54 protein-coding genes and 1 riboswitch (1 of these 55 running past the window's edge) are annotated in these 57,671 nt (G+C 35.8%); of the genes, 7 read left to right on the top strand and 47 right to left on the bottom strand.

The window, feature by feature from the left end; all coding sequences use genetic code 11:
* Positions 1 to 143 precede the first annotated feature (143 nt).
* From ltrA to ABE34_RS06080, 4 genes are all read right to left on the bottom strand, one after another.
* Entirely contained in the window at positions 144 to 1,916 is a 1,773-nt protein-coding gene (gene ltrA, locus ABE34_RS06065) for a group II intron reverse transcriptase/maturase (protein ID WP_197139928.1), read from the bottom strand.
* Between the two features lie 1,334 nt (positions 1,917 to 3,250).
* The gene (locus ABE34_RS06070) at positions 3,251 to 3,424 is read right to left on the bottom strand and encodes a hypothetical protein (protein ID WP_197141129.1); all 174 of its coding nucleotides are present in this window, start codon (positions 3,422 to 3,424) and stop codon (positions 3,251 to 3,253) included.
* A 1,126-nt stretch (positions 3,425 to 4,550) separates the two neighbouring features.
* Positions 4,551 to 5,258, bottom strand: a complete 708-nt coding sequence (locus tag ABE34_RS06075) for a DNA alkylation repair protein (protein WP_197141130.1) — start codon at positions 5,256 to 5,258, stop codon at positions 4,551 to 4,553.
* 71 nt (positions 5,259 to 5,329) lie between these two features.
* A complete protein-coding gene (locus tag ABE34_RS06080) occupies positions 5,330 to 5,920 on the bottom strand; it encodes an MBL fold metallo-hydrolase (RefSeq protein ID WP_197141131.1) in 591 nt (196 codons plus the stop codon).
* A 134-nt stretch (positions 5,921 to 6,054) separates the two neighbouring features.
* Here ABE34_RS06080 and ABE34_RS06085 point away from each other — a divergent pair, with 134 nt between their 5' ends.
* Complete coding sequence (locus ABE34_RS06085) at positions 6,055 to 6,177, top strand: YjcZ family sporulation protein (protein WP_079562266.1); 123 nt, start codon at positions 6,055 to 6,057, stop codon at positions 6,175 to 6,177.
* 417 nt (positions 6,178 to 6,594) lie between these two features.
* On the opposite strand, the gene ABE34_RS06090 is transcribed toward ABE34_RS06085, so the two are convergent.
* Positions 6,595 to 6,828, bottom strand: coding sequence for a hypothetical protein (locus ABE34_RS06090; RefSeq protein ID WP_241746998.1), 234 nt, complete (start codon positions 6,826 to 6,828; stop codon positions 6,595 to 6,597).
* Between the two features lie 264 nt (positions 6,829 to 7,092).
* Between ABE34_RS06090 and ABE34_RS06095 the strand changes: the two genes are divergently transcribed.
* The gene (locus ABE34_RS06095; RefSeq protein WP_197141134.1) at positions 7,093 to 7,425 is read left to right on the top strand and encodes a DUF3139 domain-containing protein; all 333 of its coding nucleotides are present in this window, start codon (positions 7,093 to 7,095) and stop codon (positions 7,423 to 7,425) included.
* A 103-nt stretch (positions 7,426 to 7,528) separates the two neighbouring features.
* Here ABE34_RS06095 and ABE34_RS06100 read toward each other — a convergent pair whose 3' ends face one another.
* The 4 genes from ABE34_RS06100 to ABE34_RS06115 form a co-directional block, all read right to left on the bottom strand.
* Complete coding sequence (locus ABE34_RS06100) at positions 7,529 to 8,311, bottom strand: ABC transporter ATP-binding protein (RefSeq protein WP_197141135.1); 783 nt, start codon at positions 8,309 to 8,311, stop codon at positions 7,529 to 7,531.
* A gap of 17 nt (positions 8,312 to 8,328) precedes the next feature.
* Positions 8,329 to 9,312: a FecCD family ABC transporter permease gene (locus tag ABE34_RS06105; RefSeq protein WP_197141137.1), complete on the bottom strand. Its 984-nt coding sequence runs from the start codon at positions 9,310 to 9,312 to the stop codon at positions 8,329 to 8,331.
* Positions 9,309 to 10,316, bottom strand: coding sequence for a FecCD family ABC transporter permease (locus ABE34_RS06110; RefSeq protein ID WP_430982155.1), 1,008 nt, complete (start codon positions 10,314 to 10,316; stop codon positions 9,309 to 9,311). Before ABE34_RS06110 ends, ABE34_RS06105 begins: the two co-directional genes overlap by 4 nt.
* Before the next feature lie 82 nt (positions 10,317 to 10,398).
* Positions 10,399 to 11,301: an ABC transporter substrate-binding protein gene (locus tag ABE34_RS06115; protein ID WP_197141268.1), complete on the bottom strand. Its 903-nt coding sequence runs from the start codon at positions 11,299 to 11,301 to the stop codon at positions 10,399 to 10,401.
* 618 nt (positions 11,302 to 11,919) lie between these two features.
* Here ABE34_RS06115 and ABE34_RS06120 point away from each other — a divergent pair.
* Both ABE34_RS06120 and ABE34_RS06125 read left to right on the top strand, forming a co-directional pair.
* Positions 11,920 to 12,570, top strand: coding sequence for a 5-bromo-4-chloroindolyl phosphate hydrolysis family protein (locus ABE34_RS06120; RefSeq protein ID WP_197141139.1), 651 nt, complete (start codon positions 11,920 to 11,922; stop codon positions 12,568 to 12,570).
* Positions 12,567 to 13,631 (top strand): toxic anion resistance protein, encoded by a 1,065-nt coding sequence (locus tag ABE34_RS06125; protein ID WP_197141140.1) that lies wholly within the window; start codon positions 12,567 to 12,569, stop codon positions 13,629 to 13,631. Before ABE34_RS06120 ends, ABE34_RS06125 begins: the two co-directional genes overlap by 4 nt.
* 117 nt (positions 13,632 to 13,748) lie before the next feature.
* Here ABE34_RS06125 and ABE34_RS06130 read toward each other — a convergent pair whose 3' ends face one another.
* The 11 genes from ABE34_RS06130 to ABE34_RS06180 all read right to left on the bottom strand — a co-directional run bounded on the left by ABE34_RS06130 (position 13,749) and on the right by ABE34_RS06180 (position 27,386).
* Positions 13,749 to 13,946 carry a DUF6501 family protein gene (locus ABE34_RS06130; protein WP_079562258.1) on the bottom strand — a complete coding sequence of 66 codons (198 nt, stop codon included), beginning with the start codon at positions 13,944 to 13,946 and terminating at the stop codon, positions 13,749 to 13,751.
* A 546-nt stretch (positions 13,947 to 14,492) separates the two neighbouring features.
* The gene (locus ABE34_RS06135; protein WP_197141141.1) at positions 14,493 to 14,840 is read right to left on the bottom strand and encodes a DUF3221 domain-containing protein; all 348 of its coding nucleotides are present in this window, start codon (positions 14,838 to 14,840) and stop codon (positions 14,493 to 14,495) included.
* Positions 14,841 to 14,952: 112 nt separating this feature from the next.
* Positions 14,953 to 15,180, bottom strand: coding sequence for a hypothetical protein (locus tag ABE34_RS06140; RefSeq protein ID WP_197141142.1), 228 nt, complete (start codon positions 15,178 to 15,180; stop codon positions 14,953 to 14,955).
* Positions 15,181 to 15,390: 210 nt separating this feature from the next.
* Positions 15,391 to 16,122 (bottom strand): amino acid ABC transporter ATP-binding protein, encoded by a 732-nt coding sequence (locus ABE34_RS06145; RefSeq protein ID WP_197141143.1) that lies wholly within the window; start codon positions 16,120 to 16,122, stop codon positions 15,391 to 15,393.
* A gap of 12 nt (positions 16,123 to 16,134) precedes the next feature.
* Positions 16,135 to 16,860: an amino acid ABC transporter permease gene (locus tag ABE34_RS06150; RefSeq protein WP_197141144.1), complete on the bottom strand. Its 726-nt coding sequence runs from the start codon at positions 16,858 to 16,860 to the stop codon at positions 16,135 to 16,137.
* Between the two features lie 180 nt (positions 16,861 to 17,040).
* Positions 17,041 to 17,907, bottom strand: coding sequence for a transporter substrate-binding domain-containing protein (locus ABE34_RS06155; RefSeq protein WP_197141145.1), 867 nt, complete (start codon positions 17,905 to 17,907; stop codon positions 17,041 to 17,043).
* A 116-nt stretch (positions 17,908 to 18,023) separates the two neighbouring features.
* A riboswitch (Lysine riboswitch) is annotated at positions 18,024 to 18,209 on the bottom strand.
* A 444-nt stretch (positions 18,210 to 18,653) separates the two neighbouring features.
* On the bottom strand, positions 18,654 to 19,895 hold the full coding sequence (gene odhB, locus ABE34_RS06160) for a 2-oxoglutarate dehydrogenase complex dihydrolipoyllysine-residue succinyltransferase (RefSeq protein ID WP_197141147.1): 1,242 nt from the start codon (positions 19,893 to 19,895) through the stop codon (positions 18,654 to 18,656).
* Positions 19,896 to 19,989: 94 nt separating this feature from the next.
* A complete protein-coding gene (locus tag ABE34_RS06165) occupies positions 19,990 to 22,812 on the bottom strand; it encodes a 2-oxoglutarate dehydrogenase E1 component (RefSeq protein ID WP_197141148.1) in 2,823 nt (940 codons plus the stop codon).
* A 232-nt stretch (positions 22,813 to 23,044) separates the two neighbouring features.
* On the bottom strand, positions 23,045 to 24,430 hold the full coding sequence (locus tag ABE34_RS06170) for a HAMP domain-containing histidine kinase (RefSeq protein ID WP_197141149.1): 1,386 nt from the start codon (positions 24,428 to 24,430) through the stop codon (positions 23,045 to 23,047).
* Entirely contained in the window at positions 24,427 to 25,101 is a 675-nt protein-coding gene (locus tag ABE34_RS06175; protein ID WP_197141150.1) for a response regulator transcription factor, read from the bottom strand. Before ABE34_RS06175 ends, ABE34_RS06170 begins: the two co-directional genes overlap by 4 nt.
* 257 nt (positions 25,102 to 25,358) lie before the next feature.
* Positions 25,359 to 27,386, bottom strand: a complete 2,028-nt coding sequence (locus ABE34_RS06180) for a diguanylate cyclase domain-containing protein (protein WP_197141151.1) — start codon at positions 27,384 to 27,386, stop codon at positions 25,359 to 25,361.
* A gap of 542 nt (positions 27,387 to 27,928) precedes the next feature.
* Between ABE34_RS06180 and ABE34_RS06185 the strand changes: the two genes are divergently transcribed.
* On the top strand, positions 27,929 to 28,477 hold the full coding sequence (locus tag ABE34_RS06185; protein ID WP_197141152.1) for a GNAT family N-acetyltransferase: 549 nt from the start codon (positions 27,929 to 27,931) through the stop codon (positions 28,475 to 28,477).
* A 554-nt stretch (positions 28,478 to 29,031) separates the two neighbouring features.
* On the opposite strand, the gene ABE34_RS06190 is transcribed toward ABE34_RS06185, so the two are convergent.
* Together ABE34_RS06190 and ABE34_RS06195 are read right to left on the bottom strand one after the other, a co-directional pair.
* Positions 29,032 to 30,282 (bottom strand): MFS transporter, encoded by a 1,251-nt coding sequence (locus tag ABE34_RS06190; protein WP_197141153.1) that lies wholly within the window; start codon positions 30,280 to 30,282, stop codon positions 29,032 to 29,034.
* A 694-nt stretch (positions 30,283 to 30,976) separates the two neighbouring features.
* Positions 30,977 to 32,053 (bottom strand): undecaprenyldiphospho-muramoylpentapeptide beta-N-acetylglucosaminyltransferase, encoded by a 1,077-nt coding sequence (locus ABE34_RS06195; RefSeq protein ID WP_197141154.1) that lies wholly within the window; start codon positions 32,051 to 32,053, stop codon positions 30,977 to 30,979.
* Positions 32,054 to 32,492: 439 nt separating this feature from the next.
* Between ABE34_RS06195 and ABE34_RS06200 the strand changes: the two genes are divergently transcribed.
* Positions 32,493 to 33,863, top strand: coding sequence for an MATE family efflux transporter (locus ABE34_RS06200; protein WP_197141156.1), 1,371 nt, complete (start codon positions 32,493 to 32,495; stop codon positions 33,861 to 33,863).
* 200 nt (positions 33,864 to 34,063) lie between these two features.
* Here ABE34_RS06200 and ABE34_RS06205 read toward each other — a convergent pair whose 3' ends face one another.
* The 4 genes from ABE34_RS06205 to ABE34_RS06220 form a co-directional block, all read right to left on the bottom strand.
* The gene (locus ABE34_RS06205; RefSeq protein ID WP_197141158.1) at positions 34,064 to 34,753 is read right to left on the bottom strand and encodes a CAP domain-containing protein; all 690 of its coding nucleotides are present in this window, start codon (positions 34,751 to 34,753) and stop codon (positions 34,064 to 34,066) included.
* 348 nt (positions 34,754 to 35,101) lie between these two features.
* On the bottom strand, positions 35,102 to 36,004 hold the full coding sequence (locus tag ABE34_RS06210; RefSeq protein ID WP_197141269.1) for a GTP-binding protein: 903 nt from the start codon (positions 36,002 to 36,004) through the stop codon (positions 35,102 to 35,104).
* A gap of 82 nt (positions 36,005 to 36,086) precedes the next feature.
* On the bottom strand, positions 36,087 to 37,589 hold the full coding sequence (locus ABE34_RS06215) for a S41 family peptidase (RefSeq protein ID WP_197141160.1): 1,503 nt from the start codon (positions 37,587 to 37,589) through the stop codon (positions 36,087 to 36,089).
* 347 nt (positions 37,590 to 37,936) lie between these two features.
* Positions 37,937 to 38,698 (bottom strand): GNAT family N-acetyltransferase, encoded by a 762-nt coding sequence (locus tag ABE34_RS06220; protein ID WP_197141162.1) that lies wholly within the window; start codon positions 38,696 to 38,698, stop codon positions 37,937 to 37,939.
* Positions 38,699 to 38,907: 209 nt separating this feature from the next.
* On the opposite strand from ABE34_RS06220, the gene ABE34_RS06225 reads away from it, so the two are divergent.
* Complete coding sequence (locus ABE34_RS06225) at positions 38,908 to 39,228, top strand: translation initiation factor 2 (RefSeq protein ID WP_241746999.1); 321 nt, start codon at positions 38,908 to 38,910, stop codon at positions 39,226 to 39,228.
* On the opposite strand, the gene ABE34_RS06230 is transcribed toward ABE34_RS06225, so the two are convergent.
* The 21 genes from ABE34_RS06230 to ABE34_RS06330 all read right to left on the bottom strand — a co-directional run.
* The gene (locus ABE34_RS06230; protein WP_197141164.1) at positions 39,190 to 39,930 is read right to left on the bottom strand and encodes a polysaccharide deacetylase family protein; all 741 of its coding nucleotides are present in this window, start codon (positions 39,928 to 39,930) and stop codon (positions 39,190 to 39,192) included. The two genes, ABE34_RS06225 and ABE34_RS06230, sit on opposite strands and share 39 nt — an antisense overlap.
* 385 nt (positions 39,931 to 40,315) lie before the next feature.
* Positions 40,316 to 40,783, bottom strand: a complete 468-nt coding sequence (locus ABE34_RS06235; RefSeq protein WP_197141166.1) for a DinB family protein — start codon at positions 40,781 to 40,783, stop codon at positions 40,316 to 40,318.
* Positions 40,784 to 40,794: 11 nt separating this feature from the next.
* Positions 40,795 to 41,268 carry a hydroxymyristoyl-ACP dehydratase gene (locus tag ABE34_RS06240; protein WP_240518308.1) on the bottom strand — a complete coding sequence of 158 codons (474 nt, stop codon included), beginning with the start codon at positions 41,266 to 41,268 and terminating at the stop codon, positions 40,795 to 40,797.
* A 374-nt stretch (positions 41,269 to 41,642) separates the two neighbouring features.
* Positions 41,643 to 42,563, bottom strand: coding sequence for a D-alanyl-D-alanine carboxypeptidase family protein (locus ABE34_RS06245; protein ID WP_197141168.1), 921 nt, complete (start codon positions 42,561 to 42,563; stop codon positions 41,643 to 41,645).
* Between the two features lie 87 nt (positions 42,564 to 42,650).
* Entirely contained in the window at positions 42,651 to 43,742 is a 1,092-nt protein-coding gene (gene vanS / locus ABE34_RS06250; protein ID WP_197141270.1) for a vancomycin resistance histidine kinase VanS, read from the bottom strand.
* Between the two features lie 25 nt (positions 43,743 to 43,767).
* Entirely contained in the window at positions 43,768 to 44,463 is a 696-nt protein-coding gene (gene vanR / locus ABE34_RS06255; protein WP_197141170.1) for a VanR-ABDEGLN family response regulator transcription factor, read from the bottom strand.
* A gap of 208 nt (positions 44,464 to 44,671) precedes the next feature.
* On the bottom strand, positions 44,672 to 45,433 hold the full coding sequence (locus ABE34_RS06260; RefSeq protein WP_197141172.1) for a glycosyltransferase: 762 nt from the start codon (positions 45,431 to 45,433) through the stop codon (positions 44,672 to 44,674).
* Between the two features lie 512 nt (positions 45,434 to 45,945).
* Positions 45,946 to 46,371, bottom strand: a complete 426-nt coding sequence (fabZ, locus tag ABE34_RS06265; protein ID WP_197141174.1) for a 3-hydroxyacyl-ACP dehydratase FabZ — start codon at positions 46,369 to 46,371, stop codon at positions 45,946 to 45,948.
* Between the two features lie 127 nt (positions 46,372 to 46,498).
* Positions 46,499 to 47,974 (bottom strand): M81 family metallopeptidase, encoded by a 1,476-nt coding sequence (locus ABE34_RS06270; protein WP_197141176.1) that lies wholly within the window; start codon positions 47,972 to 47,974, stop codon positions 46,499 to 46,501.
* An 82-nt stretch (positions 47,975 to 48,056) separates the two neighbouring features.
* Positions 48,057 to 49,247, bottom strand: a complete 1,191-nt coding sequence (locus tag ABE34_RS06275; RefSeq protein WP_197141178.1) for a thiolase family protein — start codon at positions 49,245 to 49,247, stop codon at positions 48,057 to 48,059.
* A gap of 194 nt (positions 49,248 to 49,441) precedes the next feature.
* Positions 49,442 to 49,762: a DUF3870 domain-containing protein gene (locus ABE34_RS06280; protein WP_197141180.1), complete on the bottom strand. Its 321-nt coding sequence runs from the start codon at positions 49,760 to 49,762 to the stop codon at positions 49,442 to 49,444.
* A gap of 84 nt (positions 49,763 to 49,846) precedes the next feature.
* The gene (locus ABE34_RS06285; protein WP_197141182.1) at positions 49,847 to 50,488 is read right to left on the bottom strand and encodes a 3-oxoacid CoA-transferase subunit B; all 642 of its coding nucleotides are present in this window, start codon (positions 50,486 to 50,488) and stop codon (positions 49,847 to 49,849) included.
* Positions 50,485 to 51,171, bottom strand: a complete 687-nt coding sequence (locus ABE34_RS06290; protein WP_197141184.1) for a CoA transferase subunit A — start codon at positions 51,169 to 51,171, stop codon at positions 50,485 to 50,487. The genes ABE34_RS06285 and ABE34_RS06290 overlap by 4 nt, the downstream gene beginning before the upstream one ends.
* 334 nt (positions 51,172 to 51,505) lie before the next feature.
* Positions 51,506 to 51,976 carry a GNAT family N-acetyltransferase gene (locus tag ABE34_RS06295; RefSeq protein WP_197141186.1) on the bottom strand — a complete coding sequence of 157 codons (471 nt, stop codon included), beginning with the start codon at positions 51,974 to 51,976 and terminating at the stop codon, positions 51,506 to 51,508.
* A 2-nt stretch (positions 51,977 to 51,978) separates the two neighbouring features.
* Positions 51,979 to 53,211 (bottom strand): NAD(P)/FAD-dependent oxidoreductase, encoded by a 1,233-nt coding sequence (locus ABE34_RS06300; protein WP_197141188.1) that lies wholly within the window; start codon positions 53,209 to 53,211, stop codon positions 51,979 to 51,981.
* Position 53,212: 1 nt separating this feature from the next.
* Positions 53,213 to 53,512: a (2Fe-2S)-binding protein gene (locus tag ABE34_RS06305; protein ID WP_197141189.1), complete on the bottom strand. Its 300-nt coding sequence runs from the start codon at positions 53,510 to 53,512 to the stop codon at positions 53,213 to 53,215.
* Entirely contained in the window at positions 53,512 to 53,784 is a 273-nt protein-coding gene (locus tag ABE34_RS06310) for a (2Fe-2S)-binding protein (protein ID WP_197141190.1), read from the bottom strand. Before ABE34_RS06310 ends, ABE34_RS06305 begins: the two co-directional genes overlap by 1 nt.
* Positions 53,781 to 55,049 (bottom strand): NAD(P)/FAD-dependent oxidoreductase, encoded by a 1,269-nt coding sequence (locus ABE34_RS06315; protein ID WP_197141191.1) that lies wholly within the window; start codon positions 55,047 to 55,049, stop codon positions 53,781 to 53,783. The genes ABE34_RS06310 and ABE34_RS06315 overlap by 4 nt, the downstream gene beginning before the upstream one ends.
* Positions 55,050 to 55,054: 5 nt before the next feature.
* Complete coding sequence (locus tag ABE34_RS06320) at positions 55,055 to 56,509, bottom strand: aldehyde dehydrogenase family protein (protein ID WP_197141192.1); 1,455 nt, start codon at positions 56,507 to 56,509, stop codon at positions 55,055 to 55,057.
* A 2-nt stretch (positions 56,510 to 56,511) separates the two neighbouring features.
* Positions 56,512 to 57,255, bottom strand: a complete 744-nt coding sequence (locus tag ABE34_RS06325) for an amino acid ABC transporter ATP-binding protein (protein WP_197141272.1) — start codon at positions 57,253 to 57,255, stop codon at positions 56,512 to 56,514.
* Between the two features lie 58 nt (positions 57,256 to 57,313).
* Positions 57,314 to 57,671, bottom strand: the 3' portion of a protein-coding gene (locus ABE34_RS06330; protein ID WP_197141193.1) for an amino acid ABC transporter permease. Its footprint extends 299 nt past the window's final position; the window shows 358 of its 657 coding nt (coding positions 300-657); its start codon lies off the right edge, out of view — the gene reads right to left on this strand; the stop codon is at positions 57,314 to 57,316.

The raw sequence follows: 57,671 nt of genomic DNA on the forward strand, positions 1-57,671 counted from the left end.
ATACAGATAGGTAAGCCTTTGAAGTTATCGCTGGCTTTTCCCCCTGTTCACACCGTACGTGCGACTTTCACCGCATACGGCGTTCCAACTAATCCAATTTATTCTTTCTATGTTTTAAGCAGCCGAGTGAAGATTTTCCAAAGTTAGATTATTTCATTGTTACATTTCAGTCGTAAGTTATTTACTTTTTCTAATTGCTTATTTGTAAGCTTTACAGCTTTTAGGAACTTTTCAATTTTTACTTTGTCTTTCAAATGTATAAGTTGATGTATAGCCTTATTCAAAACTATTAAATTTGAGTAGCTATCATCTTTTGAAATGTGAAAAGGATTAATATGATGACAATGCCAGTCGATAATACCTAATTCTTCACCTAAAATTGCACATTTGCCATACTGGGCAATAAACTTACTTATTCTGTTGTCGTTATATTCAATAGATCTGTTTGGAATGTAGTTTCTCATGACGTAAGAAAGCGTATTTTTATTGATAGCCTTTAGGCTATTGTGAATTTTTGCTCTGCCTTCGGCAGTATAGTTACATATCACTTGGGAGAAACCAAGTGTTTTTCTCCATCGTTGCGCATGGATGGGGACAAAGACCATATTTTGTATTTTAAATAGTTTGGACTTATATCCTTTGTATCGCTTCTGTAATGTCTTTGACATCTCATGAAAACTTGCCTCTGTTCGAATATTCTTTAGTTGATTGTATAACGTCTTGCGTAGATATAGATTTAACTCATTCAAGTTAATTGTAATTTGAGTTGCAGCTGAGTAATAGTTTTGGATACCCATTACAACGGTATTAAAATTCCAAACGGTCTGAATGCAGGGTTTTCTCTTGATTACTTTTATCGCTTCTTTAATCTTTTGAAAGGCATTTGCTTTAGCCTTTTTTGACATATCAGACTTTGCTACGAAACCAAATCTGGTCTTACCTTTTCTTATGGCTTTTATTGTAAATCCTAGAAACTCTGAAGAGTTTTTCTTTAAGTTCACGACCTTTGATTTTTCTTCACTCGTCTCCAAGTGTAATCTCTTTTTCAAGAATTCTTTTAATGCATAATTTATTTTAATTGCCTGTGACCTTGTTCGGCACATCACCTTAAAATCATCCGCATAACGGACAATAAAACACTCTTTCAAACTCGATTTCTTTAATTGCTGATACTTACTACCATTAGTCGAATACGTATAATTGCTTTCAAATGTTTCCCATTGGTCACTAACCCACCAATCCAATTCATTTAACACAATGTTAGATAATAAAGGTGAAAGAATACCACCTTGCGGTGTTCCTTTTGTAGGAATACCTTCTCCTACAATCTCTGCTTTTAATAACCTAGATATAATAGAAAGAAGGGATTTATCCCTAATGCCTATTGACCACATTTGTTTTAAAAGTTTGCTATGATTTACATTATCGAAGAAACCTTTAATATCTACGTCAACACAATAATGTAGTCCAGATTGGTTAATGAGAAATTCAAGTCTAGCTTTGGCATGATGAGTGTTGCGATTTGGTCTAAAACCATAACTATGTTTATGGAATTTAGCTTCACAGATTGGCTCTAAAATTTGCAGTACACATTGTTGAAAAATTCTATCCCATATCGTCGGTATCCCTAAAGGTCTAGTTTTATCTACTCCTTTTGGAATGAAAACCCGTCTAACTGGTTGTGGTTCATACCATTTGAACATACCTTGAACTTTAGCTATTACATCTACAACTGGTAAATGCAGAATATCATTAATTGTTAATTTATCGATTCCCGCAGTTTTGCTACCTGTATTTCTTTTGATGTTTCGGTAGGCAAGACGTATATTATCCTTAGAACTCATTAATTCTGTTAAGTTATAGAAATGATGACCACAAACACTTTGAGCGTAGAGTGTATCAAAACAATCTTGCATACTATAATACTCATTGTGTCTCAGTTTCTTCCGTTTCAATAAGTCGGTGACTCCTTTTGGAGTTAAACCTCTATTAGTCTCACAAGAACCTTATTAATCGATAAAGAACTGCCTTACTTGGTTGAATAAATCTTTATTAGTCTAGTGGCTATCCCTCCATGTGGATTAGACACTTCATTGGTACTGTGCCACCACTTTCACTGATATAAAGGCAAGTTATACAGTAACTAGTATCATTATTGCTTTCCTTGTCAACGTTTCTTAGGGGAGTAAGCCCTCCACGTTATCAGCTTAAAACGTTGAATTATATCTATTATAGAATGAACTTAGGTGCTTCCTCTAAGCCTGTTAGATACATACGCCTGTAACGTATCATGGATTTTCATATTAGTTAGTCTTACTCACCCACATCTAACCTCACAATTTGGTGATATACACATTTCTATGTATCGCAGTTCTAGACCCGTACATTCAGAAGTTCGTCAGCTTAACCATTTCTTTTCGGTTTATTTGCATTCTCACCATATTCATTCAACTCAAGCATCATGAATTACACCACTCCCTCGAGTAGGCTTTCGTCAGCGGACCTGGTACGGTAATTTCTCACGCCTTTTCACCGAGCTTATAACACAATCATTCTTACTAAATCCAGTGCTATTCGACTAAGAGAGAACCCTTCCGAGCGTTACCTCATCATTTGATTCTTCGATATAACCCTTCAGTTCCGAAAGGAACTGTCTAGCCTTTACCTGAGTAATGTGACCATTCTCAATTTAAACTAGAAACATTTCGCACCACTAAACTGCACCGTTAGTGGAGGACGGATTTTTAAACAACTTTATTATCTCTGCACAAAAATTAAGAAATTAGGCTTTTTTCGTTTCTCCATTAAAGCACCCCGTTATTTGAAGAAGAAAAGTGAAGCTTATTAAACAATCGCGCCCGATTGCTGAATATCAGTTTTCAATTAAAGGCCCTGTACTTGAAGTGTAGGAATGATGAATGATAAAAAATGCAGTTTGTTTTAATGCGCCAAATATACAGATTTTTATTCAGATAATACACTCTACATAATCTTGAAAAGTACTATCGTAGCCCTGTTTATATATTTGCATAAAAAGCTGTATAAACAATATTTAAAGGAAAATCCAAGAAATGTTGGTTTAACAGTATTTCTTGGATTTCGGTCTCTCTCCAAACTTTCATTTGGGAACGTTTATTATGATTGTTTTGTATAGCTTATAAGTCCTTGTTGCACTAAAACGCCCGATTGCTTAAGAGAGTATTGGTACAAATAGAACGTCAAGAAAAATGTCTACCGATATTAATGTGTATTAATGACCTATATTATCGTTGTTACCACTAAGTGGTTCTACTACTTCTCCATCTTTATCTATTACAATACTGTCGGTTTCCTTATTAGCCTCGGTCAAAGACCCATAATAAATAAAAACACCAAAAGTAATGATAGCTATCATTGTTAATACTATAGAAATTCTCTTTTTCATAAAGTAGTCATCTCCCTACATATAAATTTATTTTGTTCTAATTTTAATATACACTTTTTCCGATATAATCCAATTAAAGCACAGCCCTTATTCAATAACTACACCCGTTAGTGGAAGTATAACCTTCCCAAAGCGTCGTTCGGGGACATTTCATAAAAGAATGTTATTCAATAATATGGCCCGATTGTTGAACACAAGTTAAACAACCCTCAACTAAACTACTCCGTTAGTTGAAGAGCAACAATCTTTACGAAAACAGCCTTAAGTAAAGTGAAGACCAAAATTAAAAATACATCCATTATCTCAATAAAGATTTAATGGATGTATTTTTATATGCAAATAAAAGTTTGATTATAAAGTTTGATTATATATAATCAAACTTAAATTCTCTAAATATAAGATACTGTTTTATTTTATTATACTTTTTACCCTATATTCTTTTAGCTTTGTTTTTTTATTTGACCTTATTGTATTCATTTTGAATCACTCTCGCACTCACATTAAAACCATTGAGTCTCAAATTTTCGCAGCTATATGAAGGGAGATCACCTTTAAGAGTGATTTCATTAAATTTATCCATTAAATGAGATGTTTCCTATTGGACAACTCTAAATTAATTATTTGTGCAGATAAACTATAAACAATGTTATTACTTTCTAGCCCCAATTGCTATTTCTATTACTTGTTGTATTTGTTGCTGCGTGTTCTCATTCTTCTTTTTATCTATGTTTTATTTAGTCGCTACCGCATTTAAAAGTAATTGTTTGTTGTGATCAGACATAACACGCCATTCTTTAACCGTTACTTTCATTTGCCTCCACATCCTTTCAAATGTTTGCTTCCAAACACTGTATGCAATCGTAGGCGCATATAGGACACTTCGGCATTGATTTATAACCTGTGGTTCCATTATAAAAAAATTAGGTATACCACTTCTTGATTATGGAAGACTATTACGTTCTTTCTGCAAGTTATAGAAAGCACTGAACGCTCTCTATATGTTCAATAAATAAAAGTTACTTCGATCCATCTATATGACTTTGCAGGCCAAATTAAAAGCCACACCTTGTTAGATGTGACTTACGATGTTATTCGTTTAGATCAACGCATCGATGCAAAGCTAATTTTAACACCTTACATACTTGCGTTTGAAACCGATTCTTCCTCTATCCATTTCTTTTTGAATATTTTCGGAAGCATTTAGAAAACTTGTTTTTTTGTTGTCTCTTTTGAGTTCAACAACCCCTATTTCCTTAGCGGTTTCGTTCGCCTTTTCATGTAGTGGCAAATACGAAATCCCCACTGTGGATAAGAAATTATTCATAGCAGATTTTGTTCTTCCTGGTGAATCATGAATAGAATTTTTCACCGTTCCGAGCATATTGGAAATCTTGCTTTCGGAAAATTCATTGTCTTTGCGATTCCCTAAAAGCCAGCAATAGCAACTCCAACCCGCTGACATTTTTAGCTCGTCACCGCTTGCAATCCATTTATCAGAAACCTCTTGGGCAATATCTGACTCTGATAATGTTACTGCCACTACGTAATCAGATAGCATATAAAAATACGCTCCATCTATCCAACGATCAAAATCCGATTCAGTCATTGCTTTTGGGTCTGCAATAATGCCCGCAAAATACATCGCATCATAGTTACCTGTAGCATAAAGCTCTTCAGCTAATTGTTGATTTTTTTTTATTTTCTTTGCAATGGGTTTCATAGCACCTGTAGCAACACCAAAAAGAGGCTCATGCGCACCATTGGATATATACATTTTTTTAGTTCGTTCCTTACCGAGGGCTTCAAGCTCCTGCATAACAGTTTCGAAATCCATAGTTTTGTTCTTCCCTTCTTATCACTCTATACTTCTCAAGTAAACATAGTGGCCTTTTAAGATTTAATTAACTAAGGTTCTGAAATTACTTTTTGAATCTGCTCATTAATTTTATCCTTACTCAGTCCTCCATGGTAACAAATCACAGAATCAATGTCGAATTCTAGGTATTTCTTCAAAGAGTTTCGAGCTTCATTTATATCAAGTGCAGTCGGTGCATGAATTCCACCAATTATACCGTTTACACTGTACATCGACTCTCCAGCAATTAGTGTTTTACTTTGTTCCAAATACAAGCTTATATGGCCAGAAGTATGCCCTGGAGTATGAATAATGCGAATCCCAGCGCAATACGGTAATTCTTGACCATCTTTCAAAATAACATCCACTTTGCCCTTTGGTAGATTCTTTAGGTGCCCATCCTTCAACAAAGTTAAATCCCCTTGAAAATAAGGCTTATCCAATTCATGAGCAAATACTTTAATAGTATTTCCATACTTCGCTTCCGCGAGTATTGCTTTGCTCCGCGGGTATCCGCTTCGCTCCGCGAGTATTCGCCTTCCTTCCGCGGGTATTTGCCCTGCTTCCGCGAGTATTCGCTTCGCTTCCGCGGGTATTCGCTTCGCTTTTCGCGGGTATTGCTTTGCTACTCGGGTATTCATATTCGCCTTCCTCCCGCGAGTATTTGGATACCCGCGGAAAAAAGTTAAATCTTTTCTAAGACAACCTATGATAGATATCTCACCCCCCATAGAAAACTATACATATTATAAATTACAGAAAGGAGGGAATTATTATGTCTCAATCTTATGGTAATGGTGGATCTGGGTCTGGCTACGGTTCAGCATTTGCGCTCCTTGTTGTTCTATTTATTCTCCTAATTATTATCGGTGCAGCGTTCTTGTATAATTCGTATTAACGTACCTAACATATATCATAGATATTTAATCCATAACATGACAATTATAAACTTCAAACCTTTAATGAATTTTTCAAAATAATATTTCTTTTTTTCTTTCTAAGGGTCACTACCCTTCGGTGGCCCTTTAATGATGCAATACTATGCAAAATAAAAAGCCACTACTCGTTGTGAGTGTGGCGTCATCCTGTCGGTCAAAATTCGGACAAATTTTTCCCTCATATGATTAGATTTATCCAATGCTCTTTCCAATTAGAAACTGTTGTTACTAGTCTAAGTCATTATGTAGTCTAGCTTCTTTATTATTGCGCGCTAGTAATAACGCACTTCTTGAATCTATCTCCCTCAGAATATGTAACAGCCTATGAAGCATCATATAAACCTAAATCAAATTGGACGTGACTTGATATCACTATTTTATTCAGTTATTGATGTCACAATGGTTTTATTGTTATTACAGTTTAGACTATTAGCTTTAAATTCTATACTCGTTGAAAGCAACTGCAACATATTTAATTCGTTCGCTAACTTTTCTAATTCGATCAATCCTTCACTTTGCAAATGACTAACTTCCAACTCTAGTTGGTTTAATGATTTTTGAATTGATTCTATATTTTCTTTGTATTTCTCTAAAATAATTTTAGTTTCCAATATCTCAACCTTCTTGTTTGTGTTCTTTAGCATATGGCAGACTCCCTTTCTTCTACATGAAAGTATCCCAAGAATTGGATATAATAAACACTATTATAATGTTGTTTATCTTATTTAACAATATTAATCTCTTTCTAATGAAATTAAAAAACTACATATAGTTAGATGAGACTATATGAAATATAAAGGACTATCTATAAACGACAAGACAATATAATAATTATTAGAAGCAAAATTAGGCAGAACTGTTTAGGGAGATGGCGAATGAAAAAATTTTTGATTGTTGGGATAATCATTATGTTGCTTGCACCATTTTGTACAGTACATATGAAAAAGCGTCTTTATGAAAAAAGAATCGAAAACTATTTGATCGAAGATATGTCGTATCGGAAGGAAGCTATCCAATCTATTGAATGTAATTGGCACTTTGCAGGTCTTCCTAGTTACTGGGTGAATGTAATTTTTTCTGATGAAACAAATGTCGTCTATATTTATTTTGCTCATGATAAAGACCATTTAGGGCAATTTGAGCACTATACAATTGATGGGACAACTCTTTCGCCAGAACAATTAAAGCATTTTAAGCCTTACGATTAAAGTGATTCGCTATGTGTATTCGAAGACGCTTTTTCAAGAAATAAAAATAAAAAGATTGAAAACGACTGCTTCAATCTTTTTATTTCAAATGAAACTATTTAATTTAAATAACACCTATTGGAATGCAAATGGGGGCTTGATTAACAGGGCTTTCGATAATTTTTGAATTGAGTCCAAATACATGTTGAATCATTTCTTCTGTAAAAATATCATTAGGCGTTCCTTCTTGATATATTTTCCCATCCGCAATACTAATTAAATAATCTGCATAGCTCGCTGCTTGATTTAAGTCATGAAGCACCATTATTATAGTGTTTTTGTGCTTCTGATTTAATGCACGAAGTAATTCAAGTACTTCTATTTGATGTGCTAAATCTAAATATGTCGTTGGCTCATCAAGTAGTAGTACGTCTGTTTCTTGCGCTAATGCCATAGCAATCCATGCGCGTTGTCTCTGACCACCAGATAATGCATCTAATGTGCGATCTTTTAATAAGTCCATTTTTGTAGCTTTTAACGCTTCTTCCACTACTGCCTTATCTTTATCTGAATGACGTGCAAACAAGCTTTTATGTGGGTGACGTCCATATAGACATAATTCCTCTACTGTTAAATCTTCCAGTATTTCTGGTGACTGCGCTAAAAAGGCAAGTTGCTTTGCTACTTCTTTCGGAGAATATTGATGAATGTTTTTCCCATTTAGATAGACACTACCTTGTTTAGGTTTCATCAAACGACCTAAGGCATGAAGAATCGTCGATTTTCCACAACCGTTCGCCCCAATGATGATCGTTATTTTCCCTTTTGGAATGTTCAGATTGATTCCATCTATAATCGTATTTGTTTCATAAGTCAGTATTAATTCTTCTGCTGATAGTTGTGTCATAAAAGTTGATTATCCTTTCACTTATTCTTTTCACGTCTAAGTAAATAAAGAAAATACGGAGCACCAATGAGTGCTGTAACGATTCCAGCTGGAATTTCTACTGGTGGCATAAGTCCTTTTCCTATCGTATCAGCCACTAATAAAAATAAGGCTCCTAAAATAGCTGACATTGTTATAAATCTACGTGCGTTTGTATCAACAAGCCTTTTAGAAAGATGTGGCACTACTAGTCCTATGAAGCCTATTGATCCGACAACTGCTACAGAAGCACCTGTTAAAATTACGCTAACAGAAAGGAAACTATAACGTAATAATTGCACATTTTCACCTAGACTTGACGCCACCTTATCTCCCAATCCTAAAATCTCTAATTTTCGAGCAAATAATAACATGATCGGTACCAAAATAAGGCAAGGGATTAAGAATATGATTTCGTTCCAGCTACGTCCCCATAAACTCCCAGTAAGCCAAAGCAATGTTGTATTAACATTATCAGGGAATTTAACGATGAAAAATTGAATACCCGCTTGGCATATAGCGCTTAGTGCTATCCCTATTAAAGCAAAGGAGTGCGTTTTTGCGCCTTGCTTATAAGCAAAAACTAAAAGAATCGTAGCTACAGTGACCGCTCCTAAAAGTGCTGATATAGGCAACATGATTGTCAAAGCATTAGGTAGTAAAATCATGGAAGCAACTGCAAATAAGCTAGCTCCCTTTGTGACACCAACAACATCCGGAGAAGCCAGTGGATTTTTCAATATTATTTGTAAAATTGCTCCTGCAACTGCCAATGATGCTCCCACAATAATCGCAATAATCATACGAGGTAAACGATAGTTAAACAAAATAAAAGAATTATCACTAGAATGTCCTATTAATGTATAAAAAATATCGATAGGTGATATTGAGATAGATCCAATTCCTAAACTAATAAAAGAAAACGCGAGCAAAATTATTCCACAAATGCTAATAAGTAAATTAGGCTTTTTCTTTCTAATCATTGCTTTATAAGTCGCTCCTTCCTTACTAAATACAAGAAAAATGAAGCGCCTATCAGAGCAGTGACAATTCCCACCGGTGACTCATAAGGATATACGATAAAGTGAGATAAAATATCTGCATATAGTAATAAAGTTGCTCCTAAAAGTGCAGAAAATGGGATGACCCGGCTATAATCCGGACCGACTAGTTTCCGTGAAATATGAGGTACAATTAAACCAATAAAACTAATTGGTCCTGCCACTGCAACCGAAGAACCGGCCAACATAATAACTAATATCCCTCCAATTAGACGAATCAATTGGACTCTTTCACCTAAACTAGACGCCATACTTTCTCCCAATGATAATATTGAAAATGAACGGGAGAATAAAAAGGCAATTGCCAATCCTATAAGGATCCACGGCGATGCAACTTGTACATGTGTCCAATCTTTTCCGTTCAGGGATCCAACAAGCCAGTAGAGTACATCGGTTGCGCGTTCATTTAAAATAACGATGGCTTGTGTAATAGAAGAAAAGAAAAGATGAATCGCTGTTCCAGCAAGTGCTAGTTTGACATGTGTCATTTTCCCTCCAGAGGCGAATACATATACTGTTAGCCCTCCAAGCAATGCGCCAATAAACGCTGCATACACGGTCATTGATGGACTCAATGTTGCAAATAGCAGTGTAGCAGATGCAACTGCTAATGAAGCACCCGCGTTGACACCAAAGATTTCTGGAGAAGCAAGTGCATTCCGTGTAATAGCTTGCATCAATGCGCCTGCTACTGCTAATGCAGCCCCTACCATCACCGTAAGTATTGTTCGAGGTAAACGTAGTGTTTGAATAATCGTTGTTTCTCTTGATTGATCTATTTGAAAGATTGCATTAAAAATTGTATGGATGTTCATAATAGTCGAACCAACACTGAGGTGTAAAAATAAACCAATTAAAAGTAAAGATAGACTTATAATTGGAACGACCCATATATTTAATGTTCGTTTAGAACCCATTGTTTGTATCACACCTTTAACTGAAAACATATCTAAAAATAAGTAATGCGAGAATGTCGTATTATCAACATTCTCGCTTTTAGTAAAGAAATTAATCTTTTAATTGTTTAACAAGGTCATCACCAATTGCTTCAGATGAAATAACCCCACGATAACGAGTCCATAAATCACGATCTACTACAAAAACTTTGTTTTCTTTCACAGCTTTCAAATTTTCCCAAAGAGGATTTGACTTCCAATCATCAATCACCAATTTACCTTCATTCTGTGCTAACACTAAAATATCAGGGTCGATTGTTGAAAGTTGCTCTAAGTTAATTTCCACATAAGCTTCATTACTTTTTGCAGCGATTTCAAAGCCTAAATTCTCTAAAAGTTCACCATCATAAGAAGAACCAGTATGTCCTTGGAAAGAAGTATCACGAACAACTGCTGTTAAAATACTTTTTCCTTTTTCATCAGCTAATTCAGCTTTTAAAGCAGCCAATTTCTTATCGTGTTCTTTGAGACGTTTCTCTGCTTCTGCCTCTTTATTTACAGCTTTAGCAATTGTTTTGAATGAATCAATATTTTCTGTATATGTTGACTCACGACTTTTCAATTCAATCGTTGGCGCTATTTTTTGTAAGTCCTCATAAATGTTTTTATGACGTTGTACATCCGCAATGATTAAATCTGGTTGAAGTGAGCTAATTACTTCCAAGTTTGGCTGTTCACGAGTACCAACAGAAGTATAGTTTATTTTTTCGCCTACAAGCTTCTCAATCATGTCCGTTTTATTATCATCAGCAATACCAATTGGTGTAATACCAACACCTTGTAAAGCATCCACAAAAGAAAGTTCTAAAACAACTACCTTTTTAGCATTTGTCGGAACTTCTGTCGTCCCCATTTCATGTTTGATACTGATTGATTTTGTTACATCTTTTGCATCTTTATTTGACGCCTCTTTTGAATTGCAACCTACTAATAAGAAAAGCATTGAAACAACCATTAGTAAGCCAATCGTTTTTTTGTTCCATTTAAAAAACACTTGAAAGCCTCCATCAATTCATTTGATAACAATTATCATTCTCTTTTTATAACACCATATTCACTATGTGTAAATAGTTTTATATAAAAATATTTTCTTGCTTAATAATCCATGTGTTATCAAATTTTAACAAAATTTTATTATTTCTACTTTATTTTATATGTTCGACCCTCATCTATCACAAAAGATCGGATATCAAACGTTTCACAAACACAAAATGATATTCAAACTACTGAGAATTCATGACGTAAAAATATGTCCGAAAGTGAAACAAGAAAAACAATTTGCGAATTATATGAATAGCTACGATTTGATTATGCAATAATAAAAAATCTTTGATAGTTAACGTGTTCAACCTCTCAATGAGTATCTGGAACTAGCGATGTCGATTTTTGTTTGCTCCGACTTCTTTCCACTTGCCTATTAAAAAGATAAAGAAATTCCCTGTTCTAAAGTAATATCATTGAGAAACTTTACAAATAGCTGTAAAATTTATGTAAGCTTTATTTTTCATTGAAACTTTATGTCGATTATTTCGTATAAGAAGATAGACATATTTAAATGCTAGGAGGAAGAAACATGCTCAGTGTCGGACAGTTTTTCTCTAGACATACCGCTAGCCTCTTATTTTCTCTCACAACTGTTTCTATCGCAGCATTTGCGGCAACTCCAGGATACTTACTTGGTAGTTTATTGTTCGCTGGAACATACGCGTCAAGTACGACGTTGTTGAAACATAGACAGAAAAAGAAATTCATGCAATTAGCCGGTATCACAAAAGAAGAATACAAACATATTGAAACTCAACTTAAAGCAGCCAATAAAAACATTCAAACATTAAGTCAAAACTACTTACGTGTACGTTCTGTTTCTGCATTTAAGCAATTACTCGAAATGACACGACTTTCAAAAAATATCGTGAAAATTGTTAAAACAGATCCACGAAAATTTTATAATGTTGAACAGTTTTTTTATGCACATCTCCCATCCGCTGTTGAATTAACGGATAAATATACGATGTTATCAAGGCAGCCTGTGAAAGATAAGGAAATCCAAATTACCTTATCTCAAACAAGAGAAACACTTACAGATTTAAATGATACGATTCAAATTGATTTAAAGGATGCGCTTGCTAACGACATCGACCATCTTCAAATGGAAATCGAATTTGCGAATCGTTCCAATATACGACGAAAAGAACAATTGGAGTGGCGAGGCGATGATAAGTGACGGCAAATGATCACGCATTTCAACTAAATACAATACAAGGTATTTCCCCACTTGTGCAATCTTATTTAGAGACTACAAATAGTGAGGCGATGGCGACGTATGAAACACTATCGCCTCTTGCACAAAGTCGTGCACTTTTATATGCTAGTCAGCTTGACCTAACAAACTTCGAATCAGTCCTGTCCTTAGGGCAAGATTCACAGCGATCACTTTCTCAATTTGCTGATCGGATGCTTGCACAAGTAAAACAAAAAGATGTCACAAAAATTGGTCAAATGCTAGACTCGTTAATGCATACATTAGACCGAGTGGACCCTAACGCATTAGAACCAAAAAAACAGTCCTTTTTTAAAAAAATGTTTGGTAAAATTGAGCCTACTGTTAAGCAAACATTAACGGAGTTTGAACGTACTAGTATCCAAGTAGAGCGAATCGGTGTTCAGCTTGAACGTGCGCAGCTTCAAATGATTAAAGATGTAGAAATGCTAGAAGAACTGTATGCTCATAATAGAGGATACTTTGAAGAGTTAGCGACTGCTATTGCAGCTGGACAAATGAAGAAGCAGCAAGCCATTGAAGTAGAACTTCCAGAAAAAGTGACAAGTGTACAGGCATCAAAACAGCCACTAGCTGTCCAACAGCTTAATGATTTTGCCGCTCAAATCGAACGTCTAGATCAACGTATTTATGACTTACAAGTTTCTCAGCAAGTTGCCTTACAAACTGCGCCACAAATACGCATGATCCAACAGTCCAATCAAACACTAGCGGAAAAAATAGAATTTTCAATCGTTACTCTTATTCCACTTTGGAAAAATCAATTAGCTATGATGTTGTCTATGCATATGGATCATCGCTACGCGCAGCTAGAGGAAAAATTATCTCGTGCAAATGATCGTTTTACGAGCCCTTCCTTTGCACAGCAAGTATCAAAATTCAAAGAAACACAGCATGAACTGAAGTCAGCTATCCAAGATGTCTTCGCCCTTCATACAGCTACTGAGCAGGAAAAAGAACATCTACAAGAAGTTGCTGAATTAAAAACCTTTAAGCAGGGATGATTCCGTTTTATCAACAAAAAGGGTGGCTCAGAAATCATCTGAACCACCCTTTGGTTTTCATTCAAACCTATTGAATGAAACTCCGCACTCAATTACGCCAAGGCGAAATTGATTTGCTTATTCAAAATAATCTTTATAGTAGCCACCAATATTACCAGTGTTATCGATAATAAAAACGAACTCTTCTGTTTCGTTTTTCACATCATATTGTTGCCCTACTGTTAATACGTTTGATACTAAATATTTTGATGCATTTGTATGCTTACAAGTAACTGTACGTACTGTTGGAGCATCTTTCCATTTTAAATGTAACATAATCTCTCTACCTCTCTTTACTAGCACGAAGCTAATGTATACAGCTTATTTTATAATATTTTTGTACGCTTGTGGAGAAAAAAACCATAGATGACCATATTTTCTCCGTAACTATCTAATTTTTAACCATATCAATTTCGCTTTGGCGTTATAAGTGCTGTCGCACAGATAAACAATGCGTCTGAGGACATGTCTTCATTCAGTAGATTTCACTGTAGCTCTCATCACAATACATGGAGAGTTGGGAGTCTAAATGAATGGAGAAAATGAATAAAAAATTTTACTTCGAGGTGTTAACATGAGCTTTGGTGGTGTACCGCAATGGTTTTTTATCCTGGCCGTTGCATTTGCAATTTGCTTTATTTTATACGCAGAATGGAATTCTAGAAAATAACTCTGTAAAAAATTAAAAATGTACATTACTAAATTCAATTTTAGTAGTGTACACTTTTTTTGTCATTCAATTAAACGGAGACTTGATCGTTTAGTTACAATAAAAATATTTTTTCATGGAAGTTTAATTCCTTACTAGTTTAATCTCTCATATTACTCATTAATCTTAATTTTTTCCGCATTTGCTTGTCCGGGATAACTTTCTTTTATTGCGTTTGTCCAAACAGAAACATTTTGTCCTACTTTTAAAGATTCAATTTCATCTGTTGAAAACCATACCGCATATGGTCTACCATCTGATAATTTTTCAGTTTTGTCTTCCACTAAAATTCTTCCACCTTCAATTCGAACAATTTCGCCTATGATTGTAGATTTATTTGTTATGTCCTCGTTTGACTTTGAAATTTCTTTATCGATTTCCTCTTCATTACGACTTTTTTGACAGCCTAATAACCCAACTGATAAAAATATAATAGATAAAATTAAGCTAATTTTTTTCAATAACATCACTCCTTATAAAATTAGACTAAATTTCGTCGTTTTCGTTTCAAATAAAGTGCATAATAATTTTAAAATAAGGCATTATCCTTCTCAAAGAATAGTCCCCTTGAGCTTAAGAACAACACACTACAGCCTTATCCATATCTTTTTCATTTACTAAAACACTACCATTATCATCAATAATGAAATCAATCTCGGCATCTGTAAGCCTTTCTATCGCTGAATCAATAATTTCTTGACTTTGTGTTGATGAATCAACCCATACGTTATAGGTTTTTTCTTGCGAACATCCAACTAATAGAACACTAGTTACGGTTAATAGAATACATAATTTTTTCAAAGTACTACCTCCTTAACTGCATAAAATTGACGCTATCAGTGGAAGAAAGTTCCTAGAGTTGACTGCACCGATAATTGGAGTGGCCCAGATTATATCTTAATCACAAATAAAAGCTGAACTATTTTAGTTCAGCTTAATTATTTCACATTATATAATAAAATTCGTTTGGACTCACTTATTTAGTTATTCATTACCAAACGCGTATCTTATTTATCTTAATGTCCGTTTTAAAAATGCTTTTGTCCGTTCATGCTGAGGGTTTACTAAAACCTGTGTTGGAGGGCCATCCTCTACAATAACACCTTTATCCATAAAGACTACACGATCGGCTACTTCTTTGGCAAATTCCATTTCATGTGTAACGATTAACATCGTATTTCCGGAATCCGCTAGCTGCCGCATTACCTTTAATACTTCCCCTACCATTTCTGGATCAAGAGCTGACGTCGGTTCATCAAATAGCATTACTTCTGGATTCATTGACAATGCTCGCGCAATCGCTACACGCTGCTTTTGACCGCCAGATAGCTGTCGTGGCTTCGCATTGACATATTGATCCATACCAACAATTTGCAAATATTTTTGGGCAACTTCATCGGCTTCTGCCTTCGAACGCTTTAATACTTTCATTTGACCAACTGTGCAATTTTTTAGGACATTGTGATTATTGAATAAGTTAAATTGCTGGAATACCATACCTAAATGTGTACGATATTCTTGGATATTATGCTTTTCATCTAAAATATTTTCACCTTTGTATATAATTTGACCCCCACTTGGTATTTCCAGTAAATTAATGCAGCGTAGTAATGTTGATTTACCAGAACCTGAAGACCCGATTAAGCAGACAACCTCGCCCTTCTCTACTTGGAAATTTACATCCTTTAACACTTCGTTACGCCCAAATGATTTACTTAAATGCTCTATTTTAATAACTGTCATTTATTAGCCCCCCTATACTGCTTCTTTCTGTTCTTTTTGGTAGGCATCTGGTCCATCCAACCGTTTCTCTATATACAATAAAATTCTTGATGCTGTGAATGTCATGATGAAATAAAGGACACATGCTACAAAGAAAGATTCGAAATAGCGGAAGTTATTACCTGCAATCGACTTTGTTTGGAAAAATAATTCCGTAACGCCAATAACGTTTAAAACTGCTGTATCTTTAATGTTCATAATTAATTGGTTACCTGTAGCCGGCAAAATATTTCGGGCAACTTGTGGTAATACAACATGTAGCATAATTTGGACATGATTCATACCAATAGCCGATGCAGCCTCGTACTGCCCTTGATCAATGGAAACAATTCCACCTCGTACGATTTCTGCCATATAAGCGCCTGTATTTAGTGAAACAACTAAAATACCTGCCGTAATAAAGTGCATATCAATACCAAATGCTATATCTAAGCCGTAAAATACAACCATTGCTTGTACAATCATTGGTGTACCACGGAAGAATTCTACATAGCAAGTTAGTATAAAATTAATGAATTTCAAGCTATAAAATTTTACTCCCTTTTTACGAACTTTGATGGTATGCATAATTCCAATAAAAAATCCGATAAGTGCACCAATAATTGTACTAATAATCGAAATAAGTAATGTATAATACGCACCTCGTAAAAACATTTGCCAGTTGTTCTCAACAATAGAAATAATCCATTCTAGACTCATGATGTACCTCCTAAAAACGTCGTGTTGCTTTTTCATTACAATCGTCTTAGCTATCTACCATTTTAATTTGGCCGCTGTTTCTTTTATCTTATGAAACAATTATCTAAGACATTATTATAATTTAGTAAGATTCTAATCTAATGATATTACACGGACTAGTAGCTAGCCCGCGCAATCATATTATTGTGCTGCTGGTTGTTGGTGAATGGCTTCTTCCATAATTTTTTGACGATCATCTTCAGAAATACCTTTTAAAATTTCATTTATCTTCTCAAGGTTTGCATCACCTTTACGTAAACCAACTGCGATCGATGTATTTGAAATATCTGTATCGAAGCCCTCTTCAAATTTTACATATGTTAATTTATCGTTTGCAGCAGCAGCGGAAATACCTTCTGGACGTTCTGCTACATAACCATCAATTTTTCCAGCTTCTAATGCTACTCGCATTGCTGGGAAGCTATCCATAGCTGTCTGCTTTTTTACACCTTTGATTTGATCTATAACAGAGTAGTTAGATGTATTTAACTGTGAGGTGATTTTTGCACCAGAGAAATCTTGGATAGATGTTGCTTTTTCATATTTGCTACCTTTTTTAATTACCATTACAAAATCAGACGTATAGTAGTTTTCTGTGAAGTCGATCGTTTGCTTACGTTCTTCAGTAGGTGACATACCTGCAATGATAGCATCGATTTTATTTGATTGTAGAGCTGGTACTAATCCATCCCATTCCAATTTTACGATAACCAATTCTTTTCCTAAGCCTTCAGCTATTTTTTTCGCCATTTGTACATCGTAACCGCCTGCATATTCTGCATTATCAGCAATTTTTACTGCACCATTTGCATCACCTTGCTGCGTCCAGTTAAACGGAGCATAACTAGCTTCCATCCCGATACGGAATTCGTCACCAGCTTCCTCGTTATTCGTATTGCCCCCCTCATTACTAGATGAAGACGGCTCCTTCTTGTCACTAGTACCACATGCAGCTAACAAAATTGCAGTCACTACGGTCAACATTACTACTAACCAATTTCTTTTCATGTAAAACTCCCCCTTTTTCTGTAAAAAAATAAGACAACTGTACTAAAAAAGCCTAAGCTCTGAACTTAGGTCTTACTTTTTCAACAGTTGCCCAAATCCTCACTATAATTCCATCATTCCGAGATAGCACAACCTAGTAAACCTGGAAAAAATCTACTAGGACAGTCCTGCACTTATTCACTGCAGACCCAGCATAAAAGTACGAGCTCCTTTTACACTTCGGCGATAGTTCCTTCTTCATTGCGTCTTCGCTTGCTTGTACTCAACAATGAACTAATAAATACCGCGCCTCTACCTCACAATAGAAAAAACGTGAGGTTTGAATATTTAATTGATTATTAAGATACTACTATAAAACTAACTTATTCGTCAAGATAATTTTATTACTTTTCTGACTAATTACAATATTAGGGTTTTTTATCCTTTTTAAAGAAAATCCGCAAATAATTAATACATAACTTCTTTTTTAATAATTTTAGAGAAATTGTAGTTCTGTACAAATAATAGTTTTGTACTATATACATTATTATAGGGAAGCTTTCGCAAACGTTAGGGTAAGCGATCCGTCACTTTGGCTCCCTTATCCGTCGCTTCGTTAGCTTTATCCGTCGTCTCAGGTCCTCTTTCCGTCGTTTCAGCCCTTCTTTCGGTCACTCCGATTACTTTAATCTTCACTTCCTCAAATAATTCAAACAAGAAAAAAACCTTGCGAAACAATGTTCGCAAGGTTTTAAAAAACTCAGGAATTAAGAATTTAATAATAAATCTTCTGGGTTTTCAAGTAGTTCTTTAACAGTTTTAAGGAAGCCTACAGAATCTTTACCATCGATAATACGGTGGTCATAAGAAAGTGCTAAGTACATCATTGGGCGAATTTCTACTTCACCATTCACTTCAACTGGACGTTTTTTGATAGTATGCATACCAAGGATACCAGCTTGTGTACCATTCATGATAGGTGTAGACATTAATGAACCGAATACTCCACCATTTGTAATTGTGAATGAGCCACCTTGAAGATCAGCTAAACCTAATTTTTTGTCGCGTGCTTTTTTCGCTAGGTCTGCGATTGAATCTTCAATTTCTGCAAAGTTTTTGCGGTCAGCGTCACGTACAACTGGTACTACTAAACCTTCTTCTGTTGATACAGCTACACCGATATCAAAGAAGTTATTTAAGTGAATTTCATCACCAGAGATTTGTGCATTCACATATGGGTATTTTTTAAGTGCTGCAACTACAGCTTTTGTGAAGAATGACATGAAACCAAGTTTAGAGCCAGTTGACTCGAAGAATTGGTCTTTTTTACGAGAACGTAAAGCCATAACGTTTGTCATATCTACTTCGTTGAATGTTGTTAACATTGCTGTAGATTGTTTCACTTCAAGTAAGCGTTTTGCAATTGTTTGGCGACGACGGCTCATTTTTTCAACAGTCACACGTGATTCATCAACAGCTGCTACTGCTTTAGGCGCTGCTGGAGCTGCTTGTGGTGCTGCTACTGGAGCTGTACCATGAGCTGCAACGTCTTGTACACGTACACGGCCTTGTGGATCTACTGGAGATACAGCAGCAAGGTCAATACCTTTTTCACGAGCAAGTTTACGTGCTGCTGGAGACGCGATTACACGCTCACCAGAAGTTTCTACTACAACTGGAGCTGCTGCAACTGGAGCTGGAGCTGCTTGTGGTGCTGCTGGAGCTGGTGCTGCCTCAACTGGACCTGCTGCAACTGGAGCAGGTGCTGCACCTTCGCCAGCTTCTACAACTGCAATTACTTGACCTACAAGTACAGTATCGCCTTCTTCAGCTAAAATTTGAGTTAAAACGCCTGCTTCTTCAGAAATGATTTCAGCGTTTACTTTATCTGTTTCAAGTTCAACGATGAATTCACCCTTTTCAACGCGATCGCCCACTTTTTTTACCCACTGTGCGATACTACCTTCTGTAATCGATTCTGCTAATTCAGGGACTTTAATTTCAGCCACTTTCATTTCCTCCTTTAATTAACGTGCATTGGTGCACATCAATGGGCTACTGCCTAAGCAAGTAGCCCGGCTCTCAAAAATATTTTATATGTGATTATTTAACCTTTACAGGCTCAGCAACTGCTTCTTCTACAAGTGCGGCTTGAGCTGCTTTATGAGAATCTGCATCACCTTCAGAAGTTGAACTCATTGCAGGACGGCCTACATAACGTAGCTTTTTACCTTCTGAAAGGTCATGTAATGTTTCTAATGCATAATTCCAAGAACCTTGGTTTTTAGGCTCTTCTTGTACCCAAACGATTTCTTTTACATTAGGATACTTAGCAATAATACCAGCAACTTGCTCTTTTGGGAATGGGTAAAGTTGTTCTACACGAGTAATGTGTAGGTGATCGAATCCTTCACCGTCTTTAATACGGTCTGCGATGTCGATCATGACTTTACCTGAACCTAAAACAATGCGCTCTACAGCTTCTGGTTTTGAACCTAGGCCTGGTTGTTCAATTACTTCTTGGAATGAACCATTTGCTAATTGATCAGCATTTGCTGCAGCTAATGGGTGACGAAGTAAGTACTTAGGTGATACAACCACAAGTGGACGAACGCCTTCAGTACCTAATAATGCTGCTTGACGACGTAATAAGTGGTAGTAGTTACCTGCGTTTGAGCAGTTTGCTACGAACCAGTTATTTTCAGCTGACATTTGTAAGTAACGTTCCATACGGCTTGAAGAGTGTTCTGGACCTTGACCTTCATAACCATGTGGTAAAAGAATTACTAAACCAGATTTTTGGCCCCATTTAGCACGTGCACCTGAAATAAAGTTATCGAACATAACTTGTGCCATGTTAGCAAAGTCACCAAATTGAGCTTCCCATACAGATAATACATGGTCATTTTCTAAATTGTAACCATATTCAAAGCCCACTACCCCAGCTTCTGTAAGTGGAGAGTTGTGTACTGTAAATGATGCATTTGCACCTGAAATATGGTGAAGTGGCGTGAATAAATTACCATTGTTTTTGTCATGTAACACTAAGTGACGTTGAGAGAACGTACCACGTTGTGCATCTTGACCTGTAAAACGTACTGGTGTGCCATCTTGAATAATTGTTGCATAAGCTAAAGTTTCTGCATGACCCCAGTCGATTTTTGCAGAAGCAAATGCATCACGGCGTTTTTCTAAAATTTTGCCAAGTTTTTTCTGTGGTTCAAAGTTTTCTTCAAACACTAAAAGCTCTTCATTAATTTTCCCTAGACGTTCCGCACCAACTGCTGTATCAATTTGTGGGAATTCTACTTTTAATTCTTCTGGCATTTCTAAATGTTTGTGTTCATCTTTATCTGCCATTTCTTTTACATGATCATAAGCCGCTTGCATTTCTGCATAAATAGCTTTATCTAATGCAGCTACTTCTTCAGCTGAAACTACACCTTCAGCTACTAATTGAGCACCGTATAAAGCACGAACTGGTTCATGTTTAGAAACTAATTTATACGTTTCAGGGTTTGTTACAGTAGGATCATCCGTTTCATTGTGACCATGACGGCGGTAACCAATAAGGTCAACGATAATATCTTTACCGAATTTTTGACGGTAGTTAGCTGCGAAACGACCAACTAAAGCTACAGATTCAGGGCTATCTGCATTTACATGCACAACTGGTACTTCGTAACCTTTTGCAGGGTCAGAAGAGTAAACAGATGAACGAGAGTCATGTAATTCAGTTGTAAATCCAATCATGTTATTAGCAATGATGTGGATTGTACCACCAGTAGTGAACCCTTCAGTTTTTGCAAAGTTTAATACTTCTGTTACGATCCCTTGACCTGGGAACGCAGCATCACCATGCACAAGAATACCTAATCCTTTTGTGCGGTTATGAACCGCTTGACCTGGTTTAGAAGTATCATCTTGAGATGCACGAGCAGTACCTAAAACAACCGGATTTCCTACTTCTAAGTGAGAAGGGTTGTAAGCAAGTTTAACATTCATACCAGATTCACGGTTGTAAGAAGCACCCATGTGGTATTTTACATCGCCAGTCCAGCCTTTAGTAATTTCAAGGCGACCGTCTTTTGGCATAAATAATTCATTAGAAACATGTGCGAAATCAGAGAACATCATGTCGTATGGTTTATTTAAAATGTGTGTTAACACATTTAAACGACCACGGTGGGCCATACCAATACGTACATTTTCAACGCTATTTGATTCAGCTGTTTTCATTATTTCATCGAATAAGACGATTTGAGTATCTAAACCTTCACCAGAGAAACGCTTTTGACCTACAAAAGTTTTATGAATAAACTTCTCGAAGTTTTCAACACGAGTTAAACGGTCTAATAAAGCTTTTTTCTCATTAGAAGTTAATGCTTGTTTAAATGAACCTGATTCAATTTGTGCTTGTATCCAATCACGTTCTTCTGTTGCTACTACGTGGTTATATTCAAATGCTACTTTATCTGTGTAAACAGATTTTAAGTAATCGATTGCATCTTTACCATTTTTCACGTTTGCTGGCACATCTTTGAAGAAGACAGCTGCAGGAATTTCAGCTAAATCTGCAGCGCTTAAGTTGAACGCGCTTTCTTCAATTTGAGCTGTTTGTAGTTCACGGTTTTTCAAAGGATAAATATCTGCCGCTAAATGACCGTTTGTACGGATTGCATCTGCTAATTTCACAGCTGCTAACACTTTCTTGTAATCGCCAGCAGGAGCTGCTGCATTACTAGCTACAGCTACTTCACCTTCTACTACTACTGGTGCACCAAATTGTTGGAATAATAATACTAACTCCGGTTCTACTTCTTCAGGAGACTGTAAGAATAAGTCGTATTGCTCCATCACATATCCTAGGTTAGGACCAGAGAAAGCTGACCATGGAGAACTTACAGTTGTAACGTTGTTCGACATGAAAAATGACCTCCAAATTTTGCCTTTCGGCAGTTCCATTAATTAAATTACAATTAATTATATAATATTTCTCCGCTCTTTAAAAGGATGTTTAACACAACATACCCATAATTTAAAGAACGTTTTTTCCATCTCAATCTTACTACTCTTCACAAAAAATACAACTCTTTTTAGCAAATTAAGCAAATTTATTCTCAAAGGATAGAATAATTAAATAAAGCATGTATTTTCCTCAATATTTTAGCGGAAATTTCACGAAGAAAACGGTTCCAACATTCTTTTCACTCTTGACTTCTACAGAGCTATTGTATTTTTCAAGTAACATTCTTGTAATACTAAGCCCTAAGCCTGTTCCGCCGATTTGACGATTTCTTGCCTCATCAACTCGATAAAAGCGATCAAAAATAAATGGAATATCTTCCTCTGCTATTCCAATTCCATTATCCTCTATCCTAACTAATACATCTTTCCCGGAAACAGCTAGTGAAATTTGAATTTCAGGAATTATCTCACAATAACGAATTGCATTTTCTATTATATTACGAACAATTTGGCTAAGTGCATTTTCTGTAATAAATATTCGCCCTATTTCTTCATCTTTCGACAGCGTTATTCGAGCTTCTGGGTGAATGAGCCTTGTCTCCTCTATAACAGCTTCTATTACAGCTACTGCATCAGCCTCACTATCGATGTCTTTTTCTTCACGACGAGCAAGTTCTAGTAATTCTTCGATCATTTTACGCATTCGTGCAATTTCCGTTAATGAAGTATCAATAGATTCCTCTAAAATTTCTGGATCATCCTTGCCCCATCTTTTCAAAAGAGAGAGATGCCCTTCAATTGCTTGAATAGGCGTTCTTAACTCGTGAGAGGCATCCGCAACAAATTGTTGCTGCTGTGCAAATGAAATTTGTAATTCATTCATCATCGCATTGTACATTTTCAATAAATCACCTATCTCATCATGAGAGGTGTAAGTTAATTGTATCGGTTCATTAAATCCTTTATCCATAACTGTTTTCATGGATGAACGTAACGAACGTAGTGGTTTCATTAAATAATTGGCAAGATAATAACCAATAGATGCTGATAACAATAATGCTCCTAAGCCTGCTATTAGCATTGTCGTCAATAAATAGTGCATCAACGACTGGAATTTTGATAAAGGATGAATCACCTGGATATATCCATGAAAGAAACCGAGCTGAATACGTTGATTTATGACATAGACATTCTTTTTATCAATCGTCATTTCAACAATTTCACCTAAAGAGGTAAGAGGTGCAACCTGTGAATTTTCATAAATACTTAAAATCTTTTCGCCATCTGAATTAAATAATTTAACTGTTTGATCACGATCCTTAATAGAATCTAAAAGACCTTTATTTTGCTGTATTTCCTGAACCGTAAGACCAGGTCCTTGTGATTCTAAAAAATACACCAAATCATCGCTTGTCCGTTTGATTTTACTTTCCTCGTCATTTGATAGCCATGTATGAAGTGAAATATATACGACAATACATATAATAGTATAGCTAAAAAATATAACAGCACTAGAAGTTAGCATCCATTTTCTTTGCAATGACTGATTGACTAAATAATCTCTCCATTTTTTCATTCGCGCATCACATATCCAACCCCACGAACGGTTTCAATATAAGCATTCGTATCACCCGGTAGTTTTGTTCGCAAATGCCGAATATATACATCTACGACATTTGTCTCTATATCCGTATCATACCCCCAAACAGAGGTTAAAATTAGCTCCCGTGTACAAACTTTGTTTTTATGTTCTATTAATAGTTTTAGTAGATCATATTCTGTTTTCGTTAAATCAAGCTTATTTCCTTGTACAAAAACTTCATAGGCCGCGATATCCATTTCGATATCTCGAAAATGTAATGATTCCCCCATTTTTTCATCCGGTGTCACCCGACGTAAAATAGTACGAATTCTAGCTAATAGTTCTTCAATAGCGAATGGTTTTACTATGTAGTCATCTGCACCAGCATCCAAGCCAGCTACACGGTCCATCACTGCATCTCGTGCCGTTAGCAATATAATAGGTACCTGTGACTGCGAACGTATCCGACGACAAATTTCAATTCCATTGATTCCTGGAAGCATCACATCTAATAACAGCACATCAAAATTATCAGATCCAGCTAGCGCAAGTCCTTCACGTCCATCAAAAGCTACAATTACATCATAACCTTCATGCTTTAATTCTAGCTCCACAAAACGAGCGATGTGCTTCTCATCTTCCACCAAAAGTATTTTCTTAGGCATTTCTTCACCTTCTATTTCAAATTAACGATAAGGTTTTTTCCTTAATCCGGTTATAGCATACCATCAAACAAAAAGTCTGTACCACAAGCAACTACTTGTAATACAGACTTTTTTTATTTCTAAAAGAATTTAAAGCCTTCGCGATGTCACGAAGGCTGAAAGGAGTTCTTTTGCGCAAGCACAAAACAGATTCCGGATGCATTGTTTATCTGTGCGTAAGCGAAGCGACATCAACAATTATGCCGAGGCATAATTGATTAAATGTCAGTAATATAATGATTATTTTTTCCGATTTCCTTCGCTTTATATAAAGCTTGATCTGCTAATTCTAGCAATCCATTTAATGTTTGACCGTGATCCGGATAATAAGCGATACCAATGGATGCTGTTGGAGCAAAGTGATGTTTTTCAATCGTCCAACCTTTTTTTAGTTCATTACGGATGCGATTAATAATATCCATCATTTGAGTATGCCTCGTCTTATCATCTCGAGTTAAGCCTGTTAAGACGACAATGAATTCATCGCCACCCATTCGAACCACTAAATCGTGGTTACGTACCGCAGTAATTAATACTTGACCAAACATTCGGATAAAATCATCCCCCGTGTCATGGCCATGCTGATCATTTACAGTCTTAAAGTCATCCCCATCGATATAGAGCATAGCTAAACACTCATTATGTTCTTTCGCTTCTGCCAATATTTTCGGGAACTCCTTGTTTAAAAAACGGCGATTTGGTAATTGTGTTAATGTATCATGATAAGCTAAATATAATAGATCATTCTCTCGTTCCTTACGATGAGTAATCTCACGAGATACCATCATAATTTGTGAAACTTTTTCGCGCTTTGGATCATGAACAACTGTAACGTTTCCTTCAGTCCAAACAGGCGTACCGTCCTTCGCCTTTAGTAGAAGTTCAAATTGTGTTTCCGTTTGACCCGAAAAATTATTTAGAAACGTTTGCCAAGCCTTCTTACTTTGTTCATCGACAATATTATTGTAAAACTGACCTTGTAATTCTGCATTTTCGTAGCCTAAATACATCTCATAAGAGGGCGAGGCATAAATAATGATGCCATCTTCGTTTGTTATGACAATTAAATCATTTGTATTTTCTGTAATTAGACGGAATGTGCGTTCAATATTTTTCAATTCCGTTAACATTCTTTTCTTGTCCGTAATATCATAGTTAATGGATAAATATTGTGCTGTCTCGCCAAATTCATTTTTCAATGGAACTATAGTCGTCTCTACCCAAAAATCAGCATGGAATTTTGTACGATAGCATAGCTCCCCTCGCCAAATACTCCCCGATTCAAGTGTTTTCCTAATTAATTGTATTAACTCTTCTGTATTTTTACGAGGCTCGATTAATTCTAAAGAAGATTGACCGATTAATTCTCCTGCAATGAAGCCTGTTGCATTTAAAAACAAATCATTCACTTCTAAAATTTTTGCATTTCTATCTAGAACAGCAATGGAAGCTGCAGAATTGAGAGCAACCTTTAACATCTCAAAGCCATGTGATTTTGAGCGTAACTCTGCCTTTTGTTCGGTGAATTTTGTGAAATCCTGCATGATAAGAAAAATAGCAAAAGAGTTATCCCCCTGCATAACTGGGGATAGTGAAACTAAATACTTGCGCTCTTTTTTATCCAGTGTATGAAGCTTAATGAGTTTTTCGCCAATATTTTCGCCCATAGCTGCTTTTTGTAAATAGTTCTGTATATTTTCTACCTCATCTTTAGGAACAATTGGTAGATCAATGAATAAATGCTGTTTAACTGTTTCAGTATCTAATTCAAAGTCTTCTGTAAACCTGGAATTCACTTCATTAATAGTCCCTTCAGCTGATAAGATGACTGTGGAAAAGAAGGCATGATCAAACATTGAACGCAGAAACAAAAACTTATCTTCGATGCTACGATCATAGATAATCTCTTTAGTTATAGCTAAAATATAGTCTTCATTATTATGTTTAAGCGGACGAACAGATGTCTCGTATTTACGAACCTCTGATTTATAATAGGCATAATCCACATAATCAACTTGACTATGCATTGTAATCGCTCGATTGTAATTTTCTTTAATTATAGTGAATTTACGACTTTGGGTAAGGGAAGAAAGCATTTTCCCAATCGCATCTTGTGGAAACAAAGCTCTAGCTGCTTGATTTAAGCGAATATATTGATAATCGTCTCCCACTTTTTTCATTAAAAAGACAAAATCTTTGCCAATAAATAATTCATTAAATAAGACTTCGCTTAAAAGATATTTCATGCTGCCACCCCATAAGTCTTTAATAGTAATATAGAATTTTCATATAGTTTTTGTTCATACAAAAAAATCAATACTACTATTATAACATAATTTAAAAGAACTACCCTTCTCGAATTGGAAAATTTATATCCTTTTTAGGATAATTTTTGATATTTTACCTCTTTTGAAGAAATAAAATAATCCTAAAGAAACACTGTTTTATATAAAAATTGATATTATAGACTTAATACTCTAGAAAATTATACATTAACAGTTTTTAACTATCTACCCGATTACCCATTTTTCAGAATTTTCCGACTAAGAAACTTATTTTTCGTTTTAGCGAGAAAAATGATTGCATAAAGCAGTGTGATTGTTATATTATATTAAAAAAACTAGCCTTTTTTCGGTATGGTCGAAAAATCAGTAAGACAGCGGGAGATTATGGTTATCATAGTTTGAACGTCTAGTTCTTTGGGTTTTAATTCCAGTACGAATTTTAGTTTTCTTCTTTATGCTTTAAAGGAATTGTTTTAACTACCCTAGTAAAGGAGGCGTTTCGTATGCTTAAACATCGAGACCTACATGAATGTACAGAGCTTTATGAGCTATTATCACACCCTTCTGTATTCCCTTTTGTCCGTCAAAAAGCCACATCCGCTGATGAATATTGGTTTATGACAAAACAACTGATTGAAGAAGAAGCGAAGGGACTCGCTATTTCAAGGACAATTACTGATGATTGGGGTCAACCAATCGGCACCATTAGCATTCATGATGTGGAGGATGGTGCAGGCTTTTTAGGAACGTGGATTGGACTCCCTTATCAAGGTTTAGGTTATAACCAAAAAGCAAAAATGCTTTTTTTGAATGAACTATTTTTTGATTATAATTTCCATACGGTTTTTCTCCGTATTCGTGTTGAAAATATAAAATCGCAACGCGCTGCCTTAAAGCTACCTTATGTTATGAGTGCAAATGAAAGTCACCCAACATTATTAGCACAAGTTAATAGAGGCGAGGCGCAATTTAATTTATATAAAATTCCAAAAGACTTGTTCTACCTTACAACTGCCAATCAAGTGGCAGAAGGCGAAGAACAAGCGATGTAATTTCATAAAGCGAAACGGGGTTAACTTCAGCCCCCGCTGATTATCTGTCTTTACTTTCGCTAAAGATTAATTACTGCCCGTTCATCCCGGATAAAAAATAAGCTATGTGCTCCGTCTTCATGACAGACACATAGCTTTTATTTTCGAGAAATATACAGGTGAATTCTAAGCAACCTAATCCGTTGAAATCCTTTTATATCAACGTTTCGGGGTTAGCTAAAGACTATTTGGTATAGCAGTATGACCAACGTGTTGTATATCTGTGCCCGGAATAAGTATTTGGATGAAGGTCTCTTTGAGAAGTGAAAGTTTTCTCTACATCATGTTCAAACCTTTTTGATTATAAAAGCTTACTCGTTCCATCTAATCTCCCCCTTTTCCTCATTATATAAATGCATGGATAGCAAGCTCTTATTTTAGAAAGTTCCTCTGATTTTTGATAACGTTATTAGAACTCATTTACAATAAGTATATAGTTTTGCTCAAAACACTATAGAAAAAGGAACGTGTTTGGGGTCTTTAAATACATACAATCCTTACCTTTATTAAATCCATCATTCATTGGATGCAGCATAAATTGGACTGATTTTATCCATTGCTACTCCTTGTTTTTTATATTTATAAATAAACAAGCCATTGACTAATAAAACCAATGATCCAAATGCCAAGGCTGCCATAGAGTTCCATTCAGAAATCAAACCAGATAGTATAGTCGCTAACATTGCTACAATTCCACCTAAAACGTATATGGAACTTCGAACCCTGGCGATCAAATGGTCTGGAGTAATGCCCTGTTGAACAGTTATCTGAACAACAAATGCCATAGAAAGTGCCCCATCAAAGATCATCATTCCGAAACACATGACGATAAATGAATTTGATATCAATAATAAGATTCCAAATGAAGATATGATCATTAAAGTACTGAGAAAGTATAACCAGTTTGCATTTTTAAATTTGTTCATTATAAGTACCCCAACGACATTGCCTATACCAGCACAAGATAACAGTATTCCAATATTCTCTTCTGAAAAATGGAGAGTATATTTAGAATGAATGATAACACTAAGCACAATAAAACTGGTTGAAAATCCGAGTACCAAAGCCGAAATCGTCGATACAATTTGAGCTCCATTAGCATAGAGGTACTTTACACCTTCTTGGGAATCCCGAATGAAATTCTTCAGTTTCTGTTTTCCCTTCATAGGCTTATCATCCATTTCCTCACTTATATTTCGGTATTTTATTATTGAAATAAATAACAGTGAAATAAGTAATAAACTACCACAAATAGTTAAGGTAATGTTCGTGCCATATTTCGCAAGTATAATTCCACCTAAGGCTGGACCAATTAAGGTTACAATCGCATCAGCGGCTTCTAGTGAATTATTAGCACTTAATAAACGTTGCCTCCCAACAATTTTAGGTACCATAGCTGAAAGGGCAATATTTAACATCAATCCCACTAAACCTATGAAAAATAATATTGGCCCAATAACAAAAAGGCTCGTTATATCGATTGTTATTAAATATGCCAATAGAAACAATAATATAGCATATATTAAATTACAGATCGAAGAAATCAAAACAAGGTTCTTTTTCTCAATCCAAGTACCTATTGGAATAGAAAAAAACACGGAACTAATACTCTGAAATAAAAGCACTAATGAAGTCATTAATGGCGATCCAGACAGACCCAATATGATAATAGGTATAATTAGTTCGCGAAAACGTTCACTTAGGATTTTAGATATATTATGAAACCATAACTTCCCAAAATCAGCATTAATCATTAAATTATTCAAGTTGAACACCTCTATAAAATTTAATTTACCACCTTCCTCTTTTTTAAAATCTGAGTAATCAATCTACTATACTCATAGCATATCCTCCTTTCAAAACTTCATATATATATTATTGCATAGAATATTCCTTAGAATCGATAATAGTATATATTTGGATTTATATTCCCCACTCTTTTCAACAAAATGGCCCAATTGTTGAATATCAGTTAATCACTGCCCTTGCACTAAACTGCCCCGTTGAAGAAGCCTACTTAGCACTGATCTTAATATCCTTCAACAATTTCCGTATTTCTTCTAACTTTTGATTAACATTGACAGTTTGTTTGGTGTGGAAAGCTTCTTTTCTGCTCAACACCGCTGAAGATTCAGAAATATCGCTCTTTATACAGTTTGCAATATCATTTAATACATTTGCGGTCTCTTCAACACCTCGGTGTATAGATACGGTTAGGACACATAAATATACAAACTACACAAAATTATTATCTGGAATTAATGCAAGAAAAAAAGCACCAGCAAGATGCCGATGCTTTAAATCTGTTAAACGCTTTGTAAGGTTCAAGTTGATTTGAACCAACTTGAACCAAAAAACCTTAACAAACGTTGATATATCAATAAATCGATTAACGTTTTGAGTTTTGTTTCATTTTATTACTGTAATTGTGTTTTAGTGAAAGGCCGTGATAACGAAAAACTATTTTTTATATTGTAAAATCAATTTCGCCATTTCTTCAGGGGTTTTCGGTTTTTGGGTTTTTTCCATCGTTGAAACCATTTCTGCTTTACGCTCTGTTAACACATGAACTGATTTATTAAACGATTCCTTTGTTAACTCTTCCTCTTGTAACACTTCTGCATAGCCTTGTCTTTTAAATAAGTTGGCATTTAATATTTGATCACCACGACTTTTTTGTGCAGATAACGGCACTAGCAACATCGGCTTATGCAGTGCTAAAAATTCAAAAATCGAATTAGAGCCAGCACGCGAGACGATAAAGTCTGCAGCGTGTAATAGATCCGGTAATTCTGTTGTCACATATTCAAACTGTTTGTACCCCGACATCGATTCAAATGATTCATCGTAATTCCCTTTACCGCACAAATGAATGATTTGAAACTGCTTCACAAGCTCTGGTAAATTTTGACGAAGCGCATCATTCAAGACAACTGACCCTAGACTGCCTCCCATCACAAGAAGAACAGGTTTTAATGTGGTAAAGCCACAAAGAGATAACCCTTTCGCTCGATCTCCCTTAAATAACTCTTCGCGAATAATGGAACCTGTGCATGTTGCCTTTTCTTTCGGTAGATGCTGTAATGTTTCCTCAAAAATCGTAAAGATGTGTGATGCAAATGGCAGCGTAATTTTATTGGCTAAGCCAGGTGTAACATCTGATTCATGAATGACCACTGGAACACCAGCAAATTTCGCAGCCATTACAACAGGTACGGAAACAAATCCGCCCTTAGAAAAAATGACTTGTGGTTTCACTTTTTTAATTATACGAAAAGCCTGCATCATTCCAGCAAGCACTTTAAATGGATCCGTAAAATTTTTCATTGAGAAATAACGGCGCAATTTGCCACTTGAAATACCGTAAAACGGAACATTAGGAAACGCCTCGCCTATTAATTCTTTCTCAATGCCTTGGTCTGAGCCAATGTAATGGACATCATAACCTAGTTCTTGTAAAGACGGGAGTATCGCTTGATTTAGCGATACGTGACCAGCTGTCCCTCCACCGGTTAAAATGATTGTTTGTTGATTCACATTAATTCTCCTATTCCATCAATTATGCGCCGGCATAATTGCGTCCGAAATCGGCTTTGTGTTAACAAAGAACTCCTTTCCGATTCCGTGACATCCGCCGGAGGCTTTAACTTCTTTCAGTGGATGCTTGGACACGCACTAAAAAGTAATTAAACTCGTATTCATCTCGTCACCTAAATACGTGGTGACTTTCGTTGAAAGAAGTTAAAAGCCATTGTAGCCATCACTACTTTTGTATACAGTCTTTTATTTTACTATATGCGAACGAAAAGATACAGATGAAGCTTTTAACTTCTTTCAGCTGGAGTTAAATCATTTACTGAAAGATCGGAACTCATCCTGATGCAATTATGCCGAGGCACAATTGATTTTTTCATCTTTACTCCATTTTAGTATGCTATACTAATTTAATTATGATAATAAAGGAAGATTATTCACTATGAATCAAACAACTTCGTTAAAAGAAAAATATGCATTAATCTTAAAAATTATCGTACCTATTTTAGTATCGCAAGTAGCTATTTATCTTATTTCTTTCTTCGATATTTTAATGTCAAGTCGGTACGGTACCACCGATCTAGCTGGAGTGTCAATCGGCTCCTCTATTTGGATGCCTATTTACATAGGGCTATCTGGAATTCTCCTTGCGATCACACCCATTGTCTCACAGCTTGTTGGAGCTAAAAATGAGTTTGCAGCTAAAAGAGCTGTTCAGCAAGGAATCTATGTAGCCATCGTTCTTGCAGCACTTATTTTTATTTTATTAATAGTCGGTATAGATTGGATTCTTGGCAAGATGGATTTAGAACCCTCTGTACATGCTATTGCTAAATCTTATATTCAATCGATGTGCGCTGGACTTATACCACTGTTTTTATTTTTTGTCATGCGCTGTTTTATCGATGCGCTTGGACAAACTCGCGTTACAATGATTATTACATTACTTACAACACCTATTAATATTGCGTTAAATTATATTTTTATTTTCGGCAAATTTGGTGCACCTGAGCTTGGCGGAGTAGGCGCCGGCGTTGCAACAGCAATTACATACTGGCTTGTTTTCTTGATCACTGTTTGGATTATTGCTAAACGTAAGCCTTTTGAACGCTTCCAACTATTTAATGACTGGCCAAAATTAGAATGGCTTCGTTGGAAGGAAATTTTAATCATTGGCGTGCCAATCGGAATATCCTTATTTGCAGAAACGAGTATTTTTTCTGCAGTCACAATGATGATGAGTAGCTTCAGTACAGAAATCATTGCAGCTCATCAAATAGCATTAAATTTCACTAGCTTGTTGTATATGGTACCGCTCAGCATTTCGATGGGCGTAACGATATTAGTAGGATTTGAAATTGGTGCTGGACGTATGCGCGATGCTAGACTCTATAGCTATTTGTGTGTCGGGACCGCGATTTTATTTAGCTTTGTTTCAGCTTGTATCCTTTTTATCCTTCGCGAACCCGTTGCAAATATGTATACAACTGATGGAAAAGTGCTAGAGTACGCCGTTCATTTTTTAATATTCGCAGCCATTTTCCAGCTATCTGATGCTATCCAAGCGCCTGTACAAGGAGCTTTAAGAGGGTACAAAGATGTTACAGTAACCTTTATTATGGCCATCATTTCGTATTGGGTAATCGGCTTGCCTGTCGGTTATGCACTGGCCACACATACAGACTTCGGGCCGTTTGGTTACTGGATTGGACTAGTCGCAGGTCTGACAACAGGCGCGATTACTTTATTAATACGTTTATTACTTGTTCAAAAAAGATTTACAAATACAACCAACACAACAATAGCAAACTAGACATCGCTCTAGTTTGCTTTTTTCTTGTTGAAATAACAAACCTATGAGAGCCACCCATATTCCCCCTCGTTTTGTCAAAGAACCAACCTTTATTTATTTCGGGATCTTAATTTTTCATTTTTGCATTAAAAAATGTCCACTAAGCTTTTTAAAACTTAGTGGACATTCTATTATTCAATGTAGCTATTCAATTTATACGATTATTTTTGGATAAATTGTTGAGTCCAGTAGTTACCTGTTTTCACATAGCCGACACCAATATGCGTAAATTTCTCATTTAAAATATTCGCACGGTGACCTGGTGAATTCATCCAACCTTGTACTACTTCTTGAGGTGAACGTTGACCTTGTGCAATATTTTCACCTGCACTCTTATACGTAATACCTAAAGCTTTCATACGATCAAAAGGTGAACCGAATGTTGGGCTAGTATGTGAAAAATAGTTTTTAGATTGCATATCTTGTGATTTTTCACGAGCAGCTGCCATCAATTTATCATCAGTTTTAAATGGTGCTAAACCAGCTTTTGTACGTTCAGCATTCGTTAATTTTACAACCTCTTGTTCAAAAGCGTTCACATCTGAAGTAGATGTTGATGGTTTTGTTTGAGATGGTGTAGTTGTTGTATTATCTTTTTGAGTAGTTTGTGTATTGTTATTTGTTGTTTGATTATTTTCTGGTACTTGTACTTCTTTTGATGGTGCTTGCGTTTGTGGTTGTTTAACTACCCACTTATGATTTGACCATTGATTTGACCATTTATAAGAATAAACAACTTTATTACAGTCTGTAGTTGTGTTCCCCTCTGTAGTATTTTCTGCAGCGGAAGCCATTTGAATTGGAGCTGCTAATAAAAATGTTGCACAAATTGCAGTTAGTGTTTTTTTCATTTTTGCAATTCCTCCTTCTATGCAAACAATCGTAAAGTACGATTTTAATAAATTTCTTACCAGCATTTTCTAGCAACACCATCCAAGAAATAGATTCGCGTTAAATAGAGGGTTATTGGCTTTAATTTTTAGCAGGTTTCACCATCCTATGAAATACTTACGTTTTAAATAGGGTTGACACTTCTTAAAAATTATTAAGTATTTTCAATATTCAAATAGATTTCCGTACGCATTCACACAAAAAAACTGACAAAATTTCTACTTTGAGAAAGACGAAACGAACAAAACTTTCGTCTGACAAGTAGAATTTGGCAGCTTTAGGATTTCTATTTTAACTAGCTTTAGCGTTTACCCAATACCGATGATGTTTAATCTACTTACATCTTCACCAATGATCACGAGTTTTGCAGGCATTTTTACATACTCTGGAAGCCATTGGACCATTCCATATGCATATTGAAACAGCATAGGATTTTTTACACCTTCAATCGGCACGTATCCTTTCATTCGATACACAGTTTCAGGCAATGTACGTACCCAATCCTCAAATTGTTCTTGTGTAAAGTTAACGTCTTTAAATTCAACTAATCGTGAGCCTAGATGCATCGATGCTAAAGGAGCTTTCACAATATCTTCTTTATCCACCTGTACTGTTGCCTTTAAATCTTCTAATAAACGTAACGGCACGCGTCCGTTTGTAGTTTGCAAAATAAAGGCATGTGGATTAAAGCCTTGTAGCTCATAAACAACTTGTGCTTGCTCAGCTTCTGTTAGTAGATCCGTTTTATTGGCCAGTAATAAATGTGCGTGACGGATTTGTTCCATAAATAAAGAACGCACTTGTGGAGTTAATGTTTCTCGGTTTAACCACAGCTTTGAATCAGCAACTGTGACAATGCCTTTGACATTTAGCTTTTCTGCAAATAACGGTGAGTAAACAGCGTCTAATGCTTCCACAGGATGTGCTGCACCTGTTGTTTCAATGATCAGGACATCAAAGTCACTATCTAATAGAAGAGATTGAATTTGCGCCTCTGTTTTTTCGGCGCCAGAGCAGCAAATACAGCCCTCTAGCATTTCCTTTAACGGAATATCCTTTTCCACAGCCTGTGAGTCAAACGGTAGCTTTCCAAGTTCATTCATAATGACAGCTGGCTTTAAATTTTTTTCCTTAAGTTGTCGAATAACATCTGTTAGCATGGATGTTTTTCCACTACCTAAAAAACCACTAAATAAATATACGTCCTTCACCATTTTTTCCTCCTATTAAAAAAGCTGTCGCAAGAGGCCATTAGAGACGCCTACTGCGACAGCTACTTTGTTAGTTTGTAGTTTACTCAGTTTTTGCTGGTGTACCGGTTAGCAGTTCTTTCGCTTTTAACAATTGAGGATCCTCTGCTTTTATTTTAGCGCGTAACGCATCCATTAAAGCATACGTTGTATCGCCAACTAAAACACCAGTTTCTTCAAAACCATTTGCAGCTTGTAGTTTTTTCACTGCACTTTCTGTATTTTGTTCAAAAATACCGTCTGCATTTCCAGGCTCATACCTTAGAACTTCTAGCATCTCTTGTGCCGCTTTTACAGAGTTAGATTGCACACCCATTTTCATTTCCATTGCCGGATCTAAGTATGGTAATGATGCATAAGGAGGGTATGACACTTTAACATCTGGTGCTATGCCTTTTTCGTTAATCCAGTTACCATTTGGTGTTAACCATTTTCCTGTAGTGAATTTAAGGTTAGAGCCATCTTTTAATGGTGCGACATTTTGCACTGTACCTTTACCAAACGATGTTTCTCCAACAATTTTAGCACCAACAGATTCTTTTAATGCACCTGCTAAAATTTCAGAAGCAGAAGCACTGCCGCTATCGACAAGTACTGTCACTGGAACATCGTATTTTTTACCAGAAACAGCTGTTGTAATTTTCGGCTTCTCGTCTTTTTGTTCCACTTGTACAATCGCTTTACCTTCTGGAACGAATAAATTCGAAATCTCTACTGCTGCATCTAGGTAGCCACCAGGATTTTGACGTAGATCTAATACGATGCCTTTTGCTTTACCTTCGTAATCTGCAAGAATCTTCTCAAATTCTTTTGCAGTATTTTCACTAAATGACGTGATTTGAATATGGGCAATGTCCCCTTCAAGCATTTCACCGTAAACCGTTTCAACCGGAATTTCGTCACGGACAATCGTCATATTAATAGGCTCAGCATTTGTTCCACGTTTCACGGTTAATTTTACAGGCGTTCCCTTTTCGCCGCGAATACGCGCTACCGCTTCAGAAGCACTAAATCCTTGCATGCTTTTTCCATCCACAGTTAAGATAATATCTTGTGGTAATAAGCCCGCTTTTTCAGCAGGTGAGTTTTTAATAGGTGACACAACAGTAATAAAACCGTTACGTTCTTGAATTTCCGCTCCAATTCCTTGGAAACTAGAAGACAGTCCAGATTGAAATTGTTCTGCTTCGTCCTTTACCATAAAATCAGAATACGGATCATCTAATGCGTCGAACATGCCGTTAATTGCGCCGTCGACAACTTTACCATCGTCGATATCTTTGTAATACTTGTTTTTAAGTAAATCATAGGCTTCATATAATTTTGTAAATTCTGCACGCCCACTCGGTACTTTCACTTCAACTACTTTCTTTTCACCGAATGTTAACGCAAAGATCGTTAAGCCTGCAGTAATAAGGATTGTAAAGAACATCAGCATGATAAATTTAAACGGTTTCATTTGTACAAATCGTACTGCTGGTTTTATTTCAGCAGGGGATGTTTGTTCTGGCTGCTGTTCTACACTATCTTTTTTCTGTTCATCCATCTTGATTGTCACCACTCTCATATACACTAACTTGTTGTCACACTATTACCATCTTAACAGGTTATAGAGAAGACGAAAAGAAAAAGACTGTCAAAATTTCATGACAAATCTTGTCCCACAACAATCTTCCTAAAATCCATCATATCTAATCACTTTATTATAAGCTCTTCATTCTATGTAGGTCATACTTGTAGCCTTTGTAAAAGGTTATCTGCTAAGTTGTAGGTATTTAATGGTACTAATTTTCTATTTTACTCATTTCCTCGAAGCAGTCAACTAATATCCTCATAGAATATCAGAAATCACATGTCCATTTATGCATGTTCCTATCATTTGCACTGTTGTTATTACGTAAGTTCTCTTAATTTTTTTATCACCGAATGTATTGTTAACCTATGAAACGTAAGAAGCTGCCCCTTATAAATGACAGAAAAAATACCATATGGGGTTGGCGCCAATTCCATCAACTCTTCTTTACCTTTGAGATCAATTAATTCCACTGGTATATCCAATGTATTTGCACCAGCTATAATATTTTCTGTTGCAATTTCGACATAAGGACATTGAAATGAACGTAAAATCGTCAAATTGTTAAATTTTCTTAATCTCTCCTCCCAATCAGTCGGAAAATAGGGTTGTTCGCCTTCATTGCTCAAAGGGTAGACAAGTAATTCAAAATTATATGGTGCCGTATCAATAAGTTGAAAATCGTTTTTCAAAAAAATTTCTTTACTTGGCGCCCAAGACGTTGTTGAATTCGTAATAACAACAACACCTTTTTTTGCAAGTTTTTTTGCATCTTCTAAACATTTATTAATTAATCGAGCACCGTATCCTTTTCCAACTTCACTTACCCATAAACAATGAATGACTAAATAACCATCAGCATGAACCACTCTAGAAGAATTCTCTGCTTCTGTATATTCAATAAACCCTACTTGTTTTTTATTGGCGATTACTTGCACATATTTCAAGCCTTCTTCAAATCGATTATTCAGCCATTCATTCTTATTTATATAGCCATTTGATTTTTTCTTGCTTCTAAGACAATAGCTCCCAATTCCCTCTAAAAGCTCAGCATTAAATTCCACCAGTTCAACCTTCCCCAATACCAATCCCCCCTAATCACCATGGTAATTATACCCTATAAAGGTGTTTAAAGTACGCATTGGAACATAAAAATCAGGCTAATTTGCATTTTAGCCTGATTTCGACAAAGGGAAGAAATTTAATATGTTTATGTGCCTTACATAGGACTACTCATTGTCGATATTTCATACAAATGATAAATGAGTAACGATTTAAGGAGGGTCTAATAATGGATCGGAATAAAAATACATTTAATAATCAATCTAATGATTCACTCGATATTTTTGCTGCTAAGCTCACCTATATCGGATCATCTATTTCTACATTAGGTGATGGCATTCAGACAATTGCAGCAGGTCTTGCCTTAGAAGCATTATTAAATTCCAAAAATGACAATTCAAATGATCAGGCAAAACAAAATGCAAACATGAAGGAACAAATTGATTATTTAATTTCTGAGTTACAGCAAAAAAATTTTAAAATAACATATTGCTTCAAACATTCTGGATACTTATTTGTTTGTGCTTTTTTTAGTCTGCTCATTGAGTAATTCAGAAACTGTGACAAATCGATATCCCTGATTATCAAGTTCAGCTAATATTTTTTCCATCGCTTTCACAGTTTGATGACGATTGCCGCCTCCATCATGAAAAAGAACGATATTACCTTCTTTAACACCATTTAACACAGTATTCACAATTCTATTCGTTCCTGGACTTCTCCAATCTAATGTATCTAAATGCCATGACCACATAACCACTTTATATCCTTCTTTTGCAATCGCTTCAATCATTGCATCTGAATACTGGCCTTCAACAGGCCGGAACAAAGTGGGTTTAGCTCCAGTGATGTCCTGAATAACGTCATCTGTTTGTTTGATCTCCTTAAGTAAATTCGGGACATTCGTCCGTAAGGGATGCGTAAATGTATGGTTAGCTAGTTCATGGCCTTCCTTATACATTCTTGATATCACCTCAGGATTTTTTTGTGCATTTTGGCCAACAATAAAAAAAGTTGCTTTCGCATTGTATTTTGATAATACATCTAAAATCTCAGATGTGTACTTTCGATGTGGCCCATCATCAAAGGTTAGCGCAACAATTTTTTCGTCCGTTTTGATCTCCCAAACAATTTGTCCTGCTTCTTCATAATACTTTCTTCCTTTGTTTTCATATGTTGCTGCGCCAACTTTTAGATAAAAAAAGGAGACCGTTAACAGACAAATAGGTATTAAAAACCACAATTTTTTCAAATCTTCACTTCCTCAACTAAAAATATTTAGACTTATTATTTGAGGAATGATAAAAAAAATGCTCTTTTTAATTTTTTTGTTGGTGTATATCTGAAGCTAAAACAGATTGAAGTTAGAGGTTGCCCTTCTAGTTTGTTAAATACATTTTTTGACAGCTGATTTGCGACAAAGTGTTAAAAAGCTAATGCTGTCATCAATTATGACCCGGAATTATTGCGCCCCGTTAATTGGCTTTATGCTTAAGCCGTTAGATGTTTTTTACGTGAAAGCGTAGCGCTAACGTAGCGACAGCAACGTGTTTTTGTCTCTGTGAAACCGTATTGGTGTCGCTTCGCTTTCGCACAGAAAAATTGCCACAGGGCTTGGTGTTCTTAGACAGAGTATTCTATTTCAGTCCGCTAATAAATATTTGTTTTTTTATATGATGTTCCATATGTTCTAAGTAGTCTTGGATAAGCCACTGTAAGGTCATGAGTTCATTAAGTTCATTACTTCCAATATCACATTGAAGGATTAGCTTTTCATTGGGGATATTTTTAATAACATTTAGTATTTTTTTATTTAAGCTCACCCATAAATCCAATATTTCATCAATCGGTAACTCTTGATACCCTTGGATTTTTACCCATTCAACTTGATTGTATGCAGTTAGGACAAAGGGTTCCTTTTCGTATTGTATTTTAATGAACCTCTGAAGATTATTGATGGCAGAGTCACATAAATGGCCTAACACCTCTTTTTTCGACCACTTTTGAGGCGCTGGTCGTTGTGAAATCTCTACTTCGGACATTTGCCGGAACTCTATCGGCACTTTATTTATCCAATAATTTAATTGATCAATAATATTTTGCACAATTCCCACCCCTACTTATAAAAGCTTAAATAATAATCAATTAATTTAATGACTTCGTATATTTTTTTATATTCTTTTTCTATTTTATAAGAAATAAACAATACAGCTACATTAAAACTTAATACTGCGAGAGCAACTATTTGGACAAATGAGATTCCAATCATCAACTTTGTATTAATCGCAGAGGCAATGATTGTAATTAACGATAATAGCACACCACATAATGTAATAAAAATCGGCTTTGATCTAATAATTTCATTTGCTTGCAATTTCAAAACATCTAGTAAATATTGAATTTCTTTCAATGTATACTTTTGATCAAAAATCACGAAATATGACATATAAACATCGTTTGCTATATTTTCATTTAAAATATTTTTATGGATTTTTTTCACTAATCGATCACAAAAATCTTTATCTAATGCTTTTTTAGGTATGAATAGTTCCTCTTTATTTTCAAAAACATTTGTGCCGGGATGCTTCAAACCCCTCATCCTCTCATACTGGTTTACCTGATTTAATGACCGTATTATGCATAGAAAACTCGTTTATAGTCCAAATGTAGTCACCTATCAATTATACTTCGCATTATTGCGTCCAGAATCGGCTTTGCGCTTAGGCCTGCAGAAATTTTTTGTGTGAAAGCGAAGCGGCAGCAATAACATGATGTTGGTCACTCAGTCGTTGCCTCAGGGCGTGGCGTTCTTAGACTGAGTTACTCTATTTCAGCGGGTATTAGTCACCTGCTGAAATAAAGTTAAATCTTTCAGATAATACAAGTATATGAAGGAACAGAAAGATTGTATGTTATTTCCGACAAAATTTTATAGTATTCTGATTAACATTTATACAGTCTTAATTAGTTTAGTTGTCGATAGACAGCTAATGCATCTGTAATATTGAACTGCTCTGTTCGTGAGTCACCCTCCGCACCTACAGTTACTAGAATATACTCTTCGCCATTAATTGTCGCTAGACTTGCTAAACATAAGCCAGCTTGCTCTGTATAGCCAGTTTTGCCGCCAATTATTTCACCTCTCATCTTTTCATTAGCATCCAAATTTTTAAACATCCGACTCGACACCGTCATTCCCTCTGGATGAAGATTCGTTGACTTTATTGAGTATTTTTCTGCGGTATAGATATCCCGAAAGGTTTTATTGGTTAAAGCATATTGTAAAAGTATCGAAATATCTTTCACACTCGTATAATGATCGGGATGATGGAGTCCTGTTGTATTCTTAAAATGTGTGTTTTTCATCCCTAGCTGTTTAGCTTTTTCGTTCATTAACTTTACAAATTTTCTCTCCGACCCAGCAATGTAATCGGCTAACCCAATAGAAGCATCTGCCCCAGAAGGTAGCATTGTACCATAAAGTAAATCCTCTGCTGTTACCTCCTCATTAGGAAGAAAACCTGCCATAGTAGCATTTTCTTCATACAAATCCTTAAATATGCTTTTAGGAAGCAAAATCTTTTCCTGTAAATTCGGGATATTTTCAATTGCAACTAGAACCGTCATGATTTTCGTCAAAGAAGCAGGATATATCATTTCATCACTACCTTTGTCCAATAAAATCATTTTAGTGTCTAAGTTCACTAAAATAGCATTTGAGCTATGTAAATTTACATCAAGATTTTCATCACTTTTTTTTGGCATCTCCAGCTGAGGATAATCAACTATTTCTAGCTTTGAATCTTGGAATTCTTTAACAAACATGTACACCAGAAAAATAATCATCAGTAATATTAGGCTATAAAACCTTTTTCTTTTAAACATAAAAACAACTCCTTCTTTTATGCCTCTATTGAAACATAAAAGAAGGAGCTCTTTTTTAATAATCTATTATAGAATTCTTAAGATTTCTTAAGAAAGTGTTGGAAGTATTACAGTGAAAACTGTTTTTTCATCATTACTTGAAGCTGATATCGTTCCTCCATGAGCATGGACTATTTCATTAGCAATTGCAAGCCCAAGCCCCGCCCCACCTGATTGAGTCGATCTGGAAGAATCTAAACGATAAAATTTTTCAAAAATCATCATTAATTTTTCTGGTGGAATTATTTTCCCCTTATTTGTAAATGAAATAAATGTTTGGTCATTTTGATGGTGTGCGCTAATATGAATTATACTGTTGTCATCGCTATATGCTATGGCATTTTTTAAAATATTATTAAATACCCTCGCTAATTTATTAGCATCCGCAAAAACCTTCATTTCTCCCTCGATATTCACAATTGCTTGCTGTCCTTTAGGGGCCAATAAGGGATAAAATTCATCTGCCAATTGCATTAACATGTAATTTATATTAATGGATTCTTTATCTAGAATAATGGACTGTAAGTTAAATCTTGTGATTTCAAAAAATTCATTAATCAACTGCTCTAGCCTATATGATTTTTCTAATGAAATCTTCACATACTTTTCTTTTTGGTCTACAGGCATGTCCTTTGCCTCATCCAACAGACTTAAGTATCCAATCATAGATGTCAGCGGTGTTTTAATATCATGTGCTAAGTAAACTACAAGATCATTTTTGCGCTGCTCAGCCTCCTGTGCATCCTTAGCCCGTTTTTCTAATTTATTTTTAGCATCATTTAATTTTTTCTCCATAAAATCTAACTCAGAAGGAAGACTTATTTCCTGATTTGATTCCTCCGAAAGCATATTAACACCTATGGCAATTTGGTTAAAATACTTCGTAAACCGAGAAAGTGCAAAATAAAAAATTACTAATAGCAAAATAATTAAGCCTATCGCTAACCAAAGAGATTTATTTTGTCGAAATAATATCCCATAGGCTCTCTGTGCCGAAAAATAGTCAAGCTGTAGCACGTTTTCACAAAATCGAATAAACCAATCAGCGAAAGGGGCTTGTAAGACACCATCAATAAATACATAGCTTATGAAATAGCCTACCAACAATGTGATTACTAAAATCAACAAAATTTGAAGCATGATAGTTCTTTTTAGTTTTCCAAAGTCATTTTTCAATGGTATACCCCACTCCCCAGACAGTTTTTATGAATTTAGGGTTCTCTGCGGAATCATTCATCTTTTCTCGTAAATGCCTAATGTGAACCATTACTGTATTGTTACTACTATAATATTTCTCCCCCCATACTTCTTGAAATAATTCTTCTGATGAAATGACTCGTCCTCGATTTACACATAAAAACCACAATATGGAGAACTCTGTAGGAGTAAGAGATAGTTGTCTTTCATTTAACATACATTTTCGAGTCTTTTGCTCTAAAATTAAGCCTGAAAAATCAATAGTCGGGTCATTTTGTAATGATTCCTGATGATTGTACTTTGTAAATCTGCGAATTTGAGCCTTAACCCTTGCAATAACCTCCAATGGACGAAATGGCTTAGTTATGTAGTCATCAGCCCCTAATGTAAGCCCCGTTATTTTATCTATTTCCTCTTCCTTCGCTGTTAACATAATCACCGGAAAATGAAATTGTTCCCGAATTCTTCGGCAAATTTCAAAACCATCGATTTCAGGCATCATTACATCCAGAATAGCAAGATCCAATTTGATCGAGTGAATACATGCTAACGCTTCATGAGCATCGTAAAATTTATAAACATTAAAATTTTCATTTTTTAAATAAAGCTCAATTAAATCCGCAATTTCCTTTTCATCATCAACTACAAGAATATTTATATCCATGTTCATAACCACCTTTATTCAAATAACTTCATCTTTGTTTAAAACATTGATTTAAATCATCCAACATCATATCATTCCGTTAAACTTACTGTCATGCAAAGTCTTATTATTTAAGAAAATCTAAAGAATTACACATAAAAAGACCACTCGTTACAACGAAGTGGTCTAAAAAATCCCCATGCCGAAATTACACATTAAGGAGGTATCATTACCTTGCTTGATCATCATAATAGGCTTCATTTGCAGCCTTTTTATTCGTACCTTTGAGATAAGCAAAAACTATATCTGGACGTTTCAGTAACATCCAGTCGCCATAATGGTCAAATCGCCTACATGAAGTTATCATACCATTTTTAATTGTTCCGTATTTTTTTCCGTTCTTCTTGCCCCATACTTTTAAACGCTTAGCAAAATCAGCATCCTCTGCCATTAGCATATTCTCATTAAAACCGTTTACTTCCTGAAAGTCTTTTTTATAGCACCAAAAGATCCCCACTGAGATAACTCCGTACTTGAAAAGTAAAGGAACAATTAGCATCATGCTAGAAACAACGATACCTAAGGATATTCTTTCAAAATTACCATTCACGCCTCCACCAATGTACTGATTAGATGCTAAATGCTTTTCAACTTCAGATAATAAGTGTTCTGTCATTCGAGTATCAGCATCAATTGTAATCAGAATTTCGCCTTTTGCTATCGCAGCTCCAGCATTTCTAATTTTGGCTAAGTTTTTATCGTTATTTTCTAATGTCACGCAGTTGTAGGACTGTGCAATTTCTTTCGTTTTATCCGTACAACGATTTAGCACTACGATAACTTCAGCTTGATCTTTATAAGGTTGTGCAGACTTTGCAATTGACTCTAAACACTCACCGATATATTTTTCTTCATTATGAGCAGGTATGATAACAGAAAATTTCACATTTTCATCAGGAACATCTTTTATAAATGGTGTACTTAACGACATATAAAAATCTCCCCTTCATAATTAGTTCGCATTATTTTAATTTAAGTATACAATTATCTTTTCCCCTTAAATATTTTATTTTTGGATTTTTATGTCTTTTTCGTTGCTAAATGAATTAAATTCCTCTTTAGATTCTACATGTGATGATCAACTCAAAAGAACTTTGCGGACCTTGTTTCTGAAATTGTTAAACCGCGCCGCTACCATATTTCTATAGAAAGACCGACTACCTCGGTCAGTGACTTTGGCTTGCTGGTATTAAAAAACTGATAGTTGGATGTTGTGCTAGACACTAAAGCTTCTCTTTTTTGAACTGCTTGAGATGAAAATTGCAAGTATATTTGTGAGGGTGATCAATTACATGATACAAATGGCTAATGGATAGTTCCTGTAACCAGCTGCATTTAGAAGTCATTCATTTACTATATTATTCAATAAAATTTTAAATACTCTTTTGACAAAGCAAAAAAAGCACTGCAATGATTTTTGCAGCACTTTTTAATCGAAATAACTTAGTTACCGAATGCGAAAATAAGCTCTGTTTCACAAGCTATTTCTCCGTCTACCGTTGCAACCCCACGTCCTTTACCAATGGCACCTTTTAAGCGTGTAATTTCCACTTCAAGACGCAGTTGATCTCCAGGTTTCACTTGTTTTTTAAAGCGACAGTTATCAATACCTGCTAGTAATCCAAGTCTCCCTTGGTTCCCTTCTTTTGTAAGCATAATAATTGCGCTCACTTGCGCTAATGCTTCAACAATTAATACACCTGGCATTACCGGGTAATTAGGAAAATGTCCATTAAAGAACTCTTCATTTATCGTGACATTTTTAATGGCTACCGCTTTCTTCCCCTCTTCTAACTCTAATACTCTATCCACTAACAAAAAAGGGTAACGATGTAATAAAACCTCTTGTATTTGTTGAATATCTAGCATCAAAAAACCTCCAATAATTTTATCACCTAATTCTAGCATTAATTATTAGTAGTTGGTACTATTTTTTAGTTAGAATTTCAAAATAAAAGCCACATCCTACTATTGATGTGACTGTACTATTCTTATATTAGTAGTTTTCCTTATTGAGTGGCCAAATAGAGGCAGGGACATGTTCATATGGGAAGTTCCTCAAATAATTTGAGGCTGCTCCTCGTGCATCCGCATAAATAATATCTCCCACTATTGGTTCGAATGCAGCTCTAAAATGATTTTTCGCTTTTAGTACTAGTAATTTTTTATCTGAAGGCTCTATTCCAATATGGCGGAACATCTCTGGGTCATTCGCAGACATCGGCACACCAATTAATAAAACTTCAACATCTTCACATTTAATATGCACGGCACTCTTTAAGTCCATACGATAGTTTTTCTGGAAAGGACCAGAATTATAAAATACACCATCTGAAATAGCTATAACATCTGCTATTACATCAATAGGCAATCCGTATTGAGGATTAATCTTGCCCCCTAATTGTAACTGCACTTTAGATCCAATTCCTGCTGCCTTACATTTTTCTATACTTTCAACATCGTAAATCCCACCGATTAAACAATCTTTAATGTTTAGCGCTAAAACTTCTCTCATTATCTCTGTTGTATCAGCGCTTCCACAGCTTAAGGGATTGTCTGAAATATCAACTAGCGCTACTGGCTTTTCTCCCAAAAGCTGAATAGCTTGTGAAATGGCTTCTTTCGTTGTTGGTAGTGTGACTAAAAACTCTTCTTTAAGGTCCATATATAAGTTTGTCAAATTTTCAAGTGCTTGATTGATGATTTCTTCTTCCATTCCCGTCACAATAATACCTGCTCCCACGTGTGCTACATCCGCATAGGGAAATCCCCCTAATATCGTAATATTATAAATACCTATTTTTGATTCTAATACTCTAGATTCTTCGATCAATTTATGCATTGGTCCTTCGGATGTTCTCATATTAATAGAGGGAGGCATTAAGGAGAGTTTTTTCATTTTAACTTTAAATTGCTGCCCGGAAAGTAATTCAATAAGTGCGTTAGCTGCAGTTTCACCAGTCTCATACATATCAATATGAGGGTATGTTTTATAGCCAATGATTGCATTCGCTAAATCTAAGTAGCTTTCTTGGATGTTAGCATGCATATCAAGGGTTATAACTAAAGGAATGTTTCCAACAATACTTCTAATCTTTTTCATGTATTGCTCTTCTGGATCCTGTAATCCCTCTACTACCATAGCACCATGTAGAGCTAACAATAGTCCGTCTAATGCCTTTTCTTGCTGAAGTAATGTGAGCATTTGATGTTCAATTTGAGCGTATGCACTTGCCGTTACAATTCCTGATGGGATCGCTGCAGCGCAAAGTAATGGTACGATTTCAATATCATTATAGCGTTCTAAAACATCAATGAATCCACCTAACTCTGTTTTTGTGTTACGAAATTCAGTCACTAACTTTTCACTTTCAAAATAACCATAGTTTTCAAATTGTGGTATATCGGTTTTATAAGGAACAAAACTATGTGATTCGTGATAAAACATTGCAATACCTATTCTTCTCACCATAACCTAACTCACCTCCACAATTTTTACGGAAAATTTTAATAAATTTAGTCTCTTCAAGGGATGTTAATTTCTTGTTCATTTTTTACTCCATACATCTTTCTACAACCATTGCCAACCCTTGTCCACCTGCTATACAAATAGCTGCTACGCCATACCGTAACTTGCGCTTTTCTAAAGCATGAACTAATGTTGTTAAGATTCTAGCACCAGACATGCCTAAAGGATGTCCTAAAGCAATCGCTCCACCGTTTACATTTAGCTTTGATAATGGAAGAGATAATTGTTTTGCGCATGCTAATGCTTGTGCAGCGAAAGCTTCATTAATTTCAAATAAATCGATTTCACGGATATTCAATCCAGCCTTTTCTAAAGCCTGCTCAATAGCCGGAACAGGTCCAAGGCCCATTTCTTTTGGTGAAATACCAACTGCCGCAAATGATACGATTTTAGCAAGTGGCTTACATCCAAGTAAATGTGCTTTTTCATCATCCATAAGTAACAGCATTGACGCTCCATCATTACGTCCAGACGCATTCCCCGCTGTTACGCTACCGTCTTTTTTGAATGCAGGTTGTAATTTTGCTAAAACGTCAATATCAGATAGACGCGGGTGTTCATCTACTGCAAAATGGATAGTTTTCTTTTTTCCTGTTTTGACTTCTATTGAGACAATTTCACTTTCGAAATCACCTTTATCAATAGCAACCTTTGCTTTTTTCTGACTCTCATATGCAAAATAATCTTGTTCCTCTCTTGAAATATCGAAACTTTCCGCTAGCCATTCTGCGGTTTCTCCCATTGAAAATGTACCGTAAATCGATTCTGGCTGAGACTTTGCTTGACTTTCTATATTAGAGTCATAAATAGTCAGATTTCCATTTAATGTTGTTGTTCGGTCCGAGATGAAGTAAAAAGGTGCTTGAGACATGCTTTCTACACCACCAGCGAGTATTACATCTGCTTGTTTCGCTATAATGGTCATCGCAGCATTCATTACAGCTTGCAACCCCGAACCACATTGACGATGTACAGTATAGGCAGATAGCGTGTCGCGAAATTTTGCTTTTAATGCTGCAACTCTTGCGATATTTGGAGCGTGGGTGCTTTGTTTCGTTTGTCCTACAATAATTTCGTCTAAAATTTCTTCCCCATATCCTACAGAAGATAAATTATTTTGCATAACATGGGCCACTAAATCCTCAGGCAAAGTTTGTGCTAAAGCTCCTCCAAGTTTACCGATTGGTGTTCGAAATGCATTTACTATAACTACCATATATATCCTCCTTGCTATTATTGGTGAATGTAGTGTAGTATCAATTTCGCCTTGGCGTATTGAAGCCGTGGCTTTGCTTTCACGCAAATAAAAACCGATCTAAACGTATTGATATAGTTACAAAAAAATACCTATATTTTTCTACGCTTAAACGGTTTTAATAAAATCATGTACAAGAGAGCCCACTTTCCTTTTTAATCATTTACATTGTCCCAATAACGTTGTACAGCTGCTTGTAACGCGACAATTATTGCTTGCTGGCTAGGGGCGAAATACTTTCTCCTTATTTTCTCAATTAAGTCCTCTAATCCTTCCACTAAGCAATATCCTACTAATAGTTTTTTGAAGAAAGATTGAGTAAGATCTGTAACTACTGTAAACTCTGCTTCTACAATTACATGCGTCTCTCTATCTATTTCTAGTACAATCCCTGCATACTTGTATATTTCGTACATTGAAGTTCCTTGAGGTGCTTTGGCATATCCAGTGACTAGCACTGTATTAGCTTCATTCACATTCTCGCCTCCTAACATCTATAAATAGTAAATAGTGCGTCCGATCAAATTTATACTGGAGAATGTAGGTTCGATTGCATTTGTTTATATTTGATTTTGCGTAAGTGCAACTTTATACTTAGCCTCGGTATGTTGTTGTACAGTTTCTACTGTTACCCCTGGCATTAAATCGACCAAATATAGTTCATGATCTTTCACATGAAATACCGCTAAATTAGTCACAATAATATCAACAGCCCTTGTCGAAGTTATTGGATAAAAGCATTCTTTTACAAGTTTACTTTTCCCGTCCTTTGAACAATGTGTCATAGCGACAATAATTTGTTTTGCTCCTGATAACAAATCCATTGCACCACCAACCCCTAAAATTGCTTTGCCAGGTACAGCCCAGTTAGCGATTAATCCTGTTTGATCAACCTGTAATGCGCCTAGTATGGCAACGTCGATATGCCCTCCACGAATCATTGCAAAAGAATCGGCACTATTAAAAAATGAAGAGCCTTCTTTTTCGCCAACAGGTAACTTTCCCGCATTGACTAAGTTCGGATCAATATGATCAGGGTCTATATCCGTAACACCTAACAGTCCATTTTCTGTATGAAAGATAATCGTATCCTCTTTTACATATTCTGAAACTAATGTAGGGATGCCAATTCCCAAATTCACAACTGCTGGCCCAGATATTTCTTGAGCTACACGACTTGCAATGAGATGTTGTTCATTCACAAGCTCTTCACCCCATCTTTCGTCAAAACTTTTTGAGCAACAATAATCGCATCAACGAATAGATGGGGAGTAACGATTTCTTCAGCATTTAGAGAACCTACAGGCACAATTTCATCCACCTCTGCAACTACATATTTAGCGGCTGTTGCCATTAGGGGATTAAAATTTCGTGCCGTTTTATAGTATGTTAAATTCCCTAATTCATCTGCTTTATGAGCACGTATAAATGCGACATCGCCTTTAATAGATTGTTCAAAGATATACGTCTCATCGTCTAAAACTCGTTGTTCCTTACCTTCTGCTAGTTTTGTTCCAACAGCTGTTTTAGTATAGAAACCACCTATACCCGCTCCACCAGCTCTTAATGCCTCAGCCATTGTACCTTGAGGTAAAAGTTGAATAGTTAACTCTCCCTTCTGATACTTTTCGCCAACATCTCTATTGCTTGTGAAGTAAGAACCAATCACTTTCTTAATCTTATTTTGATTTAGTATAAGACCTAGTCCTTTACCAGACTCCCCTAAATTATTACTGACAACAGTCAAGTCTTTGACTTCTTTCTCTTTTAAAGCATCTATTAATGTTAGAGGCGCTCCAATTAAACCAAAGCCACCAACTAATAATGTGTCACCATTTTTTAGAGTATCAAGTACTTCCATGCCCGAATTTTTTAATTTATTCATACAATTCACCCCAATAGCATCCAATTTTGCCTCCGTTTAATTGCGTCTAGAATCGGCTTTGCGATTAGGCCTCCTGCTTGAGAGCTGGAACAATGATGTTCATTTCGATCATGCAAGGACGTGGCGCTAAACGATGCAGGTGCGTTAGCCGTTATCACACGAGAACGAGATTTTAGGCTAACATCCTGGAAGAACCCATTCCGATTCCATGACATCCCCCGGAGGCTTTAAGCCAAAACGATGTTTTTTTGCAAACCTAACAAAATGATATTGGTCACTCTGTCTTGTGTAGCTGACATTTCACTTTCGCTACTAAACGAATGGCAGTACAAAGTTAAAACTTCTTTTTCATGCAATAACGATGCTCATCTTTACCAAATTCATTTTCGCGTGTTTCAACTATTTCAAAACCAAATGCTTCATACAGTTTGATCGCAGCTAAATTCTCTATGTTTACAGTCAACGTTACATATTGAAAACCTTGTTGTTGTATATAATCCAGAAGCTCTACTAAAAATTTCTTTCCGATACCTTTGCCTTGTTGATCCGAACGAACGTAATAACCAAATACGTAAGCTTCATCAGGATTATCAAAATTTCGCATTAATTCTCCCACTGCTATCGGGCGATCATCGCCTTTTTCTTTAAACCAAACCATTTTTCCATACCTAGTTAAAGGTACAAGACACTGTTCATCAACGGCACCTAGTCCTGGAAAAGCATCTTTTTCTAGTTCCATCATCATTTCAATTTCATTCACCTTTAATTTTTTTGGCACTTCGATATAATATGTTGCTGTCATCATTCTCACTCACTCTCTTTAAGTTGATAGATTTGATCCCAATGCTTTTGCATAATTTCTCTTCCTTTAAAAATATTAGCATGAAATTGGATGGGAGACGTTTCTCTTACTTTCTTTAGTTGTTCTAAAGAAACTTGAAGCTCTTTAAAATTCACCAATTTGCCCATTTTATTTAACATACTAAGTCCTGCAACATGACCTTGAGCCATGCAAACTTTAGCTCCTTCAATCCCTGTAATATTTCCCGCAACAAAAACATTTTCTATTGTTGTCTCTAACTGCTCATTATGAATAGGGACTTTGCCACTCAATCCATCAATTTCCGCAAAGTCGCAATTCAAGATAACGGATAGTTCCGTTTGAGGCGTTAAACCTGCGGAAATACATACTGCGTCTACATTTAACGTTCTTTCTTTACTTGTAAGTTCACCTTCAGTTGTTACATGTTGCACTTTCACAGATTCTACTTCTTGATCACCCTGAATTTCGCTAATGCATTTATTTAAATAGATCGGAATTCCCCACATTTTAATGCCACGAGGCGGATAAAGTTTATGGGCTAACTTTCGCCCTACATTGCTTTTAATTACATTTACTCCCATTTTCAACAATAGACTTGGGGCATGACTACCCATAGAGCTAAAACTTTGCATGACTGTATTTGGATTTGAGGTTGATGTAGAGAACATGTTTTTAGGAGGTAAATAAATACCTAAAACATCTATTCCAGCTAACTTCATAGCTCTAGCGATTGAAATTGAAAGAATATCAGCACCTATAATTGCTACTCTGTTTCCTGGCTTTACGAAATATTGATTGGTAAGTACTTGGGCACCACCAACAGTCATCACTTTAGGTAATGTCCACCCTTTAATAGGAAGTCCTTTTTCTATGGCCCCTGTAGCTAATAGTAAAAAATTCGCTTCCACTGTTGGTAAAATCTCTAACCCATCCACTTTTGATAGATAGAGCTTATAATTTGCATCAATATTCCATACTTGTGTACCAAGAATGAAAGTAATATTTTGATAGCTTCTCGCTTCGTTGACTAGTCTTTCAGCAACGTCTCTACCAATCCACCAATTACCGTTATCCTCTTCATGTAACTGTCCTAACAGTTTGCCGCCTAGCGTATTATTTTCTTCTATAACAACTACAGAAACCTCTCTTTTAGCTAGTGTAATTGCTGCCTGTAAACCTGCAGGCCCTCCACCAACAATAGCGACATCGTATTTCATACTAATCAATCCCCCTATCAGTTGAAAATACTTCTAACCCTTCAACTATAGGTACGTTACATGCTCGAACCATTCCCTGGTTTTTAATATAGACGCGACAGTCAAAACAGTTCCCTATACCGCAAAATAAACTGCGCCCCATATTATTTTTCTCTGTATGCCTTAAGGTTGTTACACGGTTCGCCCAAAGTGCAGCTGCTATTGTATCACCTTCTAGTCCATTGTATATTTGTTCGTTAAAATGAAAAGTCACTTGTTTTTTAGGTGATATCGTTACAATAGGATGATGTTGAATACGCATTAAGCTCTATCCCCCTTCGCTGCAATTTGACAAAGAGAAACAGGACGTACTGGGACATGTACTGTTAAGCTAGAAGGCTGTAACATACCTTGTGGCGTTTGATCAGTCATATAAAGATCGATTAAAGAGCGACAAATCCTGCCTTGGCACATACCCATACCAAGACGAGTCGCCATTTTTATTTCTTGAGATGTTATCATGCCGTTGTCTTTAGCGGCTTCGATATCTCCTAAACTAACTTCCTCACAGCGACAAATAATAACGTCTTTCATAGTACATCACCTGTTTCTTTCGCTTTTTCAAAACGGTTTACACTTAACTTTTTTAGCATATCTTTTATCGTATCGTTCAGTTCGATATGATGGATATGGTCATATAAATACGAGCTCATTAACTTGCCCATTACGGTAGATATTCCGAAACCATGCCCGTTGTATCCAGCTGAGACGAAGCCATTTTCAAGCGTCATTAATTTACCCATAATCGGTGTATAATCTGGCGTTAACTCTACCGTTCCAGCAAAAGTACGTAGTAGTTTTTTATTTTTTAATTTTGGAAATAACTCTAAAAAACGTCCTGACTGTAGTTGGATCGCTTCGATAGTATTGTTTAAATCATACCCGTCTAATTCCCACGGACCGCCTCCCCCAAAAAGTATATTCCCAGCATGCGTTTGCCTTAAGTATATTCCATTTCCTGTAAAGAAAGGTTTTATAATATTTTGACGAACAATTTCTGTTGCAAACAATTGGGAGCGTCGAGGTCTAATTGGAATATGTTCACTTAGTTCCTTGCAGATTTTTTGAGTCCAAGGACCTGTGGAGATAATGAAATAATCTGCTGTAAAACTTCTTTTTGCCGTTTGTACCGCTACAATCTTATTGTTTTCTGTAACAATTTTTTCGACATGGCAATGATTGTAAAGCTTAGCTCCTCCTTGCTTTAAAGATTTAAGTAAGCTTTGAGAAGTTGTGAATGGATAAGCTGACCCATCGTCATGACTATAGATGCCTAATGGAATTGCATCGCTTAAAAATGGAACGTATTTTTTCATTGATTTATTGTCTAACAATTCCACATGTATCCCTGCTTGAACATATAGCTCATAAGATTTTCTCAATATATTGGCTTCTGTTTCATTGCGAGCTACCATTAAATGGCCATTTTTTTTGAAGTGAGTTTCAATTCCTTTTTCACTTAATTGGTTCCAAATTTGTAACGAATTCAGAGAATATGGAATTTCTGATAACTCTCTTCCTAATGTCATAATGGCTCCTCCATTTCTACCAGAGGCAGCAGCGGCAAATGATTTCGCTTCGACAATACTTACGTCAAAACCTATTTCTTGTAAAAAATAACCTGTTACTAGACCGATAATTCCTCCACCAATGATCAGCACACTTTTTTTCTCAGATAATGACCGCGCTTCATTTAAGTATTGGTCTAAAGCAGTTATTTCTTGTTTTGTTCGATGCACATCTTCGATCGTTTCTTTTTCAATGTCGAGCGCTAACATCGTTAATAAATTTTCGGACATAGAATTTATCCTCCATAGCTAATATAAACTGATTTCCATTCTGTCATGAAATCTAACATATGATGTGAAACCTCACGTTGCCCATTGCCTGACATTTTTAATCCACCGAATGGTACACCTAGCTCAGCATTTGCTGTGCCAGCATTGATATAAACTAGTCCCGTAGATAATTCATTTTGTGCTTGCATAGCTATTGATAAATCATTCGTAAAAATCGCTGTTGACAGACCATATTTTGTATCATTATTCCAATTGATAACTTGCTCAAAATTATTAAAAGTAATTATTGAAAGTACTGGACCAAAGACTTCCTCTTGTGCGATTTCAAAAGTAGTCTTAATATTATCTAAAATTGTTGGGGCGTAGTAATATCCTTCATTTTCCATAAGAATGTGTCCACCGATTACTAATCTAGCACCCTCTTCAATGGCTTTTTGTACAGCACAGTCGATTTGTTTTAAACTTGTTTCATTAATAATAGGACCAACTTGTGTACTATCTTTTAATCCATTGCCAATTCTCAGTTTGCTAGTTTCTTGGACTAATTTTTGTAGAAAAACATCTTTAATACTTTCATGTATAAAAACTCTTCTTGTCGCTGTACAGCGTTGCCCACTTGTACCGTAACCTGATGCTATAATCTGTGAAACGGCTAAATCTAGATCAGCGTCTTTCATTACAATGGCAGCATTAATACCACCTAATTCAAGTGTGATGCGCTTTAGTTGTTTTGCAGCTTCTTGTGCAATTTTAATACCAACATTTGTTGAGCCTGTGAAAGTTAGTAAAGGTACATCTTTATGGCTAACAATTGTTTCGCCAATACTTGGCGAACTAGAAGTGACCAAGTTTAATACACCTGGTGGTAATCCACTCTCCACCATATAAGAAGTAAATTGTGTTGCTGTGCAGTTAACTTCTGGAGATGGCTTCCATACTACTGTGTTCCCTCCTATAAATGCTGAGAAGATCTTATAGGCAGCAAGTGAGATTGGATAATTCCATGGTGTAATACAACCAACAACTCCTGTAGATGTACGTACAGTATGGATATGACGTCCTTGCATCATCGATGGAATAACTTCTCCCATAGCTCTTTTACCTTCGCCGCTAAAGTATATTGCGGTTTGAATGGCCACTTCTACTTCTCCTAATGCTTCGTGTAAAGGTTTGCCCATTTCTTTCGTAATTAATTCGGCTAATTCATTTTTGCGTTCTGATAATATACTTGCAATATTTTTTAATAGTTGAGCCCGTTGTACAGCGGTAAGTTTACTCCATTTTAAATAAGCTTGATTAGCATTTTTAATGGCCGCTTCGGTATGTGGAATTGTCGCCTCAGAAAAGTAGCCAATAATTTCCTTCGTCGCAGGATTGAATGATGGCGTTACATTTTCTGTTTTATGCCACTCACCGTTAATGTAAATACTTGCAGATTGTTCATTTTTTATCGTTTGCATAATCAATTCACAACCTTTTCTAGATTATTTTTTAACCCTAAAAAGGCTGCTAGTTTAGTACTTTTAGGATTCGTTAACACTTTTTTAGGACAACCTTGTTCTTCGATTTTTCCATCGACCATAAATATAACTCTATCTGCCACATCACGGGCAAAGTTCATTTCATGTGTGACCACAACCATTGTCATGCCTTCACTTGCAACTTGTTTCATTACGGTTAATACTTCCCCAACTAATTCAGGATCAAGTGCAGATGTCGGCTCATCGAATAACATGAGCTTCGGTTTCATAGCCAATGCACGTGCAATCGCTACACGTTGTTGTTGACCACCGGACAGTTTTTTAGGATAATAATCTTTCTTATCCAAAAGGCCGACTTTTCCAAGTAGCTCTAATGCCTCTTTTTCAACTTCAAGTTTATTTCTCTTTAAAACATGTAAAGGTGCAACCATAATATTCTCCAGCACCGTCATATGGGGAAATAAATTAAATTGTTGGAACACCATTCCTACTTCCCGTTTAATAAAAGCTATATTCGTTTTATTGTCATTTAAATGAATATTATCTACTGTTATATTGCCACTCGTAATTTTTTCTAAATGATTAATACATCTTAGAAGTGTACTTTTCCCTGAACCACTTGAGCCAATGAGAGAAACAACTTCACCCTTTTTTATTGTGAGGTCAATGCCTTTTAATACTTCTAACTCCCCAAAGTTTTTATGCACATCCACCATCTCAATCATGACCTCTTGTAAATTTTTATGAATAGGATTGTCTATATTTTTCATAAGGTGTCCTCCTCTACATATCACTTACAGACATTCTTCTTTCCACACGGTTCAAAATAAATGTAAAGAAGGTTGTCATTACTAGATAGAAGCCCGCTGCAACTAGGTAAAATTCAATAAATGCATAGTTAGAAGCTGCGTAGCGTTGCGATACCATTAGTAACTCCGAAACAGTCACTAGTGAGGCTAAGGAAGAGTCTTTGAGCATCATAATGGCTTGATTTCCTAATGCCGGTAAGGAAACGCGTAACGCTTGCGGTAATATAACTTTTCTCATTTGTAAAAAATAACTCATCCCTAATGATTCAGCCGCTTCAATTTGACCTTTAGATATTGACATAATGCCGCCGCGGTAAATTTCAGCGATATAT

This window comes from Lysinibacillus sphaericus, from assembly GCF_015844675.1.
Taxonomy (GTDB): domain Bacteria; phylum Bacillota; class Bacilli; order Bacillales_A; family Planococcaceae; genus Lysinibacillus; species Lysinibacillus sphaericus_E.

Excerpts from the sequence above, each read along its gene's own strand:
- ABE34_RS06130 (WP_079562258.1), bottom strand. The coding sequence starts at position 13,946 with ATGTTACATTTAAAATGGAAAGATGCTCCAACAGTACGTACAGTTACT.
- ABE34_RS06105 (WP_197141137.1), bottom strand. The coding sequence starts at position 9,312 with ATGATTAGAAAGAAAAAGCCTAATTTACTTATTAGCATTTGTGGAATA.
- ABE34_RS06325 (WP_197141272.1), bottom strand. The coding sequence starts at position 57,255 with ATGATTGAGATGGTGGATGTGCATAAAAACTTTGGGGAGTTAGAAGTA.
- ABE34_RS06170 (WP_197141149.1), bottom strand. The coding sequence starts at position 24,430 with ATGAAAAAATGGAGAGATTATTTAGTCAATCAGTCATTGCAAAGAAAA.
- ABE34_RS06315 (WP_197141191.1), bottom strand. The coding sequence starts at position 55,049 with ATGTCCGAAAATTTATTAACGATGTTAGCGCTCGACATTGAAAAAGAA.
- ABE34_RS06260 (WP_197141172.1), bottom strand. The coding sequence starts at position 45,433 with ATGTCGTTAAGTACACCATTTATAAAAGATGTTCCTGATGAAAATGTG.
- ABE34_RS06245 (WP_197141168.1), bottom strand. The coding sequence starts at position 42,563 with ATGTTTAAAAGAAAAAGGTTTTATAGCCTAATATTACTGATGATTATT.
- ABE34_RS06085 (WP_079562266.1), top strand. The coding sequence starts at position 6,055 with ATGTCTCAATCTTATGGTAATGGTGGATCTGGGTCTGGCTACGGTTCA.
- ABE34_RS06165 (WP_197141148.1), bottom strand. The coding sequence starts at position 22,812 with ATGTCGAACAACGTTACAACTGTAAGTTCTCCATGGTCAGCTTTCTCT.
- ABE34_RS06300 (WP_197141188.1), bottom strand. The coding sequence starts at position 53,211 with ATGAAATACGATGTCGCTATTGTTGGTGGAGGGCCTGCAGGTTTACAG.
- ABE34_RS06080 (WP_197141131.1), bottom strand. The coding sequence starts at position 5,920 with ATGAATACCCGAGTAGCAAAGCAATACCCGCGAAAAGCGAAGCGAATA.
- ABE34_RS06295 (WP_197141186.1), bottom strand. The coding sequence starts at position 51,976 with ATGATGACAGCAACATATTATATCGAAGTGCCAAAAAAATTAAAGGTG.
- ABE34_RS06175 (WP_197141150.1), bottom strand. The coding sequence starts at position 25,101 with ATGCCTAAGAAAATACTTTTGGTGGAAGATGAGAAGCACATCGCTCGT.
- ltrA (WP_197139928.1), bottom strand. The coding sequence starts at position 1,916 with ATGCAAGATTGTTTTGATACACTCTACGCTCAAAGTGTTTGTGGTCAT.
- ABE34_RS06100 (WP_197141135.1), bottom strand. The coding sequence starts at position 8,311 with ATGACACAACTATCAGCAGAAGAATTAATACTGACTTATGAAACAAAT.
- ABE34_RS06120 (WP_197141139.1), top strand. The coding sequence starts at position 11,920 with ATGCTCAGTGTCGGACAGTTTTTCTCTAGACATACCGCTAGCCTCTTA.
- fabZ (WP_197141174.1), bottom strand. The coding sequence starts at position 46,371 with ATGCTAGATATTCAACAAATACAAGAGGTTTTATTACATCGTTACCCT.
- vanS (WP_197141270.1), bottom strand. The coding sequence starts at position 43,742 with ATGCTTCAAATTTTGTTGATTTTAGTAATCACATTGTTGGTAGGCTAT.
- ABE34_RS06070 (WP_197141129.1), bottom strand. The coding sequence starts at position 3,424 with ATGAAAAAGAGAATTTCTATAGTATTAACAATGATAGCTATCATTACT.
- ABE34_RS06205 (WP_197141158.1), bottom strand. The coding sequence starts at position 34,753 with ATGAAAAAAACACTAACTGCAATTTGTGCAACATTTTTATTAGCAGCT.
- ABE34_RS06225 (WP_241746999.1), top strand. The coding sequence starts at position 38,908 with ATGGATCGGAATAAAAATACATTTAATAATCAATCTAATGATTCACTC.
- ABE34_RS06185 (WP_197141152.1), top strand. The coding sequence starts at position 27,929 with ATGCTTAAACATCGAGACCTACATGAATGTACAGAGCTTTATGAGCTA.
- ABE34_RS06310 (WP_197141190.1), bottom strand. The coding sequence starts at position 53,784 with ATGAAAGACGTTATTATTTGTCGCTGTGAGGAAGTTAGTTTAGGAGAT.
- ABE34_RS06180 (WP_197141151.1), bottom strand. The coding sequence starts at position 27,386 with ATGAAATATCTTTTAAGCGAAGTCTTATTTAATGAATTATTTATTGGC.
- ABE34_RS06215 (WP_197141160.1), bottom strand. The coding sequence starts at position 37,589 with ATGGATGAACAGAAAAAAGATAGTGTAGAACAGCAGCCAGAACAAACA.
- ABE34_RS06145 (WP_197141143.1), bottom strand. The coding sequence starts at position 16,122 with ATGACAGTTATTAAAATAGAGCATTTAAGTAAATCATTTGGGCGTAAC.
- ABE34_RS06095 (WP_197141134.1), top strand. The coding sequence starts at position 7,093 with ATGAAAAAATTTTTGATTGTTGGGATAATCATTATGTTGCTTGCACCA.
- ABE34_RS06075 (WP_197141130.1), bottom strand. The coding sequence starts at position 5,258 with ATGGATTTCGAAACTGTTATGCAGGAGCTTGAAGCCCTCGGTAAGGAA.
- ABE34_RS06290 (WP_197141184.1), bottom strand. The coding sequence starts at position 51,171 with ATGAATAAATTAAAAAATTCGGGCATGGAAGTACTTGATACTCTAAAA.
- ABE34_RS06150 (WP_197141144.1), bottom strand. The coding sequence starts at position 16,860 with ATGAGTCTAGAATGGATTATTTCTATTGTTGAGAACAACTGGCAAATG.
- ABE34_RS06320 (WP_197141192.1), bottom strand. The coding sequence starts at position 56,509 with ATGCAAACGATAAAAAATGAACAATCTGCAAGTATTTACATTAACGGT.
- ABE34_RS06200 (WP_197141156.1), top strand. The coding sequence starts at position 32,493 with ATGAATCAAACAACTTCGTTAAAAGAAAAATATGCATTAATCTTAAAA.
- vanR (WP_197141170.1), bottom strand. The coding sequence starts at position 44,463 with ATGGATATAAATATTCTTGTAGTTGATGATGAAAAGGAAATTGCGGAT.
- ABE34_RS06155 (WP_197141145.1), bottom strand. The coding sequence starts at position 17,907 with ATGAAAAGAAATTGGTTAGTAGTAATGTTGACCGTAGTGACTGCAATT.
- ABE34_RS06115 (WP_197141268.1), bottom strand. The coding sequence starts at position 11,301 with ATGGTTGTTTCAATGCTTTTCTTATTAGTAGGTTGCAATTCAAAAGAG.
- ABE34_RS06270 (WP_197141176.1), bottom strand. The coding sequence starts at position 47,974 with ATGGTGAGAAGAATAGGTATTGCAATGTTTTATCACGAATCACATAGT.
- ABE34_RS06275 (WP_197141178.1), bottom strand. The coding sequence starts at position 49,247 with ATGGTAGTTATAGTAAATGCATTTCGAACACCAATCGGTAAACTTGGA.
- ABE34_RS06305 (WP_197141189.1), bottom strand. The coding sequence starts at position 53,512 with ATGCGTATTCAACATCATCCTATTGTAACGATATCACCTAAAAAACAA.